Annotated in this window: 51 protein-coding genes and 1 pseudogene (1 of these 52 only partly in view); 28 read left to right on the forward strand and 24 right to left on the reverse strand. The window is 42.3% G+C overall.

From position 1 onward, the window contains the following. The first annotated feature begins 73 nt into the window (after window positions 1-73). The 4 genes from tatA (at window position 74) to hemB (ending at window position 2767) form a co-directional block, all read left to right on the forward strand. Complete coding sequence (tatA, locus tag ELZ61_RS04005) at window positions 74-301, forward strand: Sec-independent protein translocase subunit TatA (RefSeq protein ID WP_115249098.1); 228 nt, start codon at window positions 74-76, stop codon at window positions 299-301. 3 nt (window positions 302-304) lie between these two features. Next, entirely contained in the window at window positions 305-871 is a 567-nt protein-coding gene (gene tatB, locus ELZ61_RS04010) for a Sec-independent protein translocase protein TatB (RefSeq protein WP_126371624.1), read from the forward strand. A gap of 9 nt (window positions 872-880) precedes the next feature. Further along, complete coding sequence (gene tatC, locus ELZ61_RS04015) at window positions 881-1666, forward strand: Sec-independent protein translocase subunit TatC (protein ID WP_126371626.1); 786 nt, start codon at window positions 881-883, stop codon at window positions 1664-1666. A 78-nt stretch (window positions 1667-1744) separates the two neighbouring features. Continuing rightward, the gene (gene hemB / locus ELZ61_RS04020) at window positions 1745-2767 is read left to right on the forward strand and encodes a porphobilinogen synthase (protein ID WP_126373579.1); all 1023 of its coding nucleotides are present in this window, start codon (window positions 1745-1747) and stop codon (window positions 2765-2767) included. Window positions 2768-2919: 152 nt separating this feature from the next. Here hemB and hmpA read toward each other — a convergent pair whose 3' ends face one another. Further along, window positions 2920-4119 carry an NO-inducible flavohemoprotein gene (gene hmpA, locus ELZ61_RS04025; protein ID WP_126371627.1) on the reverse strand — a complete coding sequence of 400 codons (1200 nt, stop codon included), beginning with the start codon at window positions 4117-4119 and terminating at the stop codon, window positions 2920-2922. A 138-nt stretch (window positions 4120-4257) separates the two neighbouring features. Between hmpA and ELZ61_RS04030 the strand changes: the two genes are divergently transcribed. Then, window positions 4258-4686 (forward strand): RrF2 family transcriptional regulator, encoded by a 429-nt coding sequence (locus tag ELZ61_RS04030; protein ID WP_126371629.1) that lies wholly within the window; start codon window positions 4258-4260, stop codon window positions 4684-4686. A gap of 120 nt (window positions 4687-4806) precedes the next feature. On the opposite strand, the gene glyS is transcribed toward ELZ61_RS04030, so the two are convergent. From glyS to ELZ61_RS04055, 5 genes are all read right to left on the reverse strand, one after another. Continuing rightward, window positions 4807-6870, reverse strand: a complete 2064-nt coding sequence (gene glyS / locus ELZ61_RS04035; protein WP_126371631.1) for a glycine--tRNA ligase subunit beta — start codon at window positions 6868-6870, stop codon at window positions 4807-4809. 572 nt (window positions 6871-7442) lie between these two features. Next, window positions 7443-7826 carry an endonuclease domain-containing protein gene (locus tag ELZ61_RS04040; RefSeq protein ID WP_126371633.1) on the reverse strand — a complete coding sequence of 128 codons (384 nt, stop codon included), beginning with the start codon at window positions 7824-7826 and terminating at the stop codon, window positions 7443-7445. Window positions 7827-7831: 5 nt separating this feature from the next. Then, the gene (locus ELZ61_RS04045) at window positions 7832-8098 is read right to left on the reverse strand and encodes a hypothetical protein (RefSeq protein WP_126373581.1); all 267 of its coding nucleotides are present in this window, start codon (window positions 8096-8098) and stop codon (window positions 7832-7834) included. 29 nt (window positions 8099-8127) lie between these two features. Further along, window positions 8128-9036, reverse strand: coding sequence for a glycine--tRNA ligase subunit alpha (glyQ, locus tag ELZ61_RS04050; RefSeq protein ID WP_126371635.1), 909 nt, complete (start codon window positions 9034-9036; stop codon window positions 8128-8130). Window positions 9037-9317: 281 nt separating this feature from the next. Next, on the reverse strand, window positions 9318-12944 hold the full coding sequence (locus ELZ61_RS04055; RefSeq protein ID WP_126371637.1) for a YadA-like family protein: 3627 nt from the start codon (window positions 12942-12944) through the stop codon (window positions 9318-9320). An 82-nt stretch (window positions 12945-13026) separates the two neighbouring features. Here ELZ61_RS04055 and ELZ61_RS04060 point away from each other — a divergent pair. Then, window positions 13027-13678 (forward strand): annotated as a pseudogene (locus tag ELZ61_RS04060) (IS1595 family transposase). Between the two features lie 150 nt (window positions 13679-13828). Next, window positions 13829-14179 carry a helix-turn-helix domain-containing protein gene (locus ELZ61_RS04065; RefSeq protein WP_126371639.1) on the forward strand — a complete coding sequence of 117 codons (351 nt, stop codon included), beginning with the start codon at window positions 13829-13831 and terminating at the stop codon, window positions 14177-14179. A gap of 46 nt (window positions 14180-14225) precedes the next feature. Here the strand turns inward: ELZ61_RS04065 and tldD are convergent, their stop codons facing one another. The 4 genes from tldD to rng form a co-directional block, all read right to left on the reverse strand. Then, window positions 14226-15674 (reverse strand): metalloprotease TldD, encoded by a 1449-nt coding sequence (gene tldD / locus ELZ61_RS04070; RefSeq protein ID WP_126371641.1) that lies wholly within the window; start codon window positions 15672-15674, stop codon window positions 14226-14228. A gap of 70 nt (window positions 15675-15744) precedes the next feature. Further along, entirely contained in the window at window positions 15745-16098 is a 354-nt protein-coding gene (locus ELZ61_RS04075; RefSeq protein ID WP_126371643.1) for a type II toxin-antitoxin system PemK/MazF family toxin, read from the reverse strand. Between the two features lies 1 nt (window position 16099). Then, a complete protein-coding gene (locus ELZ61_RS04080) occupies window positions 16100-16372 on the reverse strand; it encodes an AbrB/MazE/SpoVT family DNA-binding domain-containing protein (RefSeq protein WP_126371645.1) in 273 nt (90 codons plus the stop codon). A 194-nt stretch (window positions 16373-16566) separates the two neighbouring features. Beyond that, window positions 16567-18042 (reverse strand): ribonuclease G, encoded by a 1476-nt coding sequence (gene rng, locus ELZ61_RS04085; RefSeq protein WP_115249249.1) that lies wholly within the window; start codon window positions 18040-18042, stop codon window positions 16567-16569. Window positions 18043-18175: 133 nt separating this feature from the next. On the opposite strand from rng, the gene cmoB reads away from it, so the two are divergent. Then, window positions 18176-19141, forward strand: coding sequence for a tRNA 5-methoxyuridine(34)/uridine 5-oxyacetic acid(34) synthase CmoB (gene cmoB, locus ELZ61_RS04090; RefSeq protein WP_126371647.1), 966 nt, complete (start codon window positions 18176-18178; stop codon window positions 19139-19141). A gap of 81 nt (window positions 19142-19222) precedes the next feature. On the opposite strand, the gene ELZ61_RS04095 is transcribed toward cmoB, so the two are convergent. Continuing rightward, window positions 19223-21493, reverse strand: coding sequence for an NADP-dependent malic enzyme (locus ELZ61_RS04095; protein ID WP_126371649.1), 2271 nt, complete (start codon window positions 21491-21493; stop codon window positions 19223-19225). Window positions 21494-21744: 251 nt separating this feature from the next. Between ELZ61_RS04095 and rsuA the strand changes: the two genes are divergently transcribed. Then, a complete protein-coding gene (rsuA, locus tag ELZ61_RS04100; protein WP_126371651.1) occupies window positions 21745-22440 on the forward strand; it encodes a 16S rRNA pseudouridine(516) synthase RsuA in 696 nt (231 codons plus the stop codon). 7 nt (window positions 22441-22447) lie between these two features. After that, window positions 22448-23644: a Bcr/CflA family multidrug efflux MFS transporter gene (locus ELZ61_RS04105; protein WP_126371653.1), complete on the forward strand. Its 1197-nt coding sequence runs from the start codon at window positions 22448-22450 to the stop codon at window positions 23642-23644. Here the strand turns inward: ELZ61_RS04105 and cueR are convergent. Further along, the gene (gene cueR / locus ELZ61_RS04110; RefSeq protein WP_126371655.1) at window positions 23639-24037 is read right to left on the reverse strand and encodes a Cu(I)-responsive transcriptional regulator; all 399 of its coding nucleotides are present in this window, start codon (window positions 24035-24037) and stop codon (window positions 23639-23641) included. The genes ELZ61_RS04105 and cueR overlap by 6 nt on opposite strands. Before the next feature lie 106 nt (window positions 24038-24143). On the opposite strand from cueR, the gene ELZ61_RS04115 reads away from it, so the two are divergent. Continuing rightward, on the forward strand, window positions 24144-25769 hold the full coding sequence (locus ELZ61_RS04115) for a phosphoethanolamine transferase (RefSeq protein WP_126371657.1): 1626 nt from the start codon (window positions 24144-24146) through the stop codon (window positions 25767-25769). A gap of 76 nt (window positions 25770-25845) precedes the next feature. Here the strand turns inward: ELZ61_RS04115 and bcp are convergent, their stop codons facing one another. Beyond that, entirely contained in the window at window positions 25846-26313 is a 468-nt protein-coding gene (gene bcp / locus ELZ61_RS04120) for a thioredoxin-dependent thiol peroxidase (protein WP_126371659.1), read from the reverse strand. Between the two features lie 138 nt (window positions 26314-26451). Between bcp and dapA the strand changes: the two genes are divergently transcribed. From dapA to ELZ61_RS04165, 9 genes are all read left to right on the forward strand, one after another. Next, entirely contained in the window at window positions 26452-27348 is an 897-nt protein-coding gene (gene dapA / locus ELZ61_RS04125) for a 4-hydroxy-tetrahydrodipicolinate synthase (protein WP_126371661.1), read from the forward strand. A gap of 112 nt (window positions 27349-27460) precedes the next feature. Beyond that, window positions 27461-28465 (forward strand): outer membrane protein assembly factor BamC, encoded by a 1005-nt coding sequence (gene bamC / locus ELZ61_RS04130; protein WP_126371663.1) that lies wholly within the window; start codon window positions 27461-27463, stop codon window positions 28463-28465. A 123-nt stretch (window positions 28466-28588) separates the two neighbouring features. Beyond that, entirely contained in the window at window positions 28589-29434 is an 846-nt protein-coding gene (locus ELZ61_RS04135; protein WP_115249984.1) for a 23S rRNA (adenine(2030)-N(6))-methyltransferase RlmJ, read from the forward strand. A 119-nt stretch (window positions 29435-29553) separates the two neighbouring features. Then, complete coding sequence (gene gorA, locus ELZ61_RS04140) at window positions 29554-30909, forward strand: glutathione-disulfide reductase (protein ID WP_126371665.1); 1356 nt, start codon at window positions 29554-29556, stop codon at window positions 30907-30909. A gap of 281 nt (window positions 30910-31190) precedes the next feature. Further along, window positions 31191-33605, forward strand: coding sequence for an endopeptidase La (gene lon / locus ELZ61_RS04145; protein ID WP_126371667.1), 2415 nt, complete (start codon window positions 31191-31193; stop codon window positions 33603-33605). A gap of 133 nt (window positions 33606-33738) precedes the next feature. Further along, a complete protein-coding gene (ppiD, locus tag ELZ61_RS04150) occupies window positions 33739-35598 on the forward strand; it encodes a peptidylprolyl isomerase (RefSeq protein ID WP_126371669.1) in 1860 nt (619 codons plus the stop codon). Window positions 35599-35873: 275 nt separating this feature from the next. Next, window positions 35874-36602 carry a 30S ribosomal protein S2 gene (rpsB, locus tag ELZ61_RS04155; RefSeq protein WP_017807014.1) on the forward strand — a complete coding sequence of 243 codons (729 nt, stop codon included), beginning with the start codon at window positions 35874-35876 and terminating at the stop codon, window positions 36600-36602. A 131-nt stretch (window positions 36603-36733) separates the two neighbouring features. Further along, window positions 36734-37579 carry a translation elongation factor Ts gene (gene tsf / locus ELZ61_RS04160; RefSeq protein ID WP_017807013.1) on the forward strand — a complete coding sequence of 282 codons (846 nt, stop codon included), beginning with the start codon at window positions 36734-36736 and terminating at the stop codon, window positions 37577-37579. A gap of 156 nt (window positions 37580-37735) precedes the next feature. Next, window positions 37736-38938, forward strand: coding sequence for an aspartate aminotransferase family protein (locus ELZ61_RS04165; protein WP_126371671.1), 1203 nt, complete (start codon window positions 37736-37738; stop codon window positions 38936-38938). A gap of 51 nt (window positions 38939-38989) precedes the next feature. Here the strand turns inward: ELZ61_RS04165 and rho are convergent, their stop codons facing one another. After that, window positions 38990-40252, reverse strand: coding sequence for a transcription termination factor Rho (gene rho, locus ELZ61_RS04170; protein WP_103853956.1), 1263 nt, complete (start codon window positions 40250-40252; stop codon window positions 38990-38992). A gap of 278 nt (window positions 40253-40530) precedes the next feature. Here rho and ELZ61_RS04175 point away from each other — a divergent pair, with 278 nt between their 5' ends. Next, window positions 40531-40686: a hypothetical protein gene (locus ELZ61_RS04175; protein ID WP_241969730.1), complete on the forward strand. Its 156-nt coding sequence runs from the start codon at window positions 40531-40533 to the stop codon at window positions 40684-40686. 124 nt (window positions 40687-40810) lie between these two features. Here the strand turns inward: ELZ61_RS04175 and lipA are convergent, their stop codons facing one another. The 10 genes from lipA to rhlB all read right to left on the reverse strand — a co-directional run bounded on the left by lipA (window position 40811) and on the right by rhlB (window position 50211). Next, window positions 40811-41773 (reverse strand): lipoyl synthase, encoded by a 963-nt coding sequence (gene lipA, locus ELZ61_RS04180; protein ID WP_126371673.1) that lies wholly within the window; start codon window positions 41771-41773, stop codon window positions 40811-40813. A gap of 17 nt (window positions 41774-41790) precedes the next feature. Continuing rightward, complete coding sequence (gene lipB, locus ELZ61_RS04185; protein WP_126371675.1) at window positions 41791-42444, reverse strand: lipoyl(octanoyl) transferase LipB; 654 nt, start codon at window positions 42442-42444, stop codon at window positions 41791-41793. Window positions 42445-42470: 26 nt separating this feature from the next. Beyond that, on the reverse strand, window positions 42471-42773 hold the full coding sequence (ybeD, locus tag ELZ61_RS04190; protein ID WP_126371677.1) for a DUF493 family protein YbeD: 303 nt from the start codon (window positions 42771-42773) through the stop codon (window positions 42471-42473). Between the two features lie 93 nt (window positions 42774-42866). Beyond that, window positions 42867-44054: a serine hydrolase gene (locus tag ELZ61_RS04195; protein WP_103853969.1), complete on the reverse strand. Its 1188-nt coding sequence runs from the start codon at window positions 44052-44054 to the stop codon at window positions 42867-42869. 29 nt (window positions 44055-44083) lie between these two features. Further along, on the reverse strand, window positions 44084-44920 hold the full coding sequence (locus tag ELZ61_RS04200; RefSeq protein ID WP_126371679.1) for a septal ring lytic transglycosylase RlpA family protein: 837 nt from the start codon (window positions 44918-44920) through the stop codon (window positions 44084-44086). Between the two features lie 58 nt (window positions 44921-44978). Beyond that, a complete protein-coding gene (rodA, locus tag ELZ61_RS04205) occupies window positions 44979-46094 on the reverse strand; it encodes a rod shape-determining protein RodA (RefSeq protein WP_126371681.1) in 1116 nt (371 codons plus the stop codon). Further along, entirely contained in the window at window positions 46094-48031 is a 1938-nt protein-coding gene (mrdA, locus tag ELZ61_RS04210) for a penicillin-binding protein 2 (RefSeq protein WP_126371683.1), read from the reverse strand. Before mrdA ends, rodA begins: the two co-directional genes overlap by 1 nt. A 3-nt stretch (window positions 48032-48034) precedes the next feature. Further along, the gene (gene rlmH, locus ELZ61_RS04215; protein ID WP_017805627.1) at window positions 48035-48502 is read right to left on the reverse strand and encodes a 23S rRNA (pseudouridine(1915)-N(3))-methyltransferase RlmH; all 468 of its coding nucleotides are present in this window, start codon (window positions 48500-48502) and stop codon (window positions 48035-48037) included. Beyond that, complete coding sequence (gene rsfS / locus ELZ61_RS04220) at window positions 48503-48814, reverse strand: ribosome silencing factor (protein ID WP_103853974.1); 312 nt, start codon at window positions 48812-48814, stop codon at window positions 48503-48505. A gap of 149 nt (window positions 48815-48963) precedes the next feature. Then, window positions 48964-50211, reverse strand: coding sequence for an ATP-dependent RNA helicase RhlB (gene rhlB, locus ELZ61_RS04225; RefSeq protein ID WP_126371685.1), 1248 nt, complete (start codon window positions 50209-50211; stop codon window positions 48964-48966). Window positions 50212-50686: 475 nt separating this feature from the next. Between rhlB and nrfA the strand changes: the two genes are divergently transcribed. The 7 genes from nrfA to nrfF form a co-directional block, all read left to right on the forward strand. Then, the gene (gene nrfA / locus ELZ61_RS04230) at window positions 50687-52180 is read left to right on the forward strand and encodes an ammonia-forming nitrite reductase cytochrome c552 subunit (RefSeq protein ID WP_126371687.1); all 1494 of its coding nucleotides are present in this window, start codon (window positions 50687-50689) and stop codon (window positions 52178-52180) included. A gap of 108 nt (window positions 52181-52288) precedes the next feature. Then, window positions 52289-52912: a cytochrome c nitrite reductase pentaheme subunit gene (gene nrfB, locus ELZ61_RS04235; RefSeq protein WP_126371689.1), complete on the forward strand. Its 624-nt coding sequence runs from the start codon at window positions 52289-52291 to the stop codon at window positions 52910-52912. Continuing rightward, window positions 52909-53586 carry a cytochrome c nitrite reductase Fe-S protein gene (gene nrfC / locus ELZ61_RS04240; protein WP_103853977.1) on the forward strand — a complete coding sequence of 226 codons (678 nt, stop codon included), beginning with the start codon at window positions 52909-52911 and terminating at the stop codon, window positions 53584-53586. The genes nrfB and nrfC overlap by 4 nt, the downstream gene beginning before the upstream one ends. After that, the gene (gene nrfD, locus ELZ61_RS04245; RefSeq protein ID WP_126371691.1) at window positions 53583-54545 is read left to right on the forward strand and encodes a cytochrome c nitrite reductase subunit NrfD; all 963 of its coding nucleotides are present in this window, start codon (window positions 53583-53585) and stop codon (window positions 54543-54545) included. The genes nrfC and nrfD overlap by 4 nt, the downstream gene beginning before the upstream one ends. Before the next feature lie 256 nt (window positions 54546-54801). Beyond that, entirely contained in the window at window positions 54802-56721 is a 1920-nt protein-coding gene (nrfE, locus tag ELZ61_RS04250) for a heme lyase NrfEFG subunit NrfE (RefSeq protein ID WP_126371692.1), read from the forward strand. Next, window positions 56714-57310, forward strand: a complete 597-nt coding sequence (locus ELZ61_RS04255) for a DsbE family thiol:disulfide interchange protein (protein WP_126371695.1) — start codon at window positions 56714-56716, stop codon at window positions 57308-57310. The genes nrfE and ELZ61_RS04255 overlap by 8 nt, the downstream gene beginning before the upstream one ends. Then, window positions 57307-57671, forward strand: the 5' portion of a protein-coding gene (gene nrfF / locus ELZ61_RS04260) for a heme lyase NrfEFG subunit NrfF (protein ID WP_126371697.1). 106 nt of this gene lie beyond the right edge of the window; 365 of the gene's 471 nt are visible here — the first part of the coding sequence; the start codon lies at window positions 57307-57309; its stop codon lies off the right edge, out of view. The genes ELZ61_RS04255 and nrfF overlap by 4 nt, the downstream gene beginning before the upstream one ends.

The following is a 57671-nucleotide window of genomic DNA, read 5'->3' on the forward strand; positions in this document are numbered from 1 at the left end:
GTCTATTGTTCAAGATGAATAAAAAAGTTATATTTTGGCACGATTTCATTAAGTTAGTTATAGGAGTAAAAAAATGGGTTTAGGTGGCGTAAGTATTTGGCAATTACTCATTGTTTTGTTAATCGTATTAGTCTTTTTCGGCACAAAAAAATTGCGTAATGTGGGTTCAGATTTAGGGACTGCAGTGAAAGGCTTTAAAAACGCAATGAAAGATGATGAAACAGCTGCAGAGCCGAAAAAAATTGCCGATGACGCACAACAAGCGAAAGCGGAAACTGTAAAAGACAAAGAACAGGCATAATCCGTGTTTGATATTGGTTTTTCTGAATTACTGTTAATTTCTATTGTGGGCTTAGTGGTGCTAGGCCCTAAACGCTTGCCCGTGGCGATTCGTACCGTGATGGGTTGGGTTCGCACCATTCGTGGTTTAGCAGCGAATGTACAAAATGAATTAAGCCAAGAATTAAAATTGCAGGAATTACAGGAAAGCATCAAAAAAGCCGAACATCTTAATTTACAGCAACTTTCTCCTGAATTGAGCCAAACAGTGGAAGAATTAAAGGCTTCTGCGGAAAAAATTAAAGCCAATTTAGAAGAAAAAGCGGCAAGCACGCAAACGTCCTTTGAGCATCAAGTGCAAGAATTAAAAAGTGCGGTGCAAAATTCTGAACAAATTTCTCCGCAAGAAACCGCACATCACGACAGCACTCAAAGTGATAAATCAGCAGAAAACGCACTTTCCCCTGCGGATATGGCAGAGCTTGCCGAGCAAGATGAATCTCAATTGGAGCTGACCAGTGCGTACTATCCTGAAGATGATACTCTTGCTGATGTTGCCCCTTCAACAAAATCCCAATCAGAAAAAGCATAAAGGCATTTTATGACTGTTGAAGAAACCCAACCTTTAATTAGCCATTTACTTGAACTGCGTGATCGTCTGTTGCGTTGCGTGTTCGTGGTGGCGGTGGTCTTTTTAGGCTTGGTTTATTTTGCCAACGATATTTATAATTTTGTTGCCTCGCCATTACTCAGCGTAATGCCGTCAGGGGCGAGTATGATCGCAACTAATATCGCGACGCCTTTCTTTACCCCATTGAAATTAACGGGTGTTGTTGCGGTGTTTATTTCTGTGCCATTCTTACTTTACCAAGTGTGGGCATTTATCGCACCAGCACTGTATCAGCACGAAAAACGCTTAATTTATCCGCTGTTATTTTCTAGTACTGTGCTGTTTTATTTAGGCGTGGCGTTCGCCTATTATGTGGTGTTTCCACTCGTGTTTGGTTTTCTCACCAAAACCGCACCAGAAGGCGTTGCCATTGCCACGGATATTAGTAGCTACTTAGATTTCGTTCTCACCTTATTTCTTGCATTTGGCGTGTGTTTTGAAGTGCCTGTGGCGATTATTTTGCTCTGCTGGTCTGGCGTTACCACTATTGACGATTTGAAGAAAAAACGCCCTTACATCATCGTTGCCGCCTTTGTGGTGGGAATGTTGCTTACACCGCCAGATATTTTTTCACAAACCTTGCTTGCCATTCCAATGTGTCTATTGTTTGAAGTAGGGTTATTATTTGCGCGTTTTTATCGCCCGAAAGAAGATAATGACGATACGGGCAACGACACCGACAGCAGTGAGAATGAAGCACAACAACACAAAGAATAATTTCTTTCCAACCAGTTTTAGGGCGAACCAATGTGTTCGCCCGTTATACTTATAACGAAAAGATTTTGGAGAATAATGATGACTCAACAAATTTTCACAGGCTTTCCTGCACGCCGTTTACGCCGTATGCGTAAGCACGATTTCAGCCGCCGCTTAATGGCAGAAAACAAGCTCACGGCAGATGATTTAATTTATCCAGTGTTTATTATTGAAGGTGAAAATTATCGCGAACCTGTGCCGTCAATGCCTAAAGTGGAGCGTTTAACCTTAGATCAGCTACTTATTGAAGCAGGGTCATTAGTGAAATATGGCGTGCCTGTAATCGCCTTGTTCCCTGTAATTGATCAAAGTAAAAAATCTCTAATGGCGGAAGAAGCCTACAATCCTAACGGCTTGGTGCAACGTGCGGTGAAAGCGTTGAAATCTCATTATCCTGAGCTAGGGGTTTTAACCGATGTGGCGTTAGATCCTTACACCGTACACGGTCAAGACGGCATTATTGATGATGACGGCTATGTGCTAAACGACATCACCACGGAAGTGCTGGTGAAACAAGCCCTCTCCCACGCCGAAGCAGGTGCTGATATTGTTGCGCCAAGCGATATGATGGACGGCAGAATTGGCAAAATTCGCACCGCACTTGAAGACAGCGGTTTTATCAACACGCAAATTATGGCGTATTCCGCCAAATATGCCTCGAATTATTATGGCCCATTCCGCGACGCAGTGGGATCTTCAAGCAATTTGAAAGGCGGCGATAAGAAAACCTACCAGCTCGATCCAGCCAATAGCGATGAAGGCTTGCAAGAAGTGGCATTGGACATTCAAGAAGGTGCGGATATGGTGATGGTGAAACCGGGAATGCCTTATTTAGATATGGTGTACCGCGTGAAACAACACTTTGGCGTGCCAACTTTTGCTTACCAAGTATCAGGGGAATACGCAATGCATATGGCAGCGATTCAAAATGGCTGGCTGAAAGAAAAAGAATGTATTATGGAAAGCCTGTTGTGCTTTAAACGCGCAGGGGCAGACGGCATTCTCACCTATTTTGCCAAACAGGTGGCAGAGTGGATTTACTTAGAAAATCAAGGTAAATAGAAAGATAAGTAAACAAAAACTTACCATAAAAACACCGCACTTTATTTTGTTATAAACAGAAAGAGCGGTGTTTTTTTAGCTACTTTTTAATCACCAGAAAACAAGGCGGAATATCTCTATTCCGCCCTGTTTCTGGTATTGAAGTGAAAACATTAATCTAACTTAACGCCACCTGTATTAAATGCCTCAAGATGAATTTGCTCTGCTGGCACACCTAAATCTACTAAAGATTTATACTGCGCTTGCATAAATGCCATTGGGCCACATAGGTAGTAATCCGCGTCTTTCGGTAAAAGTGCGGTTGGAATTTGGCTTAAATCTAAACGCCCTGTGGCGTCTGCTTGCGCATCTTCCACTTCATAAACGGTAAAGGTGCTAACATTTGGATATTGCGCTTTTACCCCATCAACGTGCGCTTTCATTGCGTGTACATCGGCATTACGACAAGCGTGGATAAAGCTCACCGGCGAAGGTACATTTTGCTCTACTAACTGGTTAAGCATTGCAATCATCGGAGTTAAGCCCACGCCACCACTGATAAACACATTTGGTTTTTGGCTATCAATTAAGAAGAAGTTGCCTGTTGGCGCAGTGGCTTCAATTTCATCACCCTCATTTAACCCGTGCAAGGTGGTAGAAACCCAGCCGCCTGCTAGCTCACCTTTTGGATCTTCACGTTTAACTGAAATGCGTAAATAGTCTGATTTTGGATTATCAGAAAGGGTATATTGACGCGGCTGTTTTAAGCCTAATTCTGGAACGAAAACACGCACCGAGATATATTGCCCTGCTTTATAAGTTGGCAAATCACCGCCATCAACAGGCTGCAAATAGAAAGAGGTAATTTCACTGCTTTCTTCCACTTTCTTGGCAATTTTGAATTTACGCCAGCCTAACCAGCTACCTTTAGTTTGCTGATGTTCGTCATAAATGGCTTTTTCTGTGCTAATCAAAATATCCGCTAATTGATTGTAGGCAGCAGTCCACGCCTCAATTAATGGATCGTCCATTGAAATTTGCAATACTTCACTAATCGAATGAAGTAAGTTATTGCCCACAATGGCATAATCCGGTGCTTGAATATCAAGGCTGACGTGTTTATGCACCATTAATTCAACTGCTGGCAATAGCACGGCTGGATTTTCAATATTTTCCGCATAAGCTAATACCGCATTCGCTAAAGAACGCGCTTGCGCACCGCTGCGTTGGTGTCCAAGGTTAAACACTTGTTTTAATTCAGGATGATTGGTGAGCATTCTGTTATAAAAATAAGAAGTGAGCGCAACACCATTTTCGCGTAGCACTGGCACTGTGGCTTTCACTAATTCAATTTGATTTGCTGTTAATGACATAGAAAGTCCTTTTGGGTTATTAAAGATATATTTAAAATACATTTTTAATACTAGGCTGACAAGCAATTATTTATCAATAATCCATAATCTAGCGAGAAGTGGTGAAATAGACTACAATACACCACCCAAGGAGTTGCAATGCAAATTAATAAATTTACTGATTATGGTTTTCGTGTGCTGATCTATCTTGCGCGTCAGCAGGAATGCACGCACACAATCGCCAGCCTTGCCAAGCAGCTTCACCTTTCACAAAATCATCTGGTCAAAATCGTCCATTTTATGGCGAAACAACAATGGCTGATTACCAGTCGCGGTAAAGGCGGCGGTATTCGTTTGGCGGAAAGCACATTAGATTTGCCTTTAGGCGAGATGCTACGCACCTTTCAAGGCAATGAGCCGTTGGTAAACTGCGTTTCACCTAAATGCGGATTACAAGCACAATGCCAATTAAAGCATTTGTTGGACAATGCCCTTGAGCAGTTTTACCAAAATCTTAACCAATACCCATTGCGAAAAGTCATTAGTAATCATTCACAAGACAGGATTAATTTTATTTCTTATCTGTAATTTCAATAAGATATAGAAAATGTTGTGCATAGCTTATTTAAAGTGCGGTGCTTTTTTCAGAAAAATTTACAAAAAAAGCCCCGCACTTTGTAGAACGGGGCTAAGGTTTAAAAAGAGAAACTATTGCAATAAGGAAATATCCGCCACTTGTAAGAATAATCCTTGCAAGGTTTTCAGAATGGCTAAGCGATTTTGACGAAGTTGTGGATCTTCCGCGTTCACCATCACTTTCTCAAAGAAATTGTCCACCGGTTGGCGTAAGTTGGCGAGTTTATCCAACACTGCCACATAATCGCCTTTGGCAATCAGCGGCTGTACTTCACTTTGTAGCGCTAGCACACTTTCCGCCAAGGCTTTTTCTTCAGGCTCGACACAACGATCTAAATGGATCTCGCCAATCTCACCTTCTGCTTTGGCTAAAATATTGCTTACACGCTTATTCGCAGCGGCTAAGGCTTCTGCTGCGTCAAGGGTACGGAAATGTGCCACTGCACGCACTCGTGCATCAAAATCAGCTGGGCGAGTAGGACGGCGTGCCAGCACCGCTTGAATGACATCTACCGCAATGCCTTCTTCTTGATACCACGCACGGAAGCGCCCGAGCATAAAGTCCACCACGTCATTCACCACATTGCTATTGGTGAGCTTGTCGGCGAAAAGTGCGGTGCTTTCTTGCACCAATTTTTCTAAATCCAGCGGCAGTTTTTTCTCCACAATAATCCGCAACACGCCCAACGCCGCACGGCGTAAAGCGAACGGGTCTTTGTCCCCTTTCGGGTGCTGACCGATGCCGAAAATTCCCGTTAGGGTATCCAATTTATCTGCCAATGCCACCGAACAAGCAACCAATGAATGTGGCAATTCATCGCCCGAAAAACGTGGCATATATTGCTCATTCAATGCCACCGCCACTTCTTCATCTTCCCCATCGTGGCGTGCATAGTGCATACCCATCACGCCTTGCGTATCAGTGAATTCAAACACCATATTGGTCATTAAATCACATTTTGATAACAAGCCTGCGCGCTCTGCTTTCGCCACGTCCGCACCAATTTGGGCGGCAATTTCGCCACTGAGTTTTTCGATACGCTCCGTTTTATCAAATAACGTGCCGAGTTGTTGCTGGAATAACACAGTTTTGAGGCGTGGCAAGTTGTCTTCTAAACGCTGTTTTAAATCGGTTTTGAAGAAAAATTCTGCGTCCGTTAAACGTGGACGCACCACTTTTTCGTTTCCTTCAATAATCGCCGTTGGATCTTGCGGATTGATGTTCGACACGAAAATAAAGTGCGGTAATAATTTTCCGTTTTTATCGTAAATCGGGAAATATTTTTGGTCGCCTTTCATTGTGTAAACTAAGGCTTCCGCAGGCACAGCAAGGAAACGCTCTTCAAATTTTGCAGTTAGCACATTTGGAAACTCCACCAACGCAGTAACTTCATCAAGCAGACTTTCTTCAATATCAGCCACACCACCAAGTGCGGTGGCTTTTTGTTGAGAATTTTCCAAAATAATCGCTTTACGGCGTTCAAAATCCGCGATCACGCTGCCTTTTTGCTCTAAAATGGCAGGATATTGATCGGCATTGTCAATGGTAAATTCTTGTTCGCCTAAGAAACGGTGTCCACGAATCGTTCTACCACTCGCCACGCCAAGAATGTCGCCCTCAATCAGCTCATTGCCAAACAGCAACGTTACCGTATGCACAGGGCGGACGAATTGCTCGCTTTTATCGCCCCAACGCATTGTTTTTGGAATTGGCAATTTCGCAAGGGCATTGCTGATAATACCTAGCAGAAGATTTTTGGTCGGTTGCCCCTCAATCACCGCACGATGAACCAGCCATTCGCCTTTATCGGTAACTAAACGCTCCGCCTGATCCACGCTAATGCCACAGCCTCTCGCCCAGCCCTCTGCCGCTTTGGTTGGCTTGCCTTCCGCATCAAACGCCGCCGCAACCGCAGGCCCACGTTTTTCCACTTCTTTGCTTGGCTGCGCTTCCGCCAGTCCCAACACTTTCACCGCTAAACGGCGTGGGGTGGCAAACCATTCTACTTTTTCAAATGCTAAACCAGCTTGGTTTAATTCATTTTCTACATTCTCCGCAAACGCGGTTGCTAATTTTTTGAGTGCCTTTGGAGGCAACTCTTCAGTGCCGATCTCGGCGAGGAAGTTTTTTGTCATTTTGGTTTTCTCTTTTAAAATATATCTGGTATGGGACAAATCTCCCCTAACCCCTCTTTACTAAAGAGGGGGACCTTCTTTAGTAAAGAAAAGTTGCGGGCTATTCCATATTTTTAATATTGTATTTTTAAAGCTCAATCCTCGTTATTTTAACTACCTAGTCCCTCTCTTTAGTAAAGAGGGGCTAGGGGGAATTTGTCAATTTAATTATCCTTACAACTACAAACAATCAACTTCTCTTTTTAATAAAGAAAGGGATTTTCCTTTAGTAAGAAAGAGTTGCGGGCTATTCTATATTTTTCAATATTGTATTTTCCAAGCTCCATTCTCATTATTCTAACTCCCAGTTCCCCCTCTTTAGTAAAGAGGGGCTAGGGGAGATTTGTCAATTTCATTATCCTCACAACTACAAATAATCAACTTCTCTTTTTAATAAAGAAAGGGATTTTCCTTTAGTAAGAAAGAGTTGCGGGCTATTCTATATTTTTCAATATTGTATTTTCCAAGTTCCATTCCCATCATTCTAACTACCCAGTCCCCCTCTTTAGTAAAGAGGGGTTAGGGGAGATTTGTCAATCCTCATAGCCTCTAAGGGATATTTGTACTTGTTCTAAAAATAGATAGATCTGTTCTACAACACCCTCAATCTCATAATAAATCTCATCATTATTAAACCGCATCACGGTAAAGCCTAACGATCTCAATTCATCATCTCGTAGCTGATCTTTTTCTTGGTATTCCGGCTCATAATGATGACTACCATCTAGTTCAATAACCAGTTTTGCTTTTGCACAATAAAAATCAACAATATAATTTAACAAAGGCTTTTGGCGATTAAATCGAAACCCTAATAATTGATCTCGATTAATCCTTTGCCATAATTTACGTTCAGCATCCGTCTGATCTAAACGCAATTTCTGTGAAAGCTCTTTTAAGTTTTTAGAATAAGGTTGCATTCTATTTACTTAGCAAAAACCTCAACCAATCCCTCAACATCCAACACAACGTTATCGTTATCCAACAACAACGCAGGAACCCCAATCGCCCCACGCGCTTTCACCGCTTCGAACTCTGCACGGCTATCACGCAAAGCGAGGAAGCGCTTGAGATTGCCTAATGATGATTGAATTTCTACTGGCTCATATTGCACGCCTAATTCTTGCAAGCGAGCTACAAAAGGCGCGGTATCAGGGCAGGTTTCGGCGAAAAATAAAACGGGTTTATCCATCATAAAAATTCCTAAATTTTTGACCGCACCTATTTTTTACACCCAGGGAAACCCAATGCTTCACGGCTGGCGTAATAGGCTTCCGCGACACCTTTGGTTAAGGCGCGGATACGCAGAATGTAGCGTTGGCGTTCGGTTACGGAGATGGCTTTTCGTGCATCGAGCAAGTTAAAGCTGTGTGCGGCTTTTAAAATGCGTTCGTAGGCAGGCAATGGCAATGCTTTTTCTAGGGCTAATAGCTCTTGTGCTTCTTTTTCATATTGCTCAAAGGCTTTGAATAAGAAATCAATATCAGCGTATTCAAAGTTGTACGTGGATTGCTCTACTTCGTTTTGGTGGAACACATCGCCATAGGTGGTTTTGCCGAGAGGGCCGTCTGACCAAACTAAGTCATACACGCTATCCACGCCTTGAATATACATCGCCAAGCGTTCCAAGCCGTAAGTGACTTCACCTGTAACAGGTTTACATTCTAAGCCGCCCACTTGTTGGAAATAGGTAAATTGGGTCACTTCCATACCATTTAGCCACACTTCCCAGCCTAAGCCCCACGCGCCAAGGGTTGGGTTTTCCCAGTTGTCTTCCACAAAACGAATATCGTGTTGTGTTGGGTCGAAGCCGAGCATTTTTAATGAGCCAAGATAAAGCTCTTGAATGTTGTCAGGGGAAGGCTTGATCACAACTTGGAATTGATAATAATGCTGCAAGCGGTTTGGGTTTTCGCCATAACGACCATCAGTTGGACGGCGTGAAGGTTGCACATAGGCGAATGCCATCGGCTCTGGCCCAATTGCACGCAATGCCGTCATTGGGTGGGACGTGCCTGCCCCCACTTCCATATCAAAAGGTTGCACAATAGTACAGCCTTGCTCTGCCCAATAAGCCTGTAAGGCAAGGATCATTCCTTGGAAAGTTTTTACATTAAATTTTGTATCCATAAGTGTTCTGTTTTCATAAGTTAAAGAAATGCGGTCATTATACTGGATAATAGGGAATTATCCCAGTGCTGCGTAAGGCTTATGTGATGATCACAATACAAATTTAGGATAAGGAAAATCAGCAGAGATAAGAGCTAACAAAGGAAAGAAAATCGCATCTATCATTTGGAGTCAAATGATAAAAAAATAAGCCCCGCAATATGCAGGGCTTAAAATTTTGAAAAATCCAACCGCACTTTAGAAATTAAGTAAAATCAAAGTGCGGTGGTATTTTTTGGCAATTACCATTGATAACCGACAGAACCACCCACAATGTAATTGTTGCGAGTATTTGCCGATGCACCAACTTTAATCACCCATTTCTCATTGTCAGATACACGAGAAACCCCTAATGCAACTGCTGATTCGTTGCGGTAAGTTGTACCACCAACAGAAACCATTGATTTACCTGGTCTAGTTGGTTGAGGCAACATACCTAACGCAGCAGCTCCAGCAATACCCGCACGGAGTTTTTTGTCCATACGTTTCATATCGCCAGCAACTTTATTCACTTTGTTGTCAAGGTGATTCGCAACATTGCTAAGCTGTGCAACGTTCACTGCATCTGTAGGATCTTTGCCCGGTGCAACATTAGTAATTCTATTACCGCCGTTGTTTAAGCCATTTTGCGTTAAGCTCACAGCTTTATCACCGGTGCCGATAGTTACACCATCGTTATTCACAACGGTGTTACCGGCAGTTACGCTATCAACTTTAAGGTTTTTGTTCAACGCAACTTTAACGCCAGATGAAGTAACAGAGGTGGTAATGTTTTCATCACCATTAACGGCGACTGTATCACCTAATTGACGGTTAAGTGTTTTGCCGTCATCTGCAGTAAAGTTCAAGCCTTTGTTGATCGCCGCAGTGTTGTTTGCAATGTTCGCAGCATTTTTCGCTACGTTTTGGTTAGTTTCGTGTAATTGACTACCGTTCACTGCATCAGTGCTATTTGCATTTACATCACCTGCTGCAACGCCAGTTACTTTCTTGTTACCTGCGTTAATTCCAGTATCTTTGTTAATGCTTACACCGCCAACATTGACATTATCAAAACTTACATCTTTCTTAGTCGCAACAGTATAAATAGTTTGACCATTACCACCAGTTTTTGAAGTTACTTTGATATTGTCACCCGCTTCAACTTCTGTTTTCGCTGCTTTCGCGGCTTGTTGAACAGTGTAAAGCTGACTACCGTTTACTGCATCTTTGCTTGTCGCACTAATGTCCCCATCAGCAACGCCTGTTACTTTCTTATCACCTGCATTGATGCCATTAGTTGAGATATTCACATCTCCCACTTTCAAGCCATCTTTGGTGAGTGCAACGTTATCGCCAACTTTAACACCGTCTTTATTCAGTAAGGTATCGCCAGCTTTTACGCTATTTACATTAAGATCATCTGCAGTCGCCACTGTAATTTTTCCAGCTGCTTGGGTAACTTTAATGTTCTTACCTGCATCAATGGTAACCGTTTCACCAGGGTTCACTAATTCATTCGTTGTTCCCTCAACTTCTCCCCCACTCTGACTTGTGGTTAAAGTAAAGCCTGAAGCATTAATTGCATTTGCTACATTTGCTGCGGTAATGAGTGCATCGGTATTCGCTGGTGTCTCAATGCTGCCATTCGCGTTAGCTGCTAAAGCAGAAGTGGTAACACCAATTTGATATTCAATACCACCGCCTGCATTTGTGTTGCTACCATCTACGGTAATTGACGCAGTACCTACCACAGTATTATGTTTTGCTGCATTACCCGCTACTTCATCTAATTGTGATTTATTCACCGCATCAGTAGGATTTTCGCCAGCTGCAACATTTGTGATTCTATTACCACCTGCGTTAATACCGCCTTTCGTGATGCTTGGACCGCCAGTAATTGTTAAGCCATTACCATTAACATTGGTATCACCCATTGTAACGCTACCGTTTTCACCCAAATCTAAGGTTTTCGCAAGTTCGATTTGTAACTTACCACCCTCAACTTTAGTGCTGATATTTTTATCTGCACCCCTCACTTCAACAGTGTTATTTAAGGTGTTTGTTACTGTCTTACCGTTTTGTCCTTTCAAACCAAAGGTTGCGCTATCCACTTTCTCTTTCGCATCAACACCTTTTTTGATGTCTTCTTTGGTTTTATCGCTTAATGCAACTTTGTAGTCCGTGATGTTACTTGCTTTATTCGTTTCACTGTCCGTCGTTAAAGCTAAATCATCGGAAACACTCACTGTTGTGCCTTTCGCATTTACGGTGTAAACGGTACGTCCATCTGTCGTATCTGTTGAAGTGGCTACGTTAGCAATATTTGTACCAGCTTGCACTTTAGAGTTTGCTGCTTTAATAGCGTCATTAATAGTGTTTTGACCTGTGCCGCCAATATTCGACATTGTAATATTGCCAGTCGCAGGAGCTAATTTCGCATCGCCACCTAAAATATTTTTCATAGTAGTTGCCACATTACCAACCGTATTCGCTACCATATAAAGTTGCGAACCGTTAATAGCGTTTGTTGAAGTGGCGGTAACTTGCCCAGCAGCCACATTTTTGATTTGGCGTTGTTTACCTTCTTCTGTTGTGCCGACAGAAACAACACGGCTAGTTCCAATTTTATCGCCCGCAAAACCTGAGTAAGTAATGCCATTGACTTTTGCACTTGAGGTTTTAACTGCGTCGCCGGCCGTGTTGCTTCCTTCCCCTAACGCCACAGAACCTGCGAGAGTTGCTTGTGCTAAGCGTCCAATGGCAACAGAATTACCACCTTTAGCAATAGTTTCTGAACCAACCGCAATATTATCTGAGGTAGCTAGTGCTGTATCTGCAGTAAATTTATTCGCATTTTCCCCAATCGCAATATTTCTATGTGCTGCAATATTTCTATCTGCTTGAGCTTTTGAGCCGATATATTGACCAGCGTTCTTGCCCAATGCCACATTCGAATTACCTGTTACATTTTGACCAGACCAGTAACCTAATGCAATATTTTGACTTCCTTTAACATATTGCCCTGCTTTGATAACCCCAGAGAAGTTATCTGCCCCCTCAACATTATTACCGGCTAGCACACCAAACGCATAGTTGGTATTCCCGTTAACTTCCACCCCTGCATATCGACCAATAGCCACGTTTTCAGTACCAGAAGTTGCTCTTGCACCTGCACCGTTACCAATCGCAATACCATGGGTATTCGTTGCATTGCCACCACCACCTGCCTTGATTCCAATCGCAATCATATAGTCAGCATCCGCTGTGGCCTCTGGCCCAATTGCAACAGAGCTTATTCCCGTTGCTTTAGATTTGAAACCACTTGCCACTGCGTTATAAGCCGCTTTTGCTGCCGCACCAATGGCAACATTATCTGCACGTTTTTGTGCGGCAAGGGAATTTGGTAAACCAGTTGTATCCGCTTGAGCACCCGCACCAATTGCCACAGCATTGCGACCTGTGGCATTTGCACCTGCACCTAATGCTACTGCTGCAGAGGCAACTTCTCGTTGAACATTAGCATTATTAATTGGTTGAGTATTTGTTGTTGTACCATCTGCGACTGCACCTGAACCCATTGCCACATCAGCGCGTGAGACCGCTGCTGCATTACTCCCTGCAGCTACACTTTCATTACCACTCGCGCTGGCGCGCACGCCAGCAGCTACACTTTTAGCACCACTCGCTATGGCGTCCACGCCACAAGCAATCGAATTAGTCCCCGTAGAGGAAACGCAAATCGGATCAGCCGCCAATGCTTCTCCCCCGACTAAAAACAGCGCCAAGGTTGTTGCTAACGCATTTAGTTTAAAATTGAAAATGGATTGAAAAAATGATTTTGAGCTTTGAGCTTTTGTGTGTCCTTTAGCTAATTCTGAGGTTACCACCCAGTTTTGTTGTGCGTGGTTCCAAATAATACGGAATATTTTAGGAGCTGTAGTAGATTAGCAACAATGCTATACTACAAAAATGAAGATAACATATTGTAAATTAAAGAAATCTATACAGAAAAAACTGCTGGAGTTTTTTATCGCAGAAGTTACTGCAAGAACGGCAGCAAATTTGCTAGATATTCAACCTAATACAGCCGCTTTGTTCTACCATAAAATCAGGCTTGTGATTGACTATCATTTATCCCTTGAAGCTAACGAGATTTTTGAGGGGGAAATTGAACTAGACGAAAGCTATTTTGGTGGTCATCGAAAGGGAAAACGAGGACGAGGAGCGGCTGGAAAAGTTGCTGTTTTTGGGTTACTAAAACGACAAGGAAAGGTATTTACTGTTGTGGTTGAAAACACCAAGAGTAAAACATTACTCCCTGTTAAAAGAAAAATCAAGCCTGATAGCTGGGTTTATACGGACACTTATCGCAGTTATGATGCTCTTGATGTGAGTGAATTTCACCACGAACGAATCAATCATTCCGAGCTATTTGCGGTGAAACAAAATCATATTAATGGCATTGAAAATTTTTGGAATCAGGCGAAGCGGATACTGCGAAAATATAATGGAATTAACCGAAAAAAACTTTCCCTTATTCTTGAAGGAATGTGAATTTCGGTTTAACTTTGGGACACCAAAAGAGCAGTTAAAAATATTGCGAAAATGGTGTGAAATTTAGGGCTAATCTACTACAGCCCCAAAATTTTTTTATTTTTTGTAAATTATTTTTTGCTCTAAAATTAGACTTTTAACATCTAGTATAAGTATATTGTGCTATTTATGAATAGAAGTCAATATCTATTATTTCTCTCTTTTAAGGGAGAAAATAATGCTGGATAAGAATAAGCAGCTACTACTCAATGTAGGACAAGCCATAGCAAAATACCGCCAAGCAGTAGGATTGACTCAAGCGCAGTTGGCAGAAATTTTGGAAATTAGTAATGATGCTGTTTCTCGAATGGAACGTGGGAAATCCGTACCAAATATTTTACGTTTATTAGAATTATCTGAAATATTTCACTGTGAAATTGCAGATTTATTAACAAATAGTAGTAATCGTTCTATGGATCAAGCCAGGCAATTAGAACAGTTATTAAAAGGATTAGATGGCTATGAACGCGCTGAACTACTTAATTTAGTAGAGCGAATGTTGAAATGGAAAGCGCATAAAGAAGAATAAAAAAATAACCTCTAAAAATAGAGGCTAATTACTTTGAAAAATATGACTAACTCGTCCCACCCACCGTAATTTCTTCAATTTTTAATGCGGGCTGCCCAACACCAACGGGGACGCTTTGGCCTTCTTTGCCGCATACGCCGATGCCGTGGTCGATTTCTACGCTGTCGGCCACCATTGAGATGTTTTGCATCACTTCAATGCCGCTGCCGATAAGGGTTGCGCCTTTGACTGGTTTGGTGATTTTGCCATTTTCGATTAAATAGGCTTCAGAGGTTGAGAATACGAATTTGCCTGAAGTAATGTCCACTTGACCGCCACCAAAGTGCGGTGCAAAAATGCCACGATCTACGGAAGCAATCAAATCGTCAAATTTGCTTTTTCCTTCAAGCATATAAGTATTGGTCATTCTTGGCATTGGCAAATGGGCATAACTTTCACGGCGGCCATTGCCCGTAGGTGCAACGCCCATCAAGCGCGCATTCATTTTGTCTTGCATATAGCCTTGTAAAATACCATCTTTAATCAATACGTTACATTGGCTTGGCACGCCTTCATCATCAATGGTGAGCGAGCCGCGGCGATTTGGCAATGTGCCGTCATCAACAATGGTGCAAAGCGGTGAAGTTACCAGCTCGCCCACTTTGCCCGTAAATAAGGAACTTTCTTTACGATTGAAATCCCCTTCTAAGCCGTGTCCGACCGCTTCGTGCAATAGCACGCCCGGCCAGCCCGCACCAAGCACAACAGGCATTAATCCAGCAGGTGCTGGAATCGCATTAAGATTCACCAAAGCTTGTCGCACCGCTTCTTTGGCAAACGCCACTGCGCGCATTTCGCCGTTGTCTATATCAAAGAACCAATCTAATCCAAAGCGTCCGCCGCAGCCTGCCCCACCACGCTCACGCTTGCCATCTTCTTCCACCAAAACAGAAATAGACAAACGCACTAAAGGACGAATATCCGCGGCTAATGTGCCATCAGTGGCAGCAATCAGCACTTCTTCATAAATAGCACTTAAACTGGCGGATACTTTGGTTACACGGGGATCAGCCGAACGCGCAGTGCGATCCACCAAATGTAATAATTCAATTTTCTTTTCTTTACTTAGGCTTTCCAATGGATTAATCGCTACATAGCGTTGCACCGCAGAAACAGGCATAAATCGCTGTGGCAAAATAAAGCTTTGCTGTGAAGGCTGGGCAATGCCTTTTACCGCATTGGCACATTGCTGTAAGCTCGCCAAGTTGATTTGATCCGCATAAGCAAAACCAGTTTTCTCACCACTCACCGCACGCACGCCCACGCCACGATCAATATGAAAACCGCCTTCTTTAATAATACCGTCTTCTAACACCCAACTTTCATCTTGGCTAAGCTGGAAATATAAATCCGCATAATCGATATTGCGGTGATCCATTAGGTTAAACACATTCATTAAATCTTGCGTTGCCAACTGACTCGGCGCAAGTAGGGATTGGGTTACTTTATTTAGCATTGTTTTCTCGTTTTAATCATCATTAAAAATAAAAAAGCTGTTAGTCAAGCTAACAGCTTAAACCATAATGTTAATCTCTGAGTATGGATTCCACAATATCTTGAACTTCTGACACAATATAATCTGGTGCAGATTCTAATTTCTTCGCATCTCGATTTCTAAAATCAATGGTTCTTGTTTGATAAGCTAGAATAATACCTTGCGTTTTACAGCCTGTACCGATTAAGGTAACAGCAAAGCCATTTTCTCTTGCCATTTCAGCGTTACCTTGTGTAATCGGCGCAATTTTCATAAAACCCAATTGATGAAAAGCACGACTACTCAGCACTAACGCAGGTCTACGTTCTCCTTGAATTTCCTTGCCAACAGTCGGATTTAAACACACCGAGATAATATCACCACGATCAAAGGGCGATTTTACCATATTAAACTTCGCCTCCCACAGGTTCAATGGAATCCCATTCATCGCAAGTAGGCAACGTTTTATGCGATGTCATTGCGATACGTTCCGCAAGGCTCAATCTTTTTTTCTTAACTTTGCTTGGATTGGGTAGCACAACAACCTTGATGGTTTGTTCATCAACTTGCGCAAATTCCAACATATCTCCCGCGTTTAAATTCATTGCAGCAGCAAAATCCTTTGGCAAACGCACGGCTTTGCTATTTCCCCACTGTTTGATTTCAACTTTGATGTTCATTGCTTTACTCACTTTCACAAAACAGTTATGTATCATCAAATGATACGCCAATAATTTACGCTAATTTCTCAAGTCGTGCAAGAAAGGAATGCTGATTCCGCAGGGCTTATCGCAAAAAATTCGTAAAAAAAGACCGCACTTTGATCAGCCTTAATCTATCTTGCAAACAAAGTGCGGTGCTTTCTGGTGAAGTTTTACATTACTACCACGTCAAACTGTTCTTGGTGGTAATACACTTCGGTTTTTATTTGAATTTGTTTACCAACGAATACTTCTAGTTCTGCTACAAGTCCGTGGCTTTCTTCGTTGATCAAATAATCCGCCACGGCTCTTGAAGCATACACCACAAATTTTTCGCTGTCGAAAAGGTGGTGTACGCGAATAATTTCACGCATAATTTCGTAGCAAATGGTTTCTACGGTTTTCACCCGTCCACGTCCGCTACATTCTGGGCATTCATCACATAAAACGTGTTCTAAACTTTCACGGGTGCGTTTGCGTGTCATTTCCACCAAACCGAGCTGAGTAAAGCCGTTCACACTGGTTTTTACACGATCTTTTGCCAGTGCTTCTTGTAAGGATTCCAGCACGCGGGTTTGATGCTCTTCTTTTTGCATATCAATAAAATCAATGATGATAATACCGCCAAGATTGCGTAACTGAAGCTGTTGAGCGATGGCTTTGGTGGCTTCAATATTGGTATTGAAAATGGTTTCTTCAAGGTTACGATGCCCCACGAATGCGCCGGTATTAATGTCAATAGTGGTCATTGCTTCCGTTTGTTCGATAATAAGATAACCGCCCGATTTGAGATTAACACGCTTGTCCAAAGCAGTATGAATAGCATTTTCCACACCATAGACATCAAACAAGGGCTGCTTGCCTGAATGCAACATTAACTTGTCCGTCAAACTTGGGATAAATTCTTCGGTGAATTGCTTCACTTCATCAAAGCAAAGATGGGAATCAATGCGGATTTTTTCTAAATCGACCCCAATAAAATCACGCAAAATACGCTGCGGAAGTGCAAGTTCTCCATAAAGCATTGAACGTGTTGGGTATTTTGCGCGGCGCTCCATTACCTTGCGCCATAAGCGTTTTAAAAATTCGGCATCTTGTAATAAATCTTCTTCTCGCGCCCCTTCCGCCGCAGTACGAATAATAAAGCCGCCTAATTCATCGCAAAATGGCAATACCAGATCTTTTAAGCGCGCACGTTCTTCTTCGCTTTCAATCCGTTGCGACACGCCAACGTGGCTATTTTCTGGCATAAACACGAGATAGCGAGAAGGCAGCGTAATGTCCGTGGTTAGCCTTGCGCCTTTCGTGCCAAGGGGATCTTTCACCACTTGCACCACTATATCTTGCCCTTCGCGCACAAGCTCCGCAATGTCTTTGACGATGAACTGTTTTTTCTCGTTCTCATCTACACATTCTGTGTGCGAAACAATATCAGAAGCGTGTAAAAATGCTGCTTTTTCCAAGCCAATATCCACAAAAGCCGATTGCATTCCGGGCAGCACGCGCGTTACTCGCCCTTTATAAATATTACCAACAATGCCACGTTTGGCTTGGCGTTCGATATGCACTTCTTTCAAAATCCCCGTATCCACAAGGGCGATGCGGGTTTCACTTGGCGTTACATTAACTAATAATTCTACGGTTTCCATATTAATCTTATTTACTTATTTTTCTGCTAGCTAGTCTAGCGAAAAGGGAAATAGAATAACAGTACCAAATCAGGTAAAATATGACCTTTCTCAAATTTTAACCATTTCTTTTGGAATGTTCAGTTTATAAATTATGATCGATTTTCGTCCTTTTTATCAACAAATTGCAACCAGCCCGCTTTCTGCTTGGCTCGAAACCTTACCCGCTCAACTTAAGCAGTGGGAAAAGCAAACCCACAGTGATTACGCCAAATGGGCAAAAATTGTAGATTTTCTGCCTGATTTGCACGCCAACCAGATTAATTTAAAAAGTGCAGTGCAATCTGAGAGCGATTTTGAACTCAGCGCAGGCGAGCGTCAGCGCATTATTTATCATCTCAAACAATTGATGCCTTGGCGCAAAGGGCCTTATCATCTTTATGGCATTCATATTGATTGTGAATGGCGTTCTGATTTCAAATGGGATCGCGTGCTGCCACACCTTGCCCCACTCAACGATCGCGTAATTTTAGATGTGGGCTGCGGCAGTGGTTATCATATGTGGCGAATGGCGGGCGAAGGGGCAAAAATGGTAGTCGGCATCGATCCTACTGAATTATTTTTATGCCAATTTGAAGCGGTACGTAAATTACTAAATAATGACCGCCGTGCCAATTTAATTCCCCTTGGCATTGAGCAAATGCAACCTTTAGGTGTGTTTGATACTGTGTTTTCAATGGGTGTGTTATATCATCGCAAATCGCCTTTTGAACATTTTGCACAATTGAAAAATCAGCTAAGAGCTGGCGGTGAATTGGTGCTTGAAACCTTAGTTATTGATGGCGATGAAAACACCGTGCTTGTGCCGCAAGATCGCTACGCCAAAATGAAAAATGTGTATTTTATCCCTTCCGTCAAGGCCTTGATTTTATGGCTAGAAAAAAGCGGATTCCACAATGTGCGCTGTGTAGATGTGGCAGTAACCAGCCTTGAAGAACAACGTAAAACCGAATGGCTAGAAAATGAGAGCTTGATTGATTTTCTTGATCCAAACGATCACAGCAAAACCATTGAAGGCTATCCTGCACCAAAAAGAGCGGTGATTTTGGCAAATAAATAATTAGAAAAAACACCGCACTTTTCCAGTTATAAATAAAAATGGGGGCAAAATTATCTGCCCCCATTTCATTTATCCTTGTATTTACACTTCTTGTTGCGCTTTCACTGCGGCAACTGCCACCATATTGATAATACGGCGAACGGACGAGGCAGAGGTTAAAATATGGGCAGTTTTATTTACCCCCATTAAGATTGGTCCAATGGTGATTGGCGTTGCCGTGCCTTGTAGCAGGTTTAGGCTGATGCGTGCCGCCTCCATTGTTGGCATAATTAGCAAGTTTGCTGCGCCTTTTAACGGGCTATCTGGCATCACTTCGTTGCGTAAACTTTCGGAAAGGGCAATGTCGCAGTGCATTTCACCATCAATGATTAATTCTGGCGCTTTTTCACGCACAAGTTTTAACACTTCACGCATTTTTACTGCATTTTCATCATTGAAACTACCATAGTTAGAATGAGAAACCAGTGCCACTTGTGGCTCGATACCAAAACGGCGAACTTCTGCGGCAGACATTAAGGTAATTTCCGCTAATTCTTCTGCCGTTGGATTTGGATTAACGAACGTATCGGCGATAAACAAGTTGCCCGTTGGTAACACCAAACCATTTACAGTAGCGGGAATTGCGCCTGCTTTCACACCAGTGAAATCTTTGATTGCGCCTAAGTGAGAAGCATAAGGCCCAACCAATCCGCAGAGCATTGCATCGGCTTTGCCAAGTTCTAATAACACTGTGCCAAGTGCGGTCGGATTATGCAACATTTTACGTTTTGCGCCTGATGGCGTCATTCCTTGGCGTTTTAACTTGTCGTGATAACGTTGCCAGCATTCGTCATAGTAAGGATTGTTTTCGATGTCGATAATGTCAAAATCACGCCCTATTTCAAGATGCAAGCCAAGTTTTTTGATTTTTTCTTCAATGATGTGCGTACGTCCTAGCAACACAGGTTGCGCAATGCCTAAGGTGGCAATTTCTTGCACGGCGTGAAGCACGCGCGTTTCTTCGCCATCTGTTAGTAAGACACGTTTTTTGTCTTGTTTCGCTTGGGCGAACACTGGTTTCATAAATAAATTCGTTTTGTAAACGAATTGAGTGAGTTTTTCTAAATAGGCATCAAAATCTTCAATTGGACGAGTTGCCACGCCGCTATCCATCGCCGCTTTCGCAACCGCTGGGGCAATTTTCACAATAAGACGCGGATCGAATGGTTTTGGAATTAAGTAATCTGGTCCAAAAGAAATTTCCGCGCCACCATAGGCGGAAGTAACCACTTCGCTTTGCTCTGCCAAGGCGAGATCCGCAATGGCGTACACCGCAGCTAATTTCATTTCTTCATTAATGGTGGTGGCGCTCACATCTAATGCACCACGGAAAATGAATGGGAAACAAAGCACGTTATTTACTTGATTCGGGTAGTCTGAACGGCCTGTACAAACAATTGCATCAGGGCGAACTTCTTTGGCAAGTGGCGGTAAAATTTCAGGTTCTGGGTTAGCCAAGGCAAGAATAAGCGGATCTCTTGCCATAGTTTTAACCATTTCTTGGGTTAATGCCCCTGCGGCGGAACAGCCAAGGAAAATATCACAATTCGGCATTGCATCTGCCAAGGTACGCGTGCCGTTATCTTCAATGGCGTAAAGCTTTTTGGTTTCGTCCATTCGTTCATCACGGCCTTTGAAAATCACGCCTTTGGAATCACACACGGTGATGTGTTCTTTTTTCATTCCAAGAGAAACCAACAAGTTCAAGCAAGCAATAGACGCTGCGCCTGCGCCCGATGCCACTAATTTTACGTCTTCAATTTTTTTATTCACAATGCGTAAACCGTTGATCACTGCAGCGGCTGAAATAATGGCTGTGCCGTGCTGATCATCGTGGAATACGGGAATATTCATTCGCTCACGCAATTTTTGTTCAATGTAAAAACACTCTGGGGCTTTGATGTCTTCAAGATTAATACCGCCGAAAGTTGGTTCAAGTGCGGCGATAATTTCTACTAATTTATCAGGATCTTTTTCATCAATTTCAATATCAAACACATCTACGCCAGCGAACTTTTTAAATAGCACGCCTTTCCCTTCCATTACGGGTTTGCCTGCTAAGGCGCCGATATTACCTAAGCCTAGCACCGCGGTTCCATTAGAAATTACCGCAACAAGATTGCCGCGAGCCGTGTATTTATAAGCATTGGCAGGATCTTTTTCAATTTCTAAACAAGGCTCTGCTACTCCCGGTGAATAAGCTAAAGCAAGATCACGCTGTGTGGCGAGAGATTTGGTTGGGGTAACTTCAATTTTTCCCGGCTTTGGAAATTCGTGGAAATCAAGCGCCGCTTGGCGTAATTGTGCGTCCATAAAACAGTCCTTATAACAATTTGAAAAGGTTGTGAGAATAATTCTACGCCCTATTATAGGCGAAAAAATCAGAAAATCTGTGATTTACAACACATTATTTACAATTCATTCACAAAATCAACCGCACTTTTGTTTTCGGTGTAGCTAGGGGCTTCTCACCAAGAGAAGCACTCTTGATTTTGAACAGCCCCTAGGGTTTTATGCCGAGATGTTGTACAATGTTTCGTTTTTATAAACGAGAAAATCACGCAATGAGATTAGATAAATTTTTAGCCGAGCAAACAGGACTAACGCGCTCTCAAGCCAATAAAGCGCTACGCCAAAGTGCGGTGCAAATTAATGGAAAAATTGAGAAAAACGGCGCAACCAAAGTGAGTGCGGAAGATGAGATTTACTTTGATGGTGAACGCCTTACTTGGTTTGAAGCGGGGCATTATATTATGCTGAATAAACCGCAAGGCTATGTTTGCTCCAATGATGATGGCGATTATCCGACAATTTATCAATTCTTTGATTATCCCCTTGCCGGCAAATTGCACAGTGCAGGGCGTCTAGATGTGGATACCACAGGGCTGGTGTTGCTCACTGATGATGGACAGTGGTCGCATCGCATCACTTCACCAAAACATCATTGCGAGAAAACCTATTTGGTTACCCTTGCCGATCCCGTAGAAAATCATTATCAACAAGCCTGCGCCGAAGGCATTTTATTGCGTGGTGAAAAACACCCTACCAAGCCTGCTAAACTTGAAATTATTGATGATTACAATGTAAATCTCACCCTAAGCGAAGGGCGTTATCATCAAGTAAAACGAATGTTTGCCGCCTTAGGCAACAAAGTGATTGGGCTGCACCGTTGGAAAATTGGCGATGTGGTGCTAGATGAGCAATTAGAAGAAGGGGAATACCGCCCGTTAAGCGCAGAAGAATTAAACGCATTAAAATAAGGATAGCATTTTGAGCGAAAAAACGATTCATAAACCCAGCTTTATTTTCATTTTGACCCTTGGGCTACTTTCAATGTTGCCGCCGCTTGGGGTAGATATGTATTTGCCTGCCTTTTTGCGAATGTCGCAAGATTTGCACGTTAGCCCTGAACAAATTCAGCATACCCTAACCTTTTTCGCTTACGGAATGGCAGCAGGACAGCTTTTCTGGGGGCCTGTGGGCGATAGCTATGGGCGCAAACCCATTATTCTGCTAGGCGTGATTGTCAGTGCCATTACTGCGTTAATTCTCACGACAATCAATCAAATTGGCAGTTTTACCGTGCTACGCTTTATGCAAGGCTTTTTTGGCGCAGCGCCAGTGGTTTTAGTAGGCGCATTGCTACGCGATCTGTTCAGTAAAAATGAACTTTCACGCACAATGTCCACAATCACCCTTGTGTTTATGGTAGCTCCACTGGTTGCACCAATTATTGGTGGCTATTTGGTAACTTATTTCCATTGGCACTCGATCTTTTATGTGATTGCGGTAATGGGCGCACTGAGTACCTTGCTGGTGTTTTTCATCATTCCTGAAACCCATAAAAAAGAAAATCGCATTCCTTTACGCTTAAACATTGTAGTACGCAATTTCGTCAATTTATGGCAGAAAAAAGAAGTGTTGGGTTATATGTTTATGAGCGCCTTTGGCTTTGGTGGCTTGTTTGCGTTCTTAACTGCGGGATCGATCGTATATATCGGCATTTATGGTATTCCAGAGCAAAACTTTGGTTATTTCTTTATGCTGAATATTAGCGTGATGACCTTAGGTTCGTTTTTGAATGGACGCTTGGTAACCAAAGTCGGCGCAGAAAAAATGCTGCAAACAGGTTTGATCATTCAATTTCTTGCGGCGATTTGGCTATTATTAGTGGTGTTTTTCGATCTTGGCTTTTGGTCAATGGCCATTGGCGTAGCACTGTTTGTTGGGCAGAATTCACTCATTAGCTCAAACGCAATGGCATCAATTTTAGAAAAATTCCCTGCAATGGCTGGCACAGCAAATTCAATGGTAGGCAGTGTGCGTTTCGGCACGGGCGCTTGTGTGGGATCGCTCGTTGCATTAATGAAAATTAACAGCGCCGCGCCAATGCTTTTAACCATGGTCGGCTGCTCATTTTTAGCGGTCAGCTGCTATTATTTCTTAACCTACAAGCGCCTATAATTTCGTTTTTTCCGTTAGCCCTGAAAGAATAGAACAATCAGGGCTATCATTCCCTTGGCAAGAACAATGCCAGCGCTGCAACAAATCCAACATTTCTTGTAAGCTCGCAATCTTATCTTTTAGCTCCGTAATATGTTGTTCTGTAATGGCTTTTACTTCGCGACTGGTACGATTCGGATCACTATTTAACCTTAACAATTCGCGAATTTGTTGCAATGAAAATCCCACTTTACGCGCGTTACTAATAAAGCGCAGCTGGCTTAAATCCTGCTCAGAATAAAAGCGATAACCCGATAAAGTGCGTTGCGCCTCTGGTAATAATCCCGCTTTTTCATAATCCCTAATTTGCTTGGCGGATAAACCTGTTTTCTCGGCTGCTTGGCTGATGTTCATTTTTTCCTCATTTTATTTGTAAGTTTTCGTAAAGAACTTTTTAATTTTTTATCTGACTAATTCAACGACTATTCAATGATAATCTTAAAATTAGGAAATTCTTTTTATGTTATTTTCTCGGTTTAAATTAAAAAGCTCAACCCTTATTGCACTGATTGCGCTTTATTTTACTTTAGTACTAAATATTGCATTTTATAAAAAAGTGTGGGCGCTGCACCCATTTGCGGGGCAGCCTGAAGATTATTTTCTTCTCACCGTTCCCGTCTTCATTTTCTTTACGCTAAATGCGGTTTTTCAGCTTTTTGCATTGCCTATTTTGCACAAAGTGATCATTCCGCTGTTGCTGATTATTAGTGCCGCCATTGGCTATCAAGCCTTATTTTATGATGTGCATTTCACCACGGATATGCTTGAAAATGTGCTGCAAACCACGCCGGCGGAAAGTGTTCGTATGCTCACTTGGCAATATCTCGCGTGGATTGCGTTTTTTGGCGTGTTGCCAGCCATTTTATACATTATGGTAAAGGTGGATTATCGCACTTGGTGGAAAGAGCTTGGTTTGCGCGTGGGCTTGATCGCTCTTTCTGGCGTAGTGATTTGGGGCATTGCGAAAGGTTTTTATCAAGATTACGCCGCCTTTGTTCGCAATAATAAGCCCGTTGTGAGCTTGCTTGTACCGTCTAATTTCATTAGTGCAGGCGTGAATAAAGTGAAACGCGTGCGTGAAGCCAATCGCCCTTATGAACAAATCGGTTTAGATGCACAACAAGCCAAACCTGATGAATATCGCCATTTCACCGTGATTGTGGTGGGCGAAACTACGCGCGCGCAAAACTGGGGGCTAAATGGTTATGCTCGCCAAACCACCCCAAAACTGGCAGCGCGTGGCAAAGACATCATCAATTTCATGGACGTTTCCAGCTGTGGCACATCAACCGCTATTTCCGTACCTTGTATGTTCTCTTATCTCACCCAAGCCCAATACAATGGCGGCAAAGCACAAAAAATGGATAATTTGCTTGATGTGCTACAACGTGCGGACGTGAATATTTTTTGGCTGGATAATAACAGCGATTGCAAAGGCGTTTGCTTGCGTGTGCCAAATGAAGTTACCAATATGAAAACGCCAGAATACTGTACGGACGGCGAATGTTTAGATGAGATTTTGCTGAAAGATTTCGACAAAATTCTTAATGAAAGCCAAAAAGATACGGTGCTGATTTTGCATACTATCGGCAGCCACGGGCCGACCTATTACGAACGCTACACGCCAGAATTTAAAAAGTTTGTGCCAACTTGCGACACAAACGAAATTCAAACTTGTAGCAACGAACAATTAGTGAATACGTACGATAACGGTATTTTGTATATTGATAATTTCCTTGATCAAGTGATCCAAAAATTGGAACACCGTGATGATTTGGAAAGTGCGGTATATTATGTGTCAGATCACGGTGAATCCCTTGGCGAAGACGGTATTTATCTGCACGGCACGCCTTATGCCATCGCGCCAGATTATCAAACCAAAGTGCCGATGTTCTTTTGGTTTTCCAAAACGTGGCAGCAAAATGAAGGCGTGGATTTAGACTGCCTGCGCCACAACGCCAGCGCCCAGCATTATTCCCACGATAATTTATTTAGCACCGTGATTGGAATGATGGATATGAATTTAAAAACGGACGTATATCAAAAGGATTTGGATATTTTGGCGAGTTGCAAAAAAGCGCATTAATAAAAATCACGAAAAACAAAGTGCGGTAGAAAAATTTAAAAAATTTGCACCGCGCTTTAATTTGAGCAGTCAGAGATTATTTTTGTGTTAAATAATCTAGCACCACTTGATGATGCTCACCGGTTTTAAATTTATCAAACACTTTTTCGATTTTGCCTTGTTCATCAATTAAGAAGCTAATGCGATGAATGCCGTCATAGGTTTTACCCATAAATTTTTTCTCACCCCATACGCCAAATTGTTCTGCGACTTGGTGATCTTCATCGGAAAGCAGCGTGAAATTCAAGGCTTTTTTCTCGGCGAAATTAGCGAGTTTTTTCGGGCTATCAGGGCTAATGCCAAGAATCACGATATTGAGTTTTTCAAGTTCCGCTTTGCTATCGCGCAGTCCGCAGGCTTGTGTAGTGCAACCGGGCGTGAGGGCTTTGGGATAGAAATAAACCAAGACTTTTTTGCCTTTAAAATCGGTAAGCGAAACTAGTTGCTCGTTTTGATCAAGTAAAGCAAAGTGCGGGACAAAATCGCCCGCTTTTAATGTTTGCATAGTAAATATCCTTAAAAATTTGATGTTATTGAGAAAAAATGCAAAAAATTGCTTGCAAATTTTGGTTATTTTAGCGATCTTAAACAAACTTTTTCAAGCAAACTCAATAGACATAACAAAAATAATTCGGAGGTCTTTATGTCAGTAACGAATCCTTTATTTTACGGTAGTATTACCGCATTGATTACCCCTATGGACTCACACGGTGAGGTTGATTTTGACGCACTAAAAAAATTGGTTGAGTATCATATTGCTGCGGGAACGCACGGTATTGTGTCTGTGGGAACAACAGGGGAATCTGCCACATTAAGCATAGAGGAAAACGTTAAAACAATTTTGAAGACCGTTGAATTTGCCGATGGACGTATCCCTGTAATTGCTGGTGCGGGCGCAAACGCCACCAGTGAAGCCATTACAATGACAAAATTATTAAATGGCAGCGGCGTTGCGGGTTGTTTGTCTGTGGTGCCTTACTACAACAAACCAACGCAAGAAGGAATGTATCAACACTTTAAAGCAATTGCAGAATGCACTGATTTACCACAAATTTTATATAACGTGCCGGGACGTACAGGCAGCGATATGCAGCCTGAAACCGTGGGGCGTTTAGCACAAATTGATAATATTGTGGCAATCAAAGAAGCAACAGGTGATGTGAGCCGTGTGGCGAAAATTAAACAGCTTGCAGGTGAAGATTTCATCGTGTTAAGTGGTGATGATGCGACAGGGTTAGAAAGTATCAAAGCCGGCGGTGAAGGGGTGATCTCGGTAACAAATAACATCGCTGCCGCAGATATGGCGAAAATGTGTGAGCTTGCTTCAGCGGGTAAATTTGATGAAGCAGAGGTGATCAACCAGCGTTTAATGGCATTACACAAAGATCTTTTTGTTGAATCTAACCCAATTCCTGTGAAATGGGCGGCTTATAAATTAGGTTTAATTCCAGAGCCAGTGTTGCGTTTACCACTGACAACATTAAGTGAAGCCGCACAACCAAAAGTGATTGAAGCCTTGAAAATTGCAGGATTGTTATAATTTTTATTAAAAATCCACTGAGGGGTGTTGAGCAGTCAATGCCCCTTAAACTTTTCTGCATTCTGATTGTCAAAACTGGCAATGAAATTTGTTTAACCTTGAGGATAAATTGATGAAAAAGTGGTTATTAAGCACGCCAATTTTAATGACATTAGTGGCTTGTTCAGCAAGCAATGAAAGTAAACAGCAAGCTAATGATAACTTTGAAAAATACGCTGAACAGCAAGTGGTTTTTGCACCCCTAGCAAGCGGTGGGGTAAATTTACCTGCACAAGATAACACTTATGCATTGCCGCAGCTTAATAAACAAGCACATCAAAAAGTGGATATTCGCCCACCAAGCACACCAATCGCAGTGATTAATAATTCCATTGCACAGTTTGACGGTGAGCGTTCTTTGATTGTTTATCCTTCATCAAAAGAAGCAGTTTATAGCTTAAATCAAGTAGCACGTTTATTAAAAGAACAAGGGATTACTTATCAATATCAAGATAATCGTATCGAAACCAGTTGGGCGGCAACGGGGCGTGCCGATGATATTGGCGACACACAAATTCGTTATTTGATTGAGCAAGTGCAATATCAAGGGGCGAGTGCGTTGGTGGTGTCAATTCTGCAAATGAAACGCGATAATATTATTTTCACCCCAACGGTGGCACAAAAGCAGCGTTATACGTCTGATCGTTTAAATCAGCTGATTGGTGAGTTAAATACGGCGTATCGTAAACAGCAAAGTGAATTAAATAGCACTGCAGTAACGCCAATTCAAACGCAATTAACCACAGATATAAACGGTCGTGCGGCGTTAGCGTTAAATGCACCTTTTAACCAAGCGTGGCAACGTTTACGCGAGGCGTTAAATCAAGTAGGCTTTGAAACCACGTCAGAAAATCCGGGGCGTGGCTATCGTGAATTAAAATATAGTCCATTAGAAAAAACAGAATGGGCGAGATTTGGCGTGGCTGCGCCTGAATTAGAAAAAGGGGAGTATGCAATGCAACTTTCTGATTTAGGCAGACAAAGTGCGGTGGTGATTAGCGATGAAGACGGCAATGCGCTTTCGGGTAATCAAGCGCAGTCTATTTACCAAGCCTTGCAAGCGATTTTAGCCAAATAAATTGTCATCAAGCAGTTCTTTGATGACACAGGGCGAGCCAGAATGTTCGCCCTTCGTTTTAACTATCATAATCCGCAAAAATAAAGTGCGGTCTTTTTTTATCAAATTTTTAAGGGCAAACAAATGCTGAGTTATCGTCATAGCTTTCACGCGGGCAACTTTGCCGATGTGTTAAAACACATTGTGCAAATGCTGATTATTGAAAGCCTGCAACAAAAAGACAAAGGCTTTTATTATTTAGACACCCACGCCGGTGTGGGGCATTATCGCTTATTCGGCAATGAAGCTGAAAAAACTGGTGAATATAAAGAAGGGATCGGGCGTTTGTGGGATCAAACAGAAATGCCTGAAGAAGTAGCACGTTATGTCGCCCTTATTAAAAAACTGAATTATGGCGGCAAATCGCTACGATATTACGCCGGTTCACCGCTGATCGCCGCACATTTATTGCGTCCGCAAGATCGTGCCTTATTAACGGAGCTACACCCAGCGGATTTCCCATTATTACGCAATAATTTCAAAGAATTTGATAATGTTACTACGAAACGCGATAACGGTTTTCAGCAAATTAAAGCCACGCTGCCACCCAAAGAAAGACGCGGGCTGATTTTGATCGATCCCCCTTATGAATTAAAAGAAGATTATGATTTGGTGGTAAAAGCCATTGAAGAAGGAGTGAAGCGTTTTGCCACGGGCATTTATGCCATTTGGTATCCGGTGGTGCTACGTCAGCAAGCCAAGCGTATTGTAAAAGGGTTGGAAAACACCGGCATTCGCAAAATTCTCCAAATTGAAATGGCGGTGCGTCCTGATTCCGATCAACGTGGAATGACCGCAAGTGGAATGATCGTGGTTAATCCCCCTTGGCAGCTAGAAGCGCAAATGAAAAAAATTCTGCCTTATTTAACCAAAACCCTTGTGCCAGAAGGAACGGGCAGTTGGAAGGTGGAATGGATTACACCAGAGTAAGAATTTACCGATTAGATTAATTAGTCGCTTTACTTCGTATTTTTCGGCAAAATAAGCGCAGATTTATTATGGGCTTTTTCGCATTCACAAGCCCAATTCACCAATTTAGGGAGTTAAAAATGACAAAACATTATGATTACATCGCCATTGGTGGCGGAAGTGGCGGTATTGCTTCAATTAACCGTGCGGCAAGCTATGGCAAAAAATGTGCCATTATTGAAGCAAAAGAACTGGGCGGAACCTGTGTAAACGTGGGCTGCGTGCCGAAAAAAGTGATGTGGTATGGTGCGCAAGTGGCAGAAGCGATCAACCTGTATGCACCAGATTATGGCTTTGATGTTGCGGTAAAAGACTTTGATTTCAGTAAGTTAGTGGAAAATCGTCAGGCTTATATTGGACGTATCCACAATTCTTATAACAATGTATTAGCCAAAAATAACGTGGACGTAATCAAAGGCTTTGCCAAATTTGTTGATGCCCACACCGTTGAAGTAAACGGCGAGAAAATCACTGCCGATCATATTTTGATCGCAACAGGGGCTTATCCTGCTCACCCTGAAATTAAAGGCGCAGAATACGGCATTGATTCTGACGGCGTATTTGAATTAAACGCGTTACCAAAATCCGTTGCGGTTGTTGGCGCAGGTTACATTGCGGTGGAATTAGCGGGCGTATTAAACAGCCTAGGCGTGGACACTCACCTATTCGTGCGTAAACAAAGCCCACTGCGTAGTTTTGATCCGCTTATCGTTGAAACCCTTGTGGAAGTGATGGCACAAGATGGCATTCACCTACACACTCACGCCATTCCAAAAGAAGTGGTTAAAAATGCTGACGGATCTTTTACCTTAAAATTAGAAGATGGACGTGAGCAAACAGTTGAGAAAGTAATTTGGGCGATTGGTCGTAAACCAAATACCGCGAACATCAACCTTGCAGCAGCTGGCGTGGAAACCAACAATAAAGGTTTCATCAAAGTAGATAAATATCAAAACACCAATGTGAAAGGCATTTATGCGGTGGGCGATATTATCGAAGGTGGCATTGAACTCACCCCTGTTGCTGTTGCTGCAGGACGCCGCTTGTCTGAGCGTTTATTCAACAATAAACCAAACGAACATTTAGATTACAATCTTGTGCCAACTGTGGTGTTCAGCCACCCACCAATCGGCACCATCGGCTTAACTGAGCCGCAAGCCATTGAGCAATATGGCGCAGAAAACGTGAAAGTGTATAAATCATCGTTCACGCCAATGTACAGCGCAGTAACCCAACATCGCCAACCTTGCCGAATGAAATTGGTTTGCGTGGGCAAAGATGAAAAAATTGTCGGCTTACACGGCATTGGTTTTGGTGTTGATGAAATGATTCAAGGCTTTGCCGTTGCCATTAAAATGGGCGCAACCAAAGCGGATTTCGACAACACCGTTGCTATCCACCCAACGGGTTCGGAAGAATTTGTAACAATGCGTTAATGTTAAGTGCGGTGTAAATTTTCATCATTTTTAATCAATCCAACCTTTCGGGGTTGGATTTTTTATTTATCCACGCACAAATTGAATGTTTTTTAATCTTTTTCTTTTGTGAAAAAAGAAAAAATAAAATTTGTGTGAAAAAATGACCGCACTTTTAATTTGAATGGGGTACACTGAACGGCATAAATCTTATTTAGCATAATTTATGTCACGAACTTGAACTTTACTAAATTGCCCCAATATGGGAGAGTAATTTCAAGTTTTAAGGAAAGAGAGAAAATATGAACGCCAGACGAACAAAACAAAAAACCATGCCTGTTTTACCATTACGTGATGTGGTGGTTTTCCCATATATGGTTATGCCATTGTTTGTGGGACGCGAAAAATCCATCGCCAGTCTTGAAGAGGCAATGGAAAATGGCAAACAATTATTATTAGTTTCGCAAAAAGCAGCCGAGTTAGAACAGCCTACGGTGGACGATGTGTATGATGTCGGCACGGTGGCGAATATTATTCAATTACTCAACTTGCCAGATGGCACAGTAAAAGTGCTAGTGGAAGGACAGCAACGTGCCAAAATTTCCCATTTAGAAGACAATGGGCGTTTCTTCGAGGCAAAAATTGAGCTAATTGATACCCAATTTGGTGATGAAACAGAATTAGAAGTGGCACAGAATACGGCACTGAAAGAGTTTGAAAAATACATTGAACTCAACAAAAAAGTGCAGCCAGATGTGCTTTCCGCCTTGAAAAATATTGCAGATCCAGAACGCTTAAGTGACACAATGGCAGCCCATATGCCGGTTTCAGTAGCGCGTAAGCAAGAAGTTTTAGGCATTGCAAATGTTGCTGAGCGTTTTGAATATTTGCTTGGTTTAATGATTAACGAAGCAGGCATTTTAGAAGTTGAGAAACGTATTCGCGGCCGCGTGAAAAAACAAATGGAAAAAAGCCAGCGCGATTATTACCTTAACGAACAAATCAAAGCTATCCAAAAAGAGCTAGGCGAAACTGAAAGTACCGTTGATGAAGTGGAACAACTTCGTCAAAAAGTGGAAGAAGCCAAAATGCCAAAAGAGGCGAGAGAAAAAGTGGAAGCAGAATTGCAGAAACTGAAAATGATGTCGCCAATGTCTGCGGAAGCAACGGTGGTGCGTAGTTACATTGATTGGATGTTGCAAGTGCCTTGGTATAAGCGCAGCAAAGTGAAAAAAGATATTGTTAAAGCGCAGGAAATTCTTGATGCGGATCATTATGGCTTAGAGCGCGTGAAAGATCGCATTTTGGAATATTTAGCGGTTCAAAGCCGTTTAAATCAGCTTAAAGGGCCTATCCTTTGCTTAGTTGGGCCACCAGGGGTAGGGAAAACTTCCCTAGGACAATCTATTGCCAATGCTACAGGACGTAAATATGTGCGTATGGCGTTAGGCGGCGTGCGTGATGAAGCGGAAATCCGTGGGCATCGCAAAACCTATATCGGCTCATTGCCGGGTAAATTGATCCAAAAAATGGCAAAAGTGGGGGTGAAAAATCCGCTATTTTTACTTGATGAGATCGACAAAATGGCATCGGATATGCGTGGTGATCCTGCCTCTGCGTTGTTAGAAGTGCTTGATCCAGAACAGAACGCCAACTTCAACGATCATTATTTAGAAGTGGATTATGATCTTTCTGATGTGATGTTCGTGGCAACCTCAAACTCAATGAATATCCCAGGGCCGCTGCTTGATCGTATGGAAGTGATTCGTTTATCGGGCTATACGGAAGATGAAAAACTCAATATCGCCACACGCCATTTGCTTAACAAACAAATTGAGCGTAACGGGTTGAAAAAAGGCGAGTTGAAAATCGAAGATAGTGCCATTTTAGATATTATTCGCTATTACACCCGTGAAGCGGGCGTGCGTGGTCTTGAACGTGAGATTTCTAAAATCTGCCGTAAAGCAGTGAAAAACTTACTATTGAACCCGAAATTAAAATCGATCACGGTAAACAGCGATAACCTGAACGAATATTTGGGCGTAAAACGCTTTGAGTTTGGCCGTGCAGATACACAAAATCGCGTGGGTGAAGTAACGGGCTTGGCGTGGACGCAAGTAGGCGGTGATTTACTCACTATCGAAGCCACTTCTGTTATCGGTAAAGGCAAATTAACCTACACAGGATCGCTAGGCGATGTGATGAAAGAATCCATTCAAGCAGCGATGACCGTGGTGCGTTCCCGTGCAGAAAAATTAGGCATTGCGCCTGATTTCCACGAAAAACGCGATATTCATATTCACGTTCCAGACGGTGCAACACCAAAAGATGGCCCAAGTGCAGGGATCGCAATGTGTACCGCCTTGGTGTCTTGTTTAACGGGAAATCCTGTGAAGTCTGAAGTGGCGATGACAGGGGAAATCAGCTTGCGTGGTAAAGTGCTGCCAATTGGCGGTTTGAAAGAGAAACTACTCGCAGCACACCGTGGCGGCATTAAAACGGTGATTATTCCAAAAGATAATGTAAAAGATTTGGAAGAAATCCCAGAGAATGCGAAAAACAGCTTAGATATTCGTCCAGTGGAAACCATTGATGAAGTGCTAAGCATTGCCTTAGAAAATCCGCCTGAAGGAGTTGATTTTTCTCACTTGATTGCAAAAGAAGAAAAAACAACGCCACGCCGTAAAAGTAAACGTGCGGAAAGTGCGGTGAATTAATTGTAAGTTTTTTAATAATAAAGTCGGTAAAGAACAATCTTTGCCGACTTCTTTATTTTTATGCTGGCAATCAAAGCACTTTCGATTATAATTCTCAAGAATTGTCTTAATCTTACATTTAAGGATAACTTCAATGTTAATGGAAAAACTCAGCGATGCGTCAAACAGCATCTTGTGGAAGATTATTTTCGCACTAATTGTGGTTTCATTCGTATTAAGTGGCGTGGCAGGCTATATGTTCACACGCGTTGATACTTCTGCTGCCAAAGTAAATGGTGAAGAAATTTCCCAACAAATTTTCTTAGAACAATATAACCAAGAATATCAACGTTTTAGTGAACAGCTCGGCGCACAATTTACCGCAGTAGCAGATTCTCCAGAATTTATTAATGGTTTACGCAGCTCCATTTTAGAGCGTTTAATTAACCAAGAATTATTGCGCCAATATGCTGCGGAATTAAAGCTTGACGTGAGCGATAGCCAAATTCAACAAGCTATCGTGACCAGCCCAATTTTCCAAAAAGACGGCAAATTTGATAACGCGCTTTATCAACAAATGTTATCAAACAATGGGTTAAGCGGTGAACGATATGCACAATATTTACGCCAAGGATTAACCTTACAACAGCTTAATGACGGTATTGCGCGTTCTGCATTTACCGTATCTAGCCAAAATGAACGTGTAGCCCAGCTATTTTTCCAACAGCGTGATGTCCGTTTGGCTGAGTTTCCTTTAGTGTCTACTGTGGCGCAACAACTGGTGAATGAAGAAGAAATTAGCGCTTACTATAATGCGAATAAAGCTGCATTTGCTGTGCCTGAGTTAGTGAAAGTGCAATATCTTGATTTAACCCAACAATCTGCGGAAAAAAATGTGAAGGTTACTGATGTAGAAATTGCGCAATATTATCAAGATAACAAAGTGCAATATATGACTCAGCATTTAGCCCACATTCAACTGCCAACGGAGCAAGAAGCCCAAGCAGTTTATGCGGATTTACAAAAAGGCGAAAGCTTTGCGGCGTTAGCGAAACTTTACTCTAGCGACAAAATTTCTGGTGCAAATGGTGGTGATTTAGATTGGGTTGTGGCAGGAATGATGCCCCCACAATTTGAAGCCGCAGCGCGTGAATTAAAAGCGGGGGAATATAGCCAACCAGTTAAAGTGGATAACGCTTACCATATCATCAAAGTGGAAGATGAAAAATTCCTGCCGTTAGAACAAGTGAAAAACGATATTGCAGCCAAACTTCGTAGCGAATTAAGCGCGAAAGAATTCTACGCAATGGAAAAACAAGCCAATGAGAAAGCCTTTGAGCAGCCAGATTCCTTACAAGCAGCAGCACAAGCGGCGGGTGTGAGTGTACAAGAAACGGGTTATTTCTCACGCAACGATATTCCAGCTGCCCTTAATTATGGCAATGTGGTTTCTGCATTATTTGATTCTGAATTAACCCAAGGCGGAACAAACTCAGAAGCCATCAATGTGGGCGATCAGCATTCTTTGATTGTTCGTGTGGTGGAACATAAACCAGAAGGTGTGAAAACACTTGATGAAGCAAAAGATGAAATTGCTCAATATTTAAAACAGCAAAAAGCGGAAAAAATTGTGCTAGCTCAAGCTGAAAAAGTGGCGCAAGCGCTAAATGAAAATAGCAATGTCGCTCTACCAAATGGCATTAAATTCGGCGAGAAAGCGCAATGGGTTTATGCTGAAAATAAAAATCCACAATTGCGTGATGTGATCTTCGCAATGAAAAAAGACACTGATAAACCTGTTTATACCGCAGCGAAGAGTGGCGATAATAGCATTGTGGTGATTGAACTTGCTAATGTTAAAGATGGTGAGTTAAACGCAGAACAGCTTAAACAGTTTGATGCACAGCTAAAACAAGCACAGCAAGTAGAGCTACAACAAGCGTTATTACAAGCGTTACGTGCGAAAGCAAAAATTGAAATTAACCAAGAGTTTTTAGCTCAGCAAGAGCAATAATTCTCAGCACCAAAATTAAAGCGGCAATTTGTGATGACAGATTGCCGTTTTTTATTGGCTTTTAAAAAATTCTCTAGTTTTTCACCGCACTTTGTGGTATAAAGTGCGGCGTTATTTTGGCTAGAATTAGAAAGCAATTTTTATTTTAGACGAAATAATTTCAAACTTAATTTTTAACAATAAATCACACACATATCGCACGGATAAATCGGGGTGCCAAACGGTCGATTTATTTGGTATGTGGAGGCTAAACCCCAAACAAAAGGAAAATTATTATGGCACAAGTTTCAATGCGCGAAATGCTACAAGCTGGCGTTCACTTCGGTCACCAAACTCGTTACTGGAACCCAAAAATGAAACCATTCATTTTTGGACCACGCAACGGCGTTCATATCATCAACCTTGAAAAAACCGTTCCAATGTTCAATGCTGCATTAGCAGAATTAACTCGCATTGCGGGCAACAACGGTAAAATCTTATTTGTTGGTACAAAACGTGCAGCAAGTGAAGCAGTGAAAGCAGCAGCATTAGACTGTCAGCAATACTATGTAAATCACCGTTGGTTAGGTGGTATGTTGACTAACTGGAAAACAGTACGTCAATCAATCAAACGCTTAAAAGATTTAGAAACTCAATCTCAAGATGGTACTTTCGACAAATTAACTAAGAAAGAAGCATTAATGCGTAGCCGTGAGATGGAAAAACTTGAATTAAGCCTTGGCGGTATCAAAGATATGGCGGGTCTTCCTGACGCATTATTTGTTATCGGTGCAGATCACGAACACATCGCAATCAAAGAAGCAAATAACCTTGGTATTCCAGTATTTGCAGTGGTTGATACAAACTCTGCGCCAGACGGTGTTGATTTTGTTATCCCTGGTAACGATGATGCAGCACGTGCAATTCAACTATATCTTGCAGCAGCAGCGGCAGCAGTAAAAGAAGGTCGCCAACAAGAAGTGGTAGCCGAAGAGAAATTTGCTGAAGCAGAAGCAGCTGAATAATTCAGGTGAATGCGGCGAAAGCCCTTATTAATCACAACGATTAATTGGTTAGCAGGGGGCTTATGTTCCCTGCTTTTTTACATAAGTGCGGTCAAAAATCGCATCAAATTTTGTGGATAGAGGATTTTAAAATGGCTGAAATTACAGCATCTTTAGTAAAAGAACTTCGTGATCGTACCGGTGCTGGTATGATGGAATGTAAAAAAGCATTAGTAGAAGCAAACGGTGATATCGAATTAGCGATTGATAATATGCGTAAATCAGGTCAAGCAAAAGCGGCTAAAAAAGCAGGCCGTGTTGCTGCTGAAGGTGTTATCATCGCGCGTGTTGCTGGCGACTACGGTGTAATGATCGAAATGAACTGTGAAACTGACTTCGTAGCAAAAGACGCTGGTTTCTTAGGCTTAGCGAATGAAGTAGCAGATTACGCATTAAACAACAAAGGCGTAACTATCGAAGCATTACAAGCTGAATTTGAAGAAAAACGTGCTGCATTAGTGGCAAAAATCGGTGAGAATATGACAATTCGCCGCGTTGGTTCAGTACAAGCGCCTGTAGTAGGTTCATACTTACACGGTGCGAAAATTGGGGTATTAGTGGGCGCAGTAAACGCTGATGAAGAATTAGTGAAACACGTTGCAATGCACGTTGCAGCAAGCCGTCCAGAATATGTAAATCCAAGCGATGTACCTGCAGACGTTGTTGAACACGAGCGCCAAATTCAAGTGGATATTGCAATGCAATCTGGTAAACCACGCGAAATCGCAGAAAAAATGGTTGAAGGTCGTATGAAGAAATTCACTGGTGAAGTGTCTTTAACTGGCCAACCTTTCGTAATGGATCCTTCTAAATCAGTAGGTGAATTATTAAAAGAGAAAGGTGCAGAAGTGGTTTCATTCTTACGCTTTGAAGTGGGCGAAGGTATCGAAAAAGTTGAAACTGACTTCGCAGCAGAAGTTGCTGCAATGACTAAATAATCATTATAAAAGCATAAATAGAAAAAGCAGATCTTATTAGATCTGCTTTTTTATTGGGGAATATAATCTGTAAGATTACTATTTATTCAAATAAATTGATTAATTATTCATTTTAAACTATGCTATCCTCACTTTTGGAAAATTTAAGGATCGCAAATGAGTGCTTATAACAGAAAAACCTTTGACGAAGTGATGATACAAAATTATGCGCCCGCAGAGTTTATTCCTGTGAGAGGGAAAGGGAGTATAGTTTGGGATCAGCAAGGGCGAGAATATATTGATTTCACAAGCGGTATTGCGGTGAATGCGTTGGGGCATTGCCCTGATGAGATTGTGACGGTGTTGAAGGAGCAAGGGGAAACGCTGTGGCATTCTAGCAACTGGTTTACCAGTGAGCCAACCTTGCAATTAGCCACAAAATTGGTACAGAAAACCTTTGCGGATCGGGTGATGTTTGTTAATTCTGGCGCAGAGGCTAACGAGGCAGCGTTGAAATTGGCTCGCCGTTATGCGGTGGATCATTTTGGCGCGCAGAAAAGCAAAATTATTGCCTTTAAGCAAAGTTTTCACGGACGTACATTATTCACGGTGAGCGTAGGTGGGCAAGCGAAATATTCTGATGGCTTTGGGCCGAAACCTGCGGATATTATCCATGTTCCTTTTAATGATCTTGATGCAGTAAAGGCGGTAATTGATGATCACACCTGCGCTGTGATTGTTGAACCGATCCAAGGGGAAGGGGGGGTTAAGCCTGCCAGCGGTGCATTTTTACAAGGCTTGCGTGAACTCTGTGATGAAAATAACGCTTTATTGATTTTCGATGAAGTACAAACAGGCTTGTCGCGCACGGGCTATCTTTATGCTTATATGAAGTATGGCGTTGTGCCTGATATTCTGACTTCTGCCAAAGCCTTGGGCAACGGCTTTCCGATTGGCGCAATGCTCACCACCAATGAGATTGCGAAAAGTTTTTCTGTTGGTGTACACGGTACGACTTTTGGCGGCAATCCCCTTGCTTGTGCTGTGGCGTCAAAGGTGGTAGACGTGCTTTCTGATGAAAAATTCTTGGAAAAAATCCACCGCACTTCTGAATTATTTATGCAGAAATTGGCTGAGCTAAATCAAGCGTTGAATTTATTTAGCGAAATTCGTGGTGAGGGCTTGTTGATTGGTGCAGAGCTAAATACGAATTATCAAGGAAAAGCCAGCGAATTTGTGAAAGGTGCGGCTAAAAATGGACTAATGATTTTAGTTGCAGGCCCTGATGTTTTGCGCTTTGCCCCCGCGTTGAATATTAGCGATGAAGAATTGCAAGAAGGGTTTGTTCGTTTAGAAAAAACCTTGCAAGAATTTGTGTAATAGATTGTATTACAAAGAAAAACCTCGCATTTGGCGAGGTTTTTTATGGGCTTAAGAACGCTTCATAATCTCGAAAAACTCTTCATTGGTTTTGGCAACGGCGAGTTTGTCAATAAGGAATTCCATTGCTTCCACTTCACCCATTGGATTAAGGATTTTGCGTAGAATCCACATTTTTTGTAGTTCGTCAGGGGTAGTGAGTAAGTCTTCTTTACGCGTACCCGAACGGTTAAAGTCAATGGCTGGGAACACGCGTTTTTCAGCGATTTTACGCGAAAGATGTAGCTCCATATTCCCCGTACCTTTAAATTCTTCGAAGATCACTTCATCCATTTTTGACCCTGTATCTACAAGTGCGGTCGCAATAATGGTTAAACTTCCGCCTTCTTCCACGTTACGCGCTGCACCGAAGAAACGTTTTGGACGATGTAACGCATTGGCATCTACACCACCAGAAAGGATTTTACCTGAAGCAGGGGTTACGGTGTTATAAGCTCGGGCAAGACGCGTGATACTATCTAATAAAATCACTACATCTTTTTTATGTTCAACTAAACGTTTTGCCTTTTCGATAACCATTTCAGCAACTTGAACGTGGCGCGAGGCGGGTTCATCAAAGGTTGAAGCAATCACTTCGCCTTTTACCGAGCGCTGCATTTCCGTTACTTCTTCTGGACGTTCGTCAATTAATAACACGATAAGCACACATTCTGGATAGTTATGGGTAATGCTCTGTGCAATGTTTTGTAGCAACATTGTTTTCCCTGCTTTTGGTGGGGCAACAATCAAGCCACGTTGTCCTTTCCCGATAGGAGAGGCTAAATCTAAAATACGCGCGGTTAAATCTTCTGTTGAGCCGTTACCACGTTCCATTCTTAAACGTGAATTGGCGTGAAGTGGGGTTAAATTTTCAAATAAAATTTTGCTGCGTGAAACCTCAGGTTTGTCATCATTAACTTGATCCACTTTTAGCAAAGCAAAATAACGTTCCCCTTCTTTTGGCGGACGAATTTTCCCTTCAATTTTATCCCCAGTTTGTAAATTGAAACGGCGAATTTGGCTTGGGGAAACATAGATATCATCAGGACCAGCAAGGTAGGAGCTGTCAGCGGAACGTAAGAAACCAAAGCCATCAGGCAGGATTTCTAACACACCACCACCGAAAATATCCTCACCGCTTTTGGCGTGTTGTTTTAGGATTGCGAAAACAATATCTTGCTTGCGTAAACGGGCTAGATTTTCTAAACCCATTTGCTCTTCACCGAGTTTTACCAGCTCGGAAACAGGCATATTTTTAAGTTCTGTTAAATGCATAATAATTTGAAATGTTGGTTAGATTGGAAAATGAATTTGTTATGAAGATGCTTGAATATAGAATGGGCGTAAAGTTACCATTAAATAGCGGTGATGTCTAGAAAATAAAGGGGCAAATAATAAAAAAATTGGCTAGTTAGGGCTAAACAGTAATACAGTAATAAATCGCATAAACATTGTCAGATAATCTTAATGTATTCCGCTTGATCTTACCATTCTTATGCTATCTTATGTTATCACTTAATTACTGATATTAAGGTTTTCAAAGTAGCAAGGTGATGCAAGAATTGGTTCAATTCCAAGATTTTTCGCTATTTCATTTGATCCCACAGCAAGGATTATTCGTTAAAGGTTTTGGTCAAGCCTTCCAAGTTGCACCGAATAATCAAGTTGATGTGGTACATTTAGATCAAGGTCATATCGAACAACACTAAGCCAAAAATAACGAAAAAAAGCCCCGCACTTTATTTTGCGGGGTTTTTATTATGCAGAAAAAGAGCGGTGAAAAATCTTGAAATTTTCTACCGCTCTTTGTATTAGAGTCATTTAGTTGCTGGATTATTTCACCAATCCGCCGCTGGCTTGGAGATCAGCGTGGTAAGAAGAACGCACGAAAGGCCCACAGGCGGCGTGTTCAAAGCCCATTTCGTTGGCTTTATCACGGAACTCATCAAATTCTTCAGGCGGAACATAGCGCGCAACAGGTAAATGATGGCGGCTTGGTTGCAAATATTGCCCGAGTGTGAGCATTGTTACACCGTTGGCGCGTAAATCTTGCATCACTTGCAAAATTTCTTCGTTGGTCTCGCCTAAGCCCACCATTAAGCCTGATTTGGTTGGAATATCAGGGAACATTGCTTTGAACTCACGCAATAATTTGAGCGACCATTCATAATCTGCCCCTGGGCGAATATCACGATACAAGCGTGGCACATTTTCCAAATTGTGGTTGAACACATCTGGTGGATTATCTTTTAATTTTTCTAGCGCTTGTTCGATACGTCCACGGAAATCAGGCACAAGGATTTCAATTTTGATCCCTGGATTAAGCGCGCGGATTTCTTTCACACATTCGGCGAAATGCCCAGCCCCACGATCAGGTAGATCATCGCGATCCACCGAGGTAATCACCACATAACGTAATTTCATATCCTGAATAGTTTCGGCTAATTTGCGAGGCTCTTCCGGATCAGGCGGCAATGGCTTGCCGTGTGCCACATCACAGAATGGACAACGACGGGTACAGATCGCCCCTAAAATCATAAAGGTTGCCGTGCCGTGGTTAAAACATTCGTGCAGGTTAGGGCAAGAGGCTTCTTCACACACAGAATGCAAGCCGTGGCGGCGCATTCCATTTTTGATGCTATCAATTTTTGCTGAATTGGCTGGCAGTTTGATTTTCATCCACTCAGGCTTTTTCAATAAAGGCTGGTTGGGATCAATATTTTTTACTGGGATAATGGAAGTTTTTGCGGCATCACGATATTTTACGCCACGTTCCATTTTAAAAGGCGTTGCCATTAACGCTCCTATTTTTGTTAAGAATTTGTTACGGAATTATACCCCAATAATTGGGTGAAGTGTGTAACTAATTTGGGCGAAACCTTGTCTGGTTGTGCTTCTTCTGGCGGGATAAAATCTGCCATTTGACACATTTCAAGCCCGGCATAACCACAGGGGTTAATGTATAAGAAAGGCGTAAGATCCATATTAATATTTAGCGCTAGACCGTGGAAAGAACAGCCTTTGCGAATGCGTAAACCGAGCGAGCAGATTTTTTTGCCGTCCACATACACCCCTGGTGCATCGGCTTTGGGATAGCCTTCAATGCCGTAATCTGCCAGCGTTTGCACCACCGATTGCTCAAGGGCGGTAACCAGTTGGCGTACATTGAGATCTTTGCCTTGTGCTTTTAGGCGTTTAATGTCGATCAACACATACATAACTTGCTGACCCAATCCGTGATAGGTGATTTGTCCGCCACGATCCGATTGCACCACAGGGATCGCGCTTTGTTGCAATAAATGTTCAGGCTTGCCCGCAGAGCCTTGGGTGAACACCGCAGGGTGCTGAACGAGCCAGATTTCATCTTGGGTATTTTCATCACGATTATCGGTAAATTGCTGCATTTTATGCCAAATTTCTTGATAATCTTGCACGCCAAGTTGGCGGATAATAATGGATTGGGTCATCGCCTTTACCTTATTGTTTATGCAGATTAAAGCACCATTCTTACGCCGTTAATTTTGGCAAGTTCGCTATAAAGGGTTTCCACTTGCTCAATATTTTCAGCCACAATATCCACTGAAATAGATTTGTATGTGCCTTTTCCGCTCACATTTTCACGTGGATTATGATCGCCTTTGGCATATTTTTGCACCACAGCGATCACATCATCTGCTAAATCTGGGCGGTTTGCGCCCACCACTTTGAAAGTGAAATCACAAGGGAATTCAAGAAGATCTTTAAGTTGTTTCTGTGGAATATCTTCAAGTTTTACGACTTTTTCTTGTTCTGCCATTTTTTGTCCTCAAATTTGTTAAAAATTTAGACCGCACTTTGTTTAGTGCGGCCATTTGAGCTTTAGATTGGGAAGATTTTACCAATTTCAAGTTTAGCTGAATAAACTTTTTACAGTTAGCACTAACCAATCCCAGATTTTGCCAAAGAAACCGCCTTCTTCAACATTGTTCATTACTTGTAAATCCACTTTAGCAATGTCTTTACCATCAAGCTGATAAGTGATTTTTCCCACCACTTGACCTTTTGCTAATGGTGCTTCAAGGTATTTTTTGTCTAAATCATAACGGGCTTTCACTTCCGCTTGGCGACCTTTTGGCAAGGTGATAAATTGATCTTGCAACACGCCAAGTTGCACTTTGCTGTTATCGCCATAATAAACGCTTTGTTCAGAAACGGTTTTGTTGGCTTCTAAGGCTTTGAAGGTTTCAAAGTTAGCAAATCCCCATTGCAATAATTTTTTGCTTTCAATTTCACGGCCTTTGTAAGTTGGTACGCCCATCACCACCGAAATTAAACGCATATTGCCGTTGCCCAATGCAGAAGCTACAAGGTTGTAGCCTGCTTTGTCTGTATGGCCTGTTTTCATACCATCAACTTTAAGGGTTTTATCCCACAATAAGCCATTGCGATTTGGTTGGCGGATTTTGTTGAAAGTGAATTCTTTTTCCGCATAGATTTTGTATTCTTCAGGTAAATCACGAATGATATGCGCGCCAATTAGTGCCATATCACGGGCGGAAGAATATTGATTTTCGTCATCTAAGCCGTGTACGGTGGTGAAATGGGTATTTTTTAGGCCAAATTGTTCCACATATTTATTCATTGCATTGATGAAATTTTGTGTTGAGCCTGAAACGTGTTCCGCCATTGCCACACAAGCATCATTGCCTGATACCACGATGATCCCGCGATTAAGATCGGCAACGGAAACCTGTTGGTTTAAATTTAGGAACATTTTTGATGAACCCGGGAAATTTTTACCCCAAGCGCTATTACCAATGGTAACCATATCTGAATCGTGGATTTTACCTTGTTTTAACGCATCGCCGACCACATAGCTTGTCATCATTTTGGTGAGTGAAGCTGGATATTGGCGTTGATCAGGGTTAAATGCCGCTAACACTGCACCAGAATTGTAATCCATTAAAATATAGGTTTGCGCATTAAGTTGTGGTGCGGCAATGCCATATTGAATATCTTCTGCCATTACAGAATGACTTGCACATAATGTAGCAGTGATAAGGGCAAATTTGGTTTTTTTAAGCATATGTTTAAACATAGTTCATTACGTCCTAAATAGAGTTAAATTTATTTGTGGCTATAAATAATCACTGGCTTAGTGCCATTTAATTTATGAAGTTTGGCTTTAAATTGTTGTGCTTCACGTTTAGTTTTAAATGGCCCAAAGGAAATACTGTGAGATTTTTTATTTGAGTCAATTTTTGTTTTGACTTTTAAGCGTTTGGCTTGTTTCACCATTTGTATTGCTTGTTTGTAGGTTAAGTTTAGCATTTTTACTTTATAACCTGAAAAATCGGTGTCAGAAAGCACCGCACTTTGTTTTGCGGATAGATCCAAACGCTTTGCAGCCTCAGGTGTTTTCGCCATTTTAGCAAGGCTGTGCGTTCCTGCACCGAGAATTTTCCCTTTATGATTAACGTGCAGCGCCTCAACGCGAACTTGTCCAACACCACGATGAATAATCCCCAGTTCTTTTGCGGCAACAAGGGAAAGATCGATAATTCTTCCTTTTATAAAAGGCCCACGATCGTTGATTTTTACGATCACTTTTCTACCGTTGTGTAAATTGGTGACCAAGGCGTAAGAATTTAATGGCAGAGTTTTGTGTGCTGCCGTATAGCGATTAGGATCATAATATTCGCCATTGGAGGTTTTACGCCCTGAAAATTTTTGGTGGTAGTAACTTCCTCCCCCTGTTTTGGCGTAGTGCTTAGCCGTACTCGGGTGTTTGGTGGTGTAACTGACGCCATTGACCACATAGGTGTAGGTCTTATCAGACATTTTTTGGTGCACCAGTTTAGGGCCTTTCACCCCATATAATTTTTGCGTTTCGGCATTGCTATTCACACTCGCTAATGTGAGTAGAAATGCCAAACTCAGCTTAATTATTTGTGTTAATTTCATTTCGATTATTCACTTTAGTTAAAATTTTGTTGGAATACTGGTTAAGAACAATAAATTCTTAGTTAGTTCCCCTAAAGAAATGTTCTTTATGGCTATGAATGGACATAATCAAGCCAAAGCCTGCCATTAATGTAACAAAAGATGTTCCACCATAGCTCATTAGCGGGAGCGGCACACCCACCACAGGCAAAATGCCGCTCACCATTCCAATATTCACAAAAACATAAACAAAAAAGATCAGCGTTAATGCTCCAACGAGGGTGCGACCGAAAGCACTTTCGGCCTCCACGCCAATCACCAAACCTCTTGCCACAACAAATAAATAAAGGCACATCAAAACGGCGAAACCAACCATTCCGTGTTCTTCACTTAATACGGCAAAAATAAAATCGGTATGGGGTTCAGGCAAAAATTCTAGCTGGGACTGCGTGCCTTGCATCCAACCTTTGCCCCAAATACCACCCGAACCGATGGCAATTTTTGATTGCAAAATATGGTAACCCGCGCCAAGGGGATCTTTTTCTGGATCAAGTAAGGTTAACACCCTTGTGCGTTGATAATCGTGCATTAGGTAAAACCACATTATAGGGATAAAACCAGCCAACCCAATCACCGCAATTAAAATTAGCCACCAGCTCATTCCTGCTAGAAAAACGACAAAAATTCCAGACGCACTTACCAGAATTGATGTGCCTAAATCGGGTTGAATGGCAACCAATAGGGTAGGCACAATAATGATAAAGAGTGCAATAAAGGTATGTCTTAAGGTTGGCGGAAGCGGATGTTTACCTAAATACACCGCCACCATTAACGGCACGGCAAGTTTGACGATTTCCGAAGGCTGAAAACGGAATAAGCCGAGATCTAACCAACGCTGCGCCCCTTTACTGGTGGTTCCCACCAAATCCACTAAAATCAGCAATATAATGCCAATACCAAATAAATAAGGGGCAATGGACTGATAAAAGCGTGGAGAGAATTGTGCCATAACAAACATCACCACAAAGCCTAGGGTAACTTGAATGATGCGGTTGCGGAACATCACTTCATTGCCACCAGAGGCGCTGTATAGCACGAATAATCCATAGGCGGAAATCATTACAAGACCAAGAAATAGCCAGAAATCAATGTGTAAACGCTGCCACAAGCCGAGCCAGATTTTCCTTTTACTCATTATTCTGTTTCCTCTTGTTGGGGTTGTGCTTCGTTCTGTTTATTTTCCATTTGGTTTACTTGTGGAAGCCGTTGATTAAGATAATAATCCATAATTTTTCTTACCACGGGGCCGGCGTTGCTACCGCCACCGCCTGCATTTTCTAAAATGATAGAAACCACTATTTTCGGGTCTTCATAAGGGGCATAGCCGATAAACCACGCGTGATCGTGCAATTCTTTGCTCAGCGATTTAGCGTTATAGGTTTGGTTTTCTTTTAAGCTGAAAACCTGCGCTGTGCCTGATTTACCAGCAACGTGATAGTTCGTGCCAGCAAAGGCTTTACGCCCTGTCCCGTTGCTCGCATTAATCACGTTATACATACCACGTTTGGCTTGCGCCCAATAACTATCATTGGCTTTAATGTCGGGATATAAAAAAGGATCTTGGTAAGGTTCAAAGAAAGAGCCTTCTACCCCTTTCATTAAGTGCGGTGTATTTACCTTGCCATTATTAATTAAGATGGCTAAGGCTTTTGCCACTTGCAATGGCGTTGCTGTCCAATAGCCTTGTCCAATACCCACGGAAATGGTATCACCTTGCAGCCAAGGTTTTTTATAGCGTTTTTGTTTCCACTCGCGCGAAGGCATAATTGCCGAGGTTTCTTCCCGAATATCTAAACCCGTTGGCAGGCCAAAACCAAAGGCTTTCATCCAACCAGAAAGTTTATCAATCCCCATATTGTAAGCGAGCTGATAAAAGTAAGTATCGGAAGATTCGGTAATCGCTTTATTGAGATCCGTATAACCGTGGCCTGATTTTTTCCAGTCACGGAAACGTTTGGTGCTATTTGGCAACATCCAATAGCCCGGATCAAACACCGTTGTGCTTGGCGTGATCAAGGCTTCTTGCAACCCAGCTACCGCAATAAACGGTTTTACCGTAGAAGCTGGCGGATAAGCCCCTTGCGTAACGCGGCTATAAAGCGGACGCTCAGGATCTTCAAGCAAGCGTTTGTAATCTTTACCTGAAATGCCATCTACGAAAAGGTTATTGTCATAACTTGGGGTTGAAACCATCGCTAAAATGCTGCTATCTTTTGGATCTAGCACCACCACCGCGCCTTTATGTCCCGCTAACAGATCAGTGATATAACGTTGCAATTCTAAATCAATGGTGAGATGAATGCTTTTACCCGCTACTGCAGGCTGTTCGCGCAATTTACGGATCACCTTACCACGGTTGTTAATTTCTACTTCTTCAAAGCCCACTTCACCGTGTAATTGTTCTTCGTAATAGCGTTCAATACCGAGCTTGCCGATATTGTGCGAGCCAGCATAATTGGCGTATTTGTCTTCTTTTTTCAGGCGTTCCACATCTTTATCATTAATTTTTGCCACATAACCTAAAATATGGGTGAGCGGTTCGCCGTACAAATAATGACGTTTAAAATAAGGTTTAACGGATAAACTCGGGAATTGATGCTGATTTACCGCAAAACGTGCGATCTGTTCTTCGGTGAGATCGGGCTTGAGTAAAATGGACGTATAGCGCGAAGAACGGCGGCGCTCTTTCTTAAAATTCGCAATATCGTCTTCATTTAAGCCCACCATTTTTTTGAGCTGTTCAAAAGTGCGGTCTAAATTTTCTACTTTTTCTGGCACGATATATAAGCCAAAAAAGGTGAGATTTTCGGCAAGCAATTTGCCATAGCGATCGTAAATCAAACCGCGTGTTGGTGGCAACGGCAATAATTTGATACGGTTGCCATTAGAACGGGTTTGATAAGTGTCATAATTGACGATTTGCAGATGGTATAAATTGGTGAGCAAAATTGCAGACAGCCCAAGCACGCCTAAAAAAGACACCAAGGCGCGGCGAATAAATAGATTGCGCTCCGCTTTTTTATCGCGGATCGGCTCCATTGTTGGCTGAGAAAGCAATTTCTTTAAATCCATTGATTACTCTCGATGATAAGGGTGATTGGTAGTAATCGACCAAGCACGATACAAACTCTCTGCCACCACCACGCGCACTAAAGGGTGGGGTAAGGTTAAAGGGGAAAGCGACCAGCTTTGTTCGGCGGCAGCTTTACATTCTGGCGATAAACCTTCAGGCCCGCCGATCAATAGGCATAAATCCCGTCCATCATTTTTCCAACCCTCCAGCTGTTGTGCCAGTTGTTCGGTTGTCCAAGGTTTACCGGGAATGTCTAAGGTCACAATCTTATTGCGCCCACAAGCCGCCAGCATTGCTTTGCCCTCTTGCTCCAAAATGCGTTTAATGTCTGCATTTTTGCCACGTTTGCCCGCAGGGATTTCGATTAGTTCAAAGGGCATATCCTTTGGGAAACGGCGTTGATATTCTTCAAAGCCTGTGGTTACCCAAGCAGGCATTTTTGTGCCTACCGCAATTAATTGGATTTTCATTTAGCCCCAAAGTTTCTCTAATTGATACATTTCACGGCTGTCTGCTTGCATAATATGCACCATCGCTTGCCCGAAATCGACCACCACCCAATCTGCAGTAGCTTTGCCCTCTTCACCGAAAGATTCAAACCCCGCTTGCTTGCTTTCATCAATTAGTTTTTGCGCCAAAGAACTAATATGGCGGCTTGATGTGCCTGTGCAAATAATCATATTGTCCGTTACGCTTGATTTGCCTTGCACATCTAAATGCAAAATATCAACGGCTTTTAAATCGTCTAATTTGTTAATTAAAAAATCTACTAATGTTGTCATACGAAATGTTATCGCTCATTAAATTTGTGTGTTAAAAATCCGTCAATTCTATCACGAGATAAAACAGAAATAATAGAAAAAATCACCGCACTTTTCTTGTTTATGTTTTGTTTATAAAAGTGCGGTGGAATTTTAGCGATTTTTTGAGATTAATAACGCTTTTTAAAATTGCGTTTATTATTTTGATAATGGCTTTGTCCAGTGCGTTTGCGGTAAGGTTTTGGCAAATCACTGAGTAGCGCTTGCGGATCATATTGGCTCACTGGAATGGAGTGGCCAATATATTCTTCAATGGCAGGTAAATTCATTGCATATTCTTCACAAGCAAAACTAATGGAAACGCCACTTTCGCCTGCGCGCCCTGTGCGGCCAATGCGATGCACATAATCTTCGCGATCATCAGGCAAATCATAGTTGAAAACGTGCGTAACATCAGGAATATGCAAGCCACGCGCAGCAACATCGGTGGCCGCTAAAATATCTAATTTGCCTTCAGTGAATTGTTGCAATAAGGCAAGGCGTTTTTTCTGTGCCACATCGCCTGTGAGTAGCCCCACACGATGCCCATCAGCGGCTAAATAGCCCCAAATTTCTTCGCAGCGATGTTTGGTGTTCGCGAAAATAATGCAACGCTCAGGCCATTCTTCTTCCAACAATGTCATTAATAACGCCATTTTGTCTTGGTTAGACGGATAAAACAGTTCTTCTTTAATGCGGTGGCCTGTTTTTTGCAGCGGCTCAACTTCCACATACTTTGGATCATTCATATCTTCAAAGGCAAGCTCACGCACTTTATAAGAAAGAGTCGCGGAAAAGAGCATTGTTAAGCGTTCAGCAGGGGGCGGACATTTTCGCAGTAAGTAGCGAATATCCTTGATAAAGCCTAGATCGAACATTCGATCTGCTTCATCTAGCACCACCACTTCAATATCCGTTAAGCGAATAATGCCTTGTTTGACGTAATCAATCACGCGTCCTGTTGTGCCGATTAAAATATCAATGCCTTGCTCAATCACTTTAAGCTGTTTATCGTAGCCATCGCCCCCATACGCTAGCCCCATTTTTAGCCCAGTGGCTTGTGAGAGCGCCGCGCCATCATTGCTAATTTGCACGGCAAGCTCGCGCGTGGGCGCTAAGATTAACGCACGCGGTTGCGTGGCATTATGCTGCGAATTTTCGCTTAATAAATGATGAAAGGTGGCGGTGAGAAAGGCCATTGTTTTGCCTGTGCCTGTTTGCGCTTGCCCTGCTACATCACGCCCTGCAAGGGTGATAGGCAAAGAAAGGGCTTGGATTGGTGTGCAGTATTCAAAACCGTTTTTTTCTAAACACTGTAATACGCTTGGATTTAGCGGTAAATCAGCAAAACGTTGCTGAGTTAAATGATCATTTTGCATAGTTATCTGACTATTTTAGATTTGACGAAAAAATTGTGCTAAGCATAGCACGAAGGGCAGAAATCCCCAAAAATTCTTCTTTTCTCTCTTCTTTATTTCTAAGAAAGGAAATAAATAAAATGCGGTTAAAAATGTAGCATTTATTGGTTGTTTTTTATTACTTTTTATTTTGTTTTGTAGCAAAGGTAAATTACCCCGTTATGCTTAGAAAAGGCAAATTTCCTAGGATTTTAATAACTCTTAATGGTTATTTTTATGTAGCAAAAATAACTCAAAAGGGTTATTCCTAATAAAAACATTGATCAAACGCAAAGAATAGCAAAATAGCGCTGAAAAATGAGAATGAATTTGTTATTTTTAAGCGTGAAAAACTTTCTCTTAATTCATTATCATATTGTTTTTAATGAGAAAAATTATCATTTATTGCTTAAGTTTATTTGTTGTACAACATTGATCAATGTATGGAGTAATTATCGTGAACATTTTCAGAAAAACTTTAGCTTCTCTGGCAATTGCTGGATTGACTTTAGTGTCTGCGCAACCTTTGATGGCGGCAGATAATAGTGTAGCAGAAAAGCGAGCTCCAACTCGTGAGGAATTAGCAAAACCAAATCCTGATTTGAAAATTCAAGCGATCAGTGAACAATTTGCTGAAAAATATCCAAAACAATATAACAGTTGGGCTGCAACCGCAGAATCTACGGAAATTGTTCCGGCAATTGAAGTTGATCCTAGAATGATCGTAATGTGGGGCGGCTATGCGTTCTCAAAAGAATATAACAAACCGCGTGGCCACTTTTATACTGTAACTGACGTGCGCAATATCTTGCGTACAGGTGCGCCATTTGATGCTAACAGCGGCCCACAACCAATGGCGTGTTGGACGTGTAAAGGCCCCGATGTACCACGTTTGATTGCTGAATGGGGTGAAGAAGAATACTTCAACGGCAAATGGGCAAAAGGTGGGGCTGAAGTGGCAAATTCTATCGGCTGTGCTGATTGTCACGACACCACATCAAAAGATTTTGCAGAAGGTAAACCTGCTTTACGTATTGCTCGTCCGCACGTTTTACGCGCCTTAGATGCGATCGGAAAAGACTTCGCTCATTTAGATAAAACAGACAAACGTGGCGCAATTTGTGCTAACTGTCACGTTGAATATTACTTTGATAAAAAAGTGGTAAACAATGTGGTATTCCCTTGGATGAAAGGGGTAGATGTGGATAGTATGGAACAATACTATGACAATATCGAATTCTACGATTGGATTCACTCTATCTCTAAAACACCAATGTTAAAAGCACAGCACCCAGACTATGAAACTTGGTTACAAGGTACACACGGCAAAAATGGCGTAACCTGTGTGGATTGTCATATGCCAAAAGTACAAGGGGCTGATGGCAAAGTTTACACAGACCACAAAATTGGTAATCCGCTTGATTCTTTTGAAAACACCTGTGCAAACTGCCACGATCAAAGTAAAGAAACTTTAACCAAAGTGGTAGCAGGTCATAAAAAAGACATCAAAGATGTGATGATTAAACTTGAAGACCAAATCGTGAAAGCGCACTTTGAAGCGAAAGCGGCTTGGGACGCAGGTGCCACAGAAGAAGAAATGAAACCAGCATTACAAGCTATCCGTCACGCACAATGGCGTTGGGATTATTCTGCTGCAGGCCACGGTGGTCATATTCACGCACCAGATATTATCTTAAAAACCATCGCAACAGGCTTAGATCGTATTGCTGACGCGCGTACTAAATTAGCCATTATTCTCACCAAACACGGAGTGAAACAGCCAATCAATTACCCAGATATTTCAACTGCGGATAAAGCGTGGAAAGCAATGGGCATTGATATTGAAAAAGAACGTGCAGCGAAAGCGAAATTCCTCAAAGAAGTTGTTCCACAATGGAATAAAGAAGCGTTAGAAAAAGGCTTAATGGAGAAAGCTCCACCAGCAAAATAAGCCAAAAAGTAACCGCACTTTATTAAGTGCCGACTTAGGAAGAAACCTTAAAGTGGGAAGAAAACTAAAGTGCGGTCTATTTTGAACGAAAATTTGAGGTAATAAGAAATGAACGTTGTATTAAAGAAAATGGTAAAGCTTACCGCCTTATTAGGGGCGATGATCTTGGCTTTGCCTACACAAGCTAATACAGAAAACTCTGAATTAAGCTATCAACCTACGTTAGAAAATCAGCGTAATCCAAATGAATACTGTGCGAAATGCCACAAATTAGAAGCCACTGATGAACAATCTGGCGGTGATTTACATTTTGGTAAATTCCACGGTACGCACTTATCGAAAACCAATCCAAGCACAGGCAAACCCATTACTTGTGTGAGCTGCCACGGTAATATTTCGGAAAATCACCGCCGTGGTGCAAAAGATGTAATGCGTTTTGAAAGCGATATTTTCTCGGATAAAAAACCAATGTTCTCAGTGCAAGAGCAAAATCAAGTTTGTTTCTCTTGCCACCGTCCTGAAAAATTACGCGAGAAACTTTGGGCGCACGATGTTCACGCAATGAAATTGCCTTGTGCTGCGTGCCATACCTTGCACCCAGAAAAAGACGCAATGAAAGGCATTGAGAAAAAACAACGCGTTAAACTTTGCGTGGATTGTCACGGAGAACAACAAAAACGCAAAGCCTTAAAAGATCTTGACCCGACCAGCGAACAAAAGGATAACAAATGACAACTTGCTCACGCCGTAATTTTGTTTCTGGAATGGGCGCTTTGATCCTAATGACAGGAACAACAATTAAGTCAGTAGCACAAGATAAGGCAGAAGAAAAGCCAATTCGTTATGCAATGTTGCACGATGAAACCGCTTGTATTGGTTGTACCGCTTGTATGGACGCGTGTCGTGAAACCAACCAAGTGCCAGAAGGCGTTTCACGTTTAGAAATTATTCGTAGCGAACCTTATGGCGAATTTCCTGACGTGAAATATGAGTTTTTCCGTCATTCGTGCCAGCATTGTACCAATGCACCTTGTGTTGCTGTGTGTCCAACAGGGGCTTCATATATTGACGCTTCCACTGGTATTGTTGATGTCAACAAAGATCTCTGTGTTGGCTGCCAATACTGTATTGCCGTATGTCCATATCGCGTGCGCTTTATTCACCCGGTGTATAAATCCGCCGATAAATGTAATTTCTGTCGCGATACGAATTTGGCAAAAGGCAAACAACCCGCTTGTGTAGAAGCTTGCCCAACCAAAGCTCTAACCTTTGGTGATACCAATGATCCGCAAAGTGAAATTTCTTTGAAACTGAAAGAAAAACAAACGTATCGTACAAAAGTTGAATTAGGTACAGATCCAAATCTTTACCACGTTCCAGCTAGAGCAGGGGAGATCAGACGATGAACAGTCCATTTCATTTCCCATCTTTAGTATGGGACGGGCCGATTGCGATTTATCTCTTTTTATTAGGGATTTCCGCAGGGGCAACAATGCTTGCGGTATTGTTAAAACGTGCAGGATTAGCAGGGGAACGCCCGGAAGAAAACAATATCTTAAAGGTTAATGCCTTGCTCGCACCGATTAGCATTACCATTGGCTTATTGTTATTGATTTTCCACTTAACCAAACCTTGGACATTCTGGTACTTAATGTTCAATTATCACCACACTTCAATTATGTCTGCAGGGGTGATGTTGTTCCAAGTGTATATGTTGTTCTTGGTATTATGGTTAGCGATTATCTTCAAATCACTGGTGTTGAGCCTTGTGAAACGCTTTGTGCCGAAACTTGCGAATCTTGCAGAGAAAATCATTGATATTGCAGCTAAATTTACTAACGCCATTGAGATTATTACTTTATTGCTTAGTGTGGCACTAGGGGCATATACTGGTTTCCTACTTTCTGCATTAGTGAGCTATCCAATGCTAAATAACCCTGTCTTGCCGGTGTTATTCTTGGCATCAGGTACGTCATCGGGCATTGCGGCATTGATTTTCTTCACCATTTTATGCACCAAAGAAAGCACTCATTCCAAAGGCTTGGCGTTCTTGCATAAATTTGAACAGCCAGTGGTATTGATTGAAGCCTTCTTATTGTTCGCTTTCTTCTTTGGTTTATACCTTGGTGGCGGACAAAAAACCGTGGCATTTCACACCGCACTTTCGGGGGGCTTCTGGGCGAATGTCTTCTGGATCGGCGTGGTAGGCATTGGGATTGTGTTACCCCTCTTACTCAACGCTGTTGCAGGTGAGAAGCTCAAACACCAAAAAGGCTTTATGCTGATTGTGGCAGGATTGGGCTTAATCGGGGTACTTTGCTTGCGTTACTTCATTTTATACGCAGGGCAAATGACTTTGGCCTAATCAAAACAATCAATGATTATCAGGGCGAACCAAGGTGTTCGCCTTTATTTTAATGGCGTTTTTTGCTGTAAATCCCCTAATGGCAAAGGGAAAACTGACGAGAAAAGTTATTTGCAGAAAATAAAGTGCGGTGCATTTTTACGCATTTTATCACTGCTTGAATTGAGAATGAGCTTGATGATTTTTCTGCATAACACAATGACATTGCTACGCATTTTCTCTAAAATACACAACAAATTAACCAACGAATATTACAATGATCCCAGAACTTGCTTTTCTTGCTTTACTTTTTGCTCTTGTTTCCGCATTGCTGTTGGCGATTGTGCCGCATATTGGGATTAAACAAGGTAATCCACGTCTAATTACATCGGCGTGGAATTTGAGTTATCTGTTTGGGATTTTTACCACCCTTTCCTTGCTTGGGCTAGCTTATTGCTTTGCGACTGATGATTTTTCCGTGCAATATGTGGCGGCGCATTCCAATTCTGCCTTACCACGATTTTTCAAAATTGCTGCCACTTGGGGCGGACACGAAGGTTCAATGCTGTTTTGGCTATTTTCGTTGGGATTATGGACAATGGCTTTTGCCTTTTTTAGCCGTAAAATCGACCCTATTATTGCTAGCCGAACGCTGTCTATTTTAGGCTTGCTGTGTTTTGGTTTTGCGCTGTTTATCGTATTTTTCTCCAATCCTTTTGAGCGTTTATTTCCTAGCCCCTTGGAAGGGCGAGATCTCAATCCAATGCTGCAAGATGTCGGGCTGATTTTTCACCCGCCCCTACTTTATTTCGGCTATGTGGGCTTTGCGGTGAATTTTGCTCTCACCCTCGCCGCCCTGTTCAGCGGACATTTTGATGCCGCGCTGGCTCGCTGGACACGTCCTTGGGTGCTGGTTTCTTGGTTCTTTTTAACCTTAGGCATAATGCTCGGCGCGTGGTGGGCATATTACGAGCTTGGCTGGGGCGGCTGGTGGTTCTGGGATCCAGTTGAAAACGCTTCATTAATGCCATGGTTGCTTGGGTTGGGGCTATTGCATAGTTTATCCGTAAGCGAACAACGTGGCGTTTTCCATTATTGGACGATTTTATTTTCCCTGTTTGCCTTTGCATTCAGTTTATTAGGTACGTTTATTGTGCGTTCGGGCGTGCTAACTTCTGTACACGCTTTTGCTATGGACGGAGAGCGGGGAATGGCCTTGTTAATGCTCTTTTTCTTGCTCACAACTTGCTCGCTCACCTTATTTGCGTTGAAAGTGAATGTACGCCCAAGTGAAAATAGTGCGGTGCATTTTTCCTTTTTTTCTAAAGAAAGCCTAATGCTCATTGCCAATATTTTGGTGGCGGTCGCCACGGCAAGCGTATTTTTAGGCACATTCTATCCAATGTTATTTAGCACAATGGGCTGGGGTTCGATTTCTGTCGGTGCGCCTTACTTTAACACCATTTTCTTGCCTCTTATTGTGCTGGCATTGCTGGCGATGATTTTTGTCGTCAGTGCATTTTGGAAAAAAATCCACCGCACTTTGTTGCGCCGCAATATCTTATTGCTGATTCCTGCCTGTGGGCTTGCTTATGCAATGATCGCATTCACCATTCAAAATGATGAAACCTTACATTTTCAGACCTTGCCTTTTGCGTTAATTAGCTTGGCGTTTTGGTTGCTTGGCGTTACCCTTTGGGGGGCGTTGCGATCCCTTTCCTTAAAGCGTTGGGCAATGGTGATCGCCCATTGTGGGTTAGCACTTACGGTGATTGGCGCAACAATGTCGAGCTATTTTGCCAGTGAAATTGGCGTGCGTTTATCGCCTAACCAAAGCCAAATGCTCAACGACTATGCGTTTCACTACCTTGGTTTTCGTAATGAACTCGGGCCGAATTACACCAGTGAAGTGGCGCAATTTGAGATAACAAAAAACGGCGAAAAAATCACCGCACTTTATCCTGAACGCCGTTATTACGAAGTGCGCACGATGAATATGTCGGAAGTGGGGCTATATTGGAACTTGCTTGGCGATATTTATATTGTGATGGGGGATAAACTTGGCGCGGGCGAATTTTCGTTCCGTCTGCATTACAAGCCTTTTATTCGCTGGCTATGGATTGGTGCAACCTTAATGGCGTTTGGTGCATTATTGAGCGCCTTTGCCTTACGCACAAGGAGAGCGAAAGATGAATAGAAAAATCATTGTGTTTCTACCCTTATTCTTGATCATTGGCGTGTGTGGTCTTTTGTTGCTAGGACTGCATAATGATCCGAAAAAAATAGCGTCCGCGTTAATTGGCAAGCCCGTGCCTGAATTTTATCAAAGCGATCTGCTTGAACCTGAAATCAATGTGAGCAACGCATCTTTGCCGAAAGAAATTTATCTCATTAATGTATGGGGCAGTTGGTGTGCCTATTGCAAGCAAGAACACGCCTTTTTGATGCACTTGCAACAACAGGGCGTGCCGATTGTGGGGCTAAATTATCGAGATAAACGGCAAAATGCCTTGCTAATGTTGCAGGAAATGGGCAATCCTTTTCATCAGGTGATTGATGATAGCAAAGGCTTATTCGCAATGAAATTGGGTGTAGACGGCGCGCCAGAAACCTATTTGGTTGATGCCAATGGCATTATTCGTTATCGCTACTCAGGGCCGTTGGATCAGCAAATTTGGCAACAAGAATTTCTGCCCTTATTGCAAAAATTAGCAAAAAATGCACCGCACTTAGCGTTGCAAGAAACAGCTAAGCAAGAAACGGCTAAACAGGAAGGAAAAGAATGAAAAAGTGGTGGTTAGCGGTAATGACATTTTTCGCAATCAGTCAGCTGGCTCAGGCAGAAATGGTGGATACCTTTGAATTTAGCAATCCTGCCGAGCGTACCCGAGCCGTAGCCTTGGCGAAATCCCTGCGTTGCCCACAATGTCAAAATCAAAACTTGGTGGAATCCAATTCGCCTATTGCTTATGATCTGCGTATTGAAGTATATAAAATGGTGGAAGCAGGCAGCAGTAACGAGCAAATCATTGACGTGATGACGAACCGCTTCGGTGATTTCGTGCGTTATAATCCGCCAGTGAAATCCACCACCCTGTTATTGTGGGGCTTGCCTTTCTTCTTGCTATTGCTTGGGGCGCTAGCAAT

This window comes from Avibacterium volantium, assembly GCF_900635775.1.
Lineage (GTDB): Bacteria > Pseudomonadota > Gammaproteobacteria > Enterobacterales > Pasteurellaceae > Avibacterium > Avibacterium volantium.

What these genes read in the sequence shown, in the direction of transcription:
- tatA (WP_115249098.1), top strand. Translation starts at nt 74, where the DNA reads ATGGGTTTAGGTGGCGTAAGTATTTGGCAATTACTCATTGTTTTGTTA.
- tatC (WP_126371626.1), top strand. Translation starts at nt 881, where the DNA reads ATGACTGTTGAAGAAACCCAACCTTTAATTAGCCATTTACTTGAACTG.
- hemB (WP_126373579.1), top strand. Translation starts at nt 1,745, where the DNA reads ATGACTCAACAAATTTTCACAGGCTTTCCTGCACGCCGTTTACGCCGT.
- hmpA (WP_126371627.1), bottom strand. Translation starts at nt 4,119, where the DNA reads ATGTCATTAACAGCAAATCAAATTGAATTAGTGAAAGCCACAGTGCCA.
- ELZ61_RS04030 (WP_126371629.1), top strand. Translation starts at nt 4,258, where the DNA reads ATGCAAATTAATAAATTTACTGATTATGGTTTTCGTGTGCTGATCTAT.
- glyS (WP_126371631.1), bottom strand. Translation starts at nt 6,870, where the DNA reads ATGACAAAAAACTTCCTCGCCGAGATCGGCACTGAAGAGTTGCCTCCA.
- ELZ61_RS04040 (WP_126371633.1), bottom strand. Translation starts at nt 7,826, where the DNA reads ATGCAACCTTATTCTAAAAACTTAAAAGAGCTTTCACAGAAATTGCGT.
- ELZ61_RS04045 (WP_126373581.1), bottom strand. Translation starts at nt 8,098, where the DNA reads ATGGATAAACCCGTTTTATTTTTCGCCGAAACCTGCCCTGATACCGCG.
- glyQ (WP_126371635.1), bottom strand. Translation starts at nt 9,036, where the DNA reads ATGGATACAAAATTTAATGTAAAAACTTTCCAAGGAATGATCCTTGCC.
- ELZ61_RS04065 (WP_126371639.1), top strand. Translation starts at nt 13,829, where the DNA reads ATGCTGGATAAGAATAAGCAGCTACTACTCAATGTAGGACAAGCCATA.
- tldD (WP_126371641.1), bottom strand. Translation starts at nt 15,674, where the DNA reads ATGCTAAATAAAGTAACCCAATCCCTACTTGCGCCGAGTCAGTTGGCA.
- ELZ61_RS04075 (WP_126371643.1), bottom strand. Translation starts at nt 16,098, where the DNA reads ATGGTAAAATCGCCCTTTGATCGTGGTGATATTATCTCGGTGTGTTTA.
- ELZ61_RS04080 (WP_126371645.1), bottom strand. Translation starts at nt 16,372, where the DNA reads ATGAACATCAAAGTTGAAATCAAACAGTGGGGAAATAGCAAAGCCGTG.
- rng (WP_115249249.1), bottom strand. Translation starts at nt 18,042, where the DNA reads ATGGAAACCGTAGAATTATTAGTTAATGTAACGCCAAGTGAAACCCGC.
- cmoB (WP_126371647.1), top strand. Translation starts at nt 18,176, where the DNA reads ATGATCGATTTTCGTCCTTTTTATCAACAAATTGCAACCAGCCCGCTT.
- ELZ61_RS04095 (WP_126371649.1), bottom strand. Translation starts at nt 21,493, where the DNA reads ATGGACGCACAATTACGCCAAGCGGCGCTTGATTTCCACGAATTTCCA.
- rsuA (WP_126371651.1), top strand. Translation starts at nt 21,745, where the DNA reads ATGAGATTAGATAAATTTTTAGCCGAGCAAACAGGACTAACGCGCTCT.
- cueR (WP_126371655.1), bottom strand. Translation starts at nt 24,037, where the DNA reads ATGAACATCAGCCAAGCAGCCGAGAAAACAGGTTTATCCGCCAAGCAA.
- ELZ61_RS04115 (WP_126371657.1), top strand. Translation starts at nt 24,144, where the DNA reads ATGTTATTTTCTCGGTTTAAATTAAAAAGCTCAACCCTTATTGCACTG.
- bcp (WP_126371659.1), bottom strand. Translation starts at nt 26,313, where the DNA reads ATGCAAACATTAAAAGCGGGCGATTTTGTCCCGCACTTTGCTTTACTT.
- dapA (WP_126371661.1), top strand. Translation starts at nt 26,452, where the DNA reads ATGTCAGTAACGAATCCTTTATTTTACGGTAGTATTACCGCATTGATT.
- bamC (WP_126371663.1), top strand. Translation starts at nt 27,461, where the DNA reads ATGAAAAAGTGGTTATTAAGCACGCCAATTTTAATGACATTAGTGGCT.
- ELZ61_RS04135 (WP_115249984.1), top strand. Translation starts at nt 28,589, where the DNA reads ATGCTGAGTTATCGTCATAGCTTTCACGCGGGCAACTTTGCCGATGTG.
- gorA (WP_126371665.1), top strand. Translation starts at nt 29,554, where the DNA reads ATGACAAAACATTATGATTACATCGCCATTGGTGGCGGAAGTGGCGGT.
- lon (WP_126371667.1), top strand. Translation starts at nt 31,191, where the DNA reads ATGAACGCCAGACGAACAAAACAAAAAACCATGCCTGTTTTACCATTA.
- ppiD (WP_126371669.1), top strand. Translation starts at nt 33,739, where the DNA reads ATGTTAATGGAAAAACTCAGCGATGCGTCAAACAGCATCTTGTGGAAG.
- rpsB (WP_017807014.1), top strand. Translation starts at nt 35,874, where the DNA reads ATGGCACAAGTTTCAATGCGCGAAATGCTACAAGCTGGCGTTCACTTC.
- tsf (WP_017807013.1), top strand. Translation starts at nt 36,734, where the DNA reads ATGGCTGAAATTACAGCATCTTTAGTAAAAGAACTTCGTGATCGTACC.
- ELZ61_RS04165 (WP_126371671.1), top strand. Translation starts at nt 37,736, where the DNA reads ATGAGTGCTTATAACAGAAAAACCTTTGACGAAGTGATGATACAAAAT.
- rho (WP_103853956.1), bottom strand. Translation starts at nt 40,252, where the DNA reads ATGCATTTAACAGAACTTAAAAATATGCCTGTTTCCGAGCTGGTAAAA.
- ELZ61_RS04175 (WP_241969730.1), top strand. Translation starts at nt 40,531, where the DNA reads ATGCAAGAATTGGTTCAATTCCAAGATTTTTCGCTATTTCATTTGATC.
- lipA (WP_126371673.1), bottom strand. Translation starts at nt 41,773, where the DNA reads ATGGCAACGCCTTTTAAAATGGAACGTGGCGTAAAATATCGTGATGCC.
- lipB (WP_126371675.1), bottom strand. Translation starts at nt 42,444, where the DNA reads ATGACCCAATCCATTATTATCCGCCAACTTGGCGTGCAAGATTATCAA.
- ybeD (WP_126371677.1), bottom strand. Translation starts at nt 42,773, where the DNA reads ATGGCAGAACAAGAAAAAGTCGTAAAACTTGAAGATATTCCACAGAAA.
- ELZ61_RS04195 (WP_103853969.1), bottom strand. Translation starts at nt 44,054, where the DNA reads ATGTTTAAACATATGCTTAAAAAAACCAAATTTGCCCTTATCACTGCT.
- ELZ61_RS04200 (WP_126371679.1), bottom strand. Translation starts at nt 44,920, where the DNA reads ATGAAATTAACACAAATAATTAAGCTGAGTTTGGCATTTCTACTCACA.
- rodA (WP_126371681.1), bottom strand. Translation starts at nt 46,094, where the DNA reads ATGAGTAAAAGGAAAATCTGGCTCGGCTTGTGGCAGCGTTTACACATT.
- mrdA (WP_126371683.1), bottom strand. Translation starts at nt 48,031, where the DNA reads ATGGATTTAAAGAAATTGCTTTCTCAGCCAACAATGGAGCCGATCCGC.
- rlmH (WP_017805627.1), bottom strand. Translation starts at nt 48,502, where the DNA reads ATGAAAATCCAATTAATTGCGGTAGGCACAAAAATGCCTGCTTGGGTA.
- rsfS (WP_103853974.1), bottom strand. Translation starts at nt 48,814, where the DNA reads ATGACAACATTAGTAGATTTTTTAATTAACAAATTAGACGATTTAAAA.
- rhlB (WP_126371685.1), bottom strand. Translation starts at nt 50,211, where the DNA reads ATGCAAAATGATCATTTAACTCAGCAACGTTTTGCTGATTTACCGCTA.
- nrfB (WP_126371689.1), top strand. Translation starts at nt 52,289, where the DNA reads ATGAACGTTGTATTAAAGAAAATGGTAAAGCTTACCGCCTTATTAGGG.
- nrfC (WP_103853977.1), top strand. Translation starts at nt 52,909, where the DNA reads ATGACAACTTGCTCACGCCGTAATTTTGTTTCTGGAATGGGCGCTTTG.
- nrfD (WP_126371691.1), top strand. Translation starts at nt 53,583, where the DNA reads ATGAACAGTCCATTTCATTTCCCATCTTTAGTATGGGACGGGCCGATT.
- nrfE (WP_126371692.1), top strand. Translation starts at nt 54,802, where the DNA reads ATGATCCCAGAACTTGCTTTTCTTGCTTTACTTTTTGCTCTTGTTTCC.
- ELZ61_RS04255 (WP_126371695.1), top strand. Translation starts at nt 56,714, where the DNA reads ATGAATAGAAAAATCATTGTGTTTCTACCCTTATTCTTGATCATTGGC.